Annotated in this window: 54 protein-coding genes, 1 pseudogene and 1 riboswitch (1 of these 56 running past the window's edge); of the genes and pseudogenes, 31 read left to right on the forward strand and 24 right to left on the reverse strand. The window is 44.3% G+C overall.

Annotated features, from left to right (window positions below; all coding sequences use genetic code 11):
- On the reverse strand, positions 1-1581 hold a 1581-nt coding region (locus tag IGQ44_06255), incomplete at its 3' end, for an iron uptake porin (protein HIK37571.1).
- Positions 1582-1782: 201 nt separating this feature from the next.
- On the opposite strand from IGQ44_06255, the gene yidD reads away from it, so the two are divergent.
- The 3 genes from yidD (at position 1783) to IGQ44_06270 (ending at position 3878) form a co-directional block, all read left to right on the forward strand.
- Positions 1783-2061: a membrane protein insertion efficiency factor YidD gene (yidD, locus tag IGQ44_06260; protein ID HIK37572.1), complete on the forward strand. Its 279-nt coding sequence runs from the start codon at positions 1783-1785 to the stop codon at positions 2059-2061.
- A 96-nt stretch (positions 2062-2157) separates the two neighbouring features.
- Positions 2158-3477 (forward strand): trans-splicing intein-formed DNA polymerase III subunit alpha C-terminal partner DnaE-C, encoded by a 1320-nt coding sequence (locus IGQ44_06265; protein ID HIK37573.1) that lies wholly within the window; start codon positions 2158-2160, stop codon positions 3475-3477.
- Positions 3478-3629: 152 nt separating this feature from the next.
- The gene (locus tag IGQ44_06270; protein ID HIK37574.1) at positions 3630-3878 is read left to right on the forward strand and encodes a Ycf34 family protein; all 249 of its coding nucleotides are present in this window, start codon (positions 3630-3632) and stop codon (positions 3876-3878) included.
- A 51-nt stretch (positions 3879-3929) separates the two neighbouring features.
- Here the strand turns inward: IGQ44_06270 and IGQ44_06275 are convergent, their stop codons facing one another.
- Positions 3930-4295, reverse strand: a complete 366-nt coding sequence (locus tag IGQ44_06275) for a hypothetical protein (protein ID HIK37575.1) — start codon at positions 4293-4295, stop codon at positions 3930-3932.
- Positions 4296-4418: 123 nt separating this feature from the next.
- Positions 4419-4511: riboswitch (TPP riboswitch) on the forward strand.
- A gap of 4 nt (positions 4512-4515) precedes the next feature.
- Here IGQ44_06275 and thiC point away from each other — a divergent pair.
- Complete coding sequence (thiC, locus tag IGQ44_06280) at positions 4516-5901, forward strand: phosphomethylpyrimidine synthase ThiC (GenBank protein HIK37576.1); 1386 nt, start codon at positions 4516-4518, stop codon at positions 5899-5901.
- A 231-nt stretch (positions 5902-6132) separates the two neighbouring features.
- Here thiC and IGQ44_06285 read toward each other — a convergent pair whose 3' ends face one another.
- Complete coding sequence (locus tag IGQ44_06285) at positions 6133-10320, reverse strand: response regulator (GenBank protein ID HIK37577.1); 4188 nt, start codon at positions 10318-10320, stop codon at positions 6133-6135.
- Positions 10321-10552: 232 nt separating this feature from the next.
- Between IGQ44_06285 and fabZ the strand changes: the two genes are divergently transcribed.
- From fabZ to IGQ44_06305, 4 genes are read left to right on the forward strand one after another with little or no spacing between them, the layout of a single operon-like run.
- Positions 10553-11041, forward strand: coding sequence for a 3-hydroxyacyl-ACP dehydratase FabZ (fabZ, locus tag IGQ44_06290; GenBank protein HIK37578.1), 489 nt, complete (start codon positions 10553-10555; stop codon positions 11039-11041).
- Positions 11042-11069: 28 nt separating this feature from the next.
- A complete protein-coding gene (gene lpxA, locus IGQ44_06295; protein HIK37579.1) occupies positions 11070-11885 on the forward strand; it encodes an acyl-ACP--UDP-N-acetylglucosamine O-acyltransferase in 816 nt (271 codons plus the stop codon).
- Positions 11875-12576, forward strand: coding sequence for an orotidine-5'-phosphate decarboxylase (gene pyrF / locus IGQ44_06300; protein HIK37580.1), 702 nt, complete (start codon positions 11875-11877; stop codon positions 12574-12576). The genes lpxA and pyrF overlap by 11 nt, the downstream gene beginning before the upstream one ends.
- Positions 12577-12586: 10 nt before the next feature.
- On the forward strand, positions 12587-13567 hold the full coding sequence (locus tag IGQ44_06305) for a cobalamin biosynthesis protein (GenBank protein ID HIK37581.1): 981 nt from the start codon (positions 12587-12589) through the stop codon (positions 13565-13567).
- Here the strand turns inward: IGQ44_06305 and IGQ44_06310 are convergent.
- Entirely contained in the window at positions 13550-13798 is a 249-nt protein-coding gene (locus tag IGQ44_06310) for a hypothetical protein (GenBank protein ID HIK37582.1), read from the reverse strand. The genes IGQ44_06305 and IGQ44_06310 overlap by 18 nt on opposite strands.
- 115 nt (positions 13799-13913) lie before the next feature.
- The gene (locus IGQ44_06315; protein ID HIK37583.1) at positions 13914-15020 is read right to left on the reverse strand and encodes a 3-dehydroquinate synthase; all 1107 of its coding nucleotides are present in this window, start codon (positions 15018-15020) and stop codon (positions 13914-13916) included.
- A gap of 1379 nt (positions 15021-16399) precedes the next feature.
- Here IGQ44_06315 and IGQ44_06320 point away from each other — a divergent pair.
- The gene (locus IGQ44_06320) at positions 16400-16639 is read left to right on the forward strand and encodes a hypothetical protein (GenBank protein ID HIK37584.1); all 240 of its coding nucleotides are present in this window, start codon (positions 16400-16402) and stop codon (positions 16637-16639) included.
- A 97-nt stretch (positions 16640-16736) separates the two neighbouring features.
- On the opposite strand, the gene IGQ44_06325 is transcribed toward IGQ44_06320, so the two are convergent.
- Together IGQ44_06325 and IGQ44_06330 are read right to left on the reverse strand one after the other, a co-directional pair.
- Positions 16737-18164 carry an O-antigen ligase family protein gene (locus tag IGQ44_06325; GenBank protein ID HIK37585.1) on the reverse strand — a complete coding sequence of 476 codons (1428 nt, stop codon included), beginning with the start codon at positions 18162-18164 and terminating at the stop codon, positions 16737-16739.
- A gap of 70 nt (positions 18165-18234) precedes the next feature.
- Complete coding sequence (locus IGQ44_06330) at positions 18235-18819, reverse strand: IS6 family transposase (GenBank protein HIK37586.1); 585 nt, start codon at positions 18817-18819, stop codon at positions 18235-18237.
- A 407-nt stretch (positions 18820-19226) separates the two neighbouring features.
- On the opposite strand from IGQ44_06330, the gene IGQ44_06335 reads away from it, so the two are divergent.
- Positions 19227-19484 (forward strand): hypothetical protein, encoded by a 258-nt coding sequence (locus IGQ44_06335; protein ID HIK37587.1) that lies wholly within the window; start codon positions 19227-19229, stop codon positions 19482-19484.
- Positions 19485-19515: 31 nt separating this feature from the next.
- On the opposite strand, the gene IGQ44_06340 is transcribed toward IGQ44_06335, so the two are convergent.
- Positions 19516-20295 (reverse strand): pentapeptide repeat-containing protein, encoded by a 780-nt coding sequence (locus IGQ44_06340; protein HIK37588.1) that lies wholly within the window; start codon positions 20293-20295, stop codon positions 19516-19518.
- Positions 20296-20531: 236 nt separating this feature from the next.
- Here IGQ44_06340 and IGQ44_06345 point away from each other — a divergent pair, with 236 nt between their 5' ends.
- Positions 20532-21449, forward strand: coding sequence for a TIGR01777 family protein (locus IGQ44_06345; protein ID HIK37589.1), 918 nt, complete (start codon positions 20532-20534; stop codon positions 21447-21449).
- 18 nt (positions 21450-21467) lie between these two features.
- On the opposite strand, the gene IGQ44_06350 is transcribed toward IGQ44_06345, so the two are convergent.
- The gene (locus tag IGQ44_06350; GenBank protein HIK37590.1) at positions 21468-21584 is read right to left on the reverse strand and encodes a photosystem I reaction center subunit VIII; all 117 of its coding nucleotides are present in this window, start codon (positions 21582-21584) and stop codon (positions 21468-21470) included.
- 164 nt (positions 21585-21748) lie between these two features.
- Between IGQ44_06350 and IGQ44_06355 the strand changes: the two genes are divergently transcribed.
- The 3 genes from IGQ44_06355 to IGQ44_06365 all read left to right on the forward strand — a co-directional run bounded on the left by IGQ44_06355 (position 21749) and on the right by IGQ44_06365 (position 24508).
- Positions 21749-22240, forward strand: coding sequence for a photosystem I reaction center protein subunit XI (locus tag IGQ44_06355; GenBank protein ID HIK37591.1), 492 nt, complete (start codon positions 21749-21751; stop codon positions 22238-22240).
- A 91-nt stretch (positions 22241-22331) separates the two neighbouring features.
- On the forward strand, positions 22332-23507 hold the full coding sequence (locus IGQ44_06360) for a glycosyltransferase (GenBank protein HIK37592.1): 1176 nt from the start codon (positions 22332-22334) through the stop codon (positions 23505-23507).
- Positions 23504-24508 carry an aldo/keto reductase gene (locus tag IGQ44_06365; protein HIK37593.1) on the forward strand — a complete coding sequence of 335 codons (1005 nt, stop codon included), beginning with the start codon at positions 23504-23506 and terminating at the stop codon, positions 24506-24508. Before IGQ44_06360 ends, IGQ44_06365 begins: the two co-directional genes overlap by 4 nt.
- Before the next feature lie 42 nt (positions 24509-24550).
- On the opposite strand, the gene IGQ44_06370 is transcribed toward IGQ44_06365, so the two are convergent.
- Positions 24551-25243, reverse strand: coding sequence for a ribulose-phosphate 3-epimerase (locus tag IGQ44_06370; GenBank protein ID HIK37594.1), 693 nt, complete (start codon positions 25241-25243; stop codon positions 24551-24553).
- 174 nt (positions 25244-25417) lie between these two features.
- Positions 25418-25513, reverse strand: coding sequence for a cytochrome b6f complex subunit PetL (locus tag IGQ44_06375; GenBank protein ID HIK37595.1), 96 nt, complete (start codon positions 25511-25513; stop codon positions 25418-25420).
- A gap of 203 nt (positions 25514-25716) precedes the next feature.
- On the opposite strand from IGQ44_06375, the gene larB reads away from it, so the two are divergent.
- Entirely contained in the window at positions 25717-26487 is a 771-nt protein-coding gene (gene larB / locus IGQ44_06380; GenBank protein ID HIK37596.1) for a nickel pincer cofactor biosynthesis protein LarB, read from the forward strand.
- A 362-nt stretch (positions 26488-26849) separates the two neighbouring features.
- Here larB and IGQ44_06385 read toward each other — a convergent pair whose 3' ends face one another.
- The 4 genes from IGQ44_06385 to IGQ44_06400 all read right to left on the reverse strand — a co-directional run bounded on the left by IGQ44_06385 (position 26850) and on the right by IGQ44_06400 (position 30475).
- The gene (locus IGQ44_06385; protein ID HIK37597.1) at positions 26850-28133 is read right to left on the reverse strand and encodes an insulinase family protein; all 1284 of its coding nucleotides are present in this window, start codon (positions 28131-28133) and stop codon (positions 26850-26852) included.
- A gap of 134 nt (positions 28134-28267) precedes the next feature.
- A complete protein-coding gene (locus IGQ44_06390; protein ID HIK37598.1) occupies positions 28268-28810 on the reverse strand; it encodes an SH3 domain-containing protein in 543 nt (180 codons plus the stop codon).
- A 68-nt stretch (positions 28811-28878) separates the two neighbouring features.
- Positions 28879-29730 (reverse strand): FtsQ-type POTRA domain-containing protein, encoded by an 852-nt coding sequence (locus IGQ44_06395; GenBank protein ID HIK37599.1) that lies wholly within the window; start codon positions 29728-29730, stop codon positions 28879-28881.
- A gap of 73 nt (positions 29731-29803) precedes the next feature.
- A complete protein-coding gene (locus IGQ44_06400; GenBank protein ID HIK37600.1) occupies positions 29804-30475 on the reverse strand; it encodes an alpha/beta fold hydrolase in 672 nt (223 codons plus the stop codon).
- A gap of 375 nt (positions 30476-30850) precedes the next feature.
- Here IGQ44_06400 and IGQ44_06405 point away from each other — a divergent pair, with 375 nt between their 5' ends.
- The 5 genes and pseudogenes from IGQ44_06405 to IGQ44_06425 all read left to right on the forward strand — a co-directional run bounded on the left by IGQ44_06405 (position 30851) and on the right by IGQ44_06425 (position 34940).
- Positions 30851-31006 (forward strand): hypothetical protein, encoded by a 156-nt coding sequence (locus IGQ44_06405; GenBank protein HIK37601.1) that lies wholly within the window; start codon positions 30851-30853, stop codon positions 31004-31006.
- 41 nt (positions 31007-31047) lie between these two features.
- Positions 31048-31224, forward strand: coding sequence for a hypothetical protein (locus IGQ44_06410; GenBank protein HIK37602.1), 177 nt, complete (start codon positions 31048-31050; stop codon positions 31222-31224).
- Positions 31225-31539: 315 nt separating this feature from the next.
- Positions 31540-31776 carry a hypothetical protein gene (locus tag IGQ44_06415; protein HIK37603.1) on the forward strand — a complete coding sequence of 79 codons (237 nt, stop codon included), beginning with the start codon at positions 31540-31542 and terminating at the stop codon, positions 31774-31776.
- 23 nt (positions 31777-31799) lie between these two features.
- Positions 31800-34496 carry a response regulator gene (locus IGQ44_06420; protein HIK37604.1) on the forward strand — a complete coding sequence of 899 codons (2697 nt, stop codon included), beginning with the start codon at positions 31800-31802 and terminating at the stop codon, positions 34494-34496.
- A gap of 35 nt (positions 34497-34531) precedes the next feature.
- A pseudogene (locus IGQ44_06425) lies at positions 34532-34940 on the forward strand (sulfur reduction protein DsrE).
- 715 nt (positions 34941-35655) lie between these two features.
- Here IGQ44_06425 and IGQ44_06430 read toward each other — a convergent pair.
- From IGQ44_06430 to rocD, 3 genes are all read right to left on the reverse strand, one after another.
- Positions 35656-36300, reverse strand: coding sequence for an HAD family phosphatase (locus IGQ44_06430; GenBank protein HIK37605.1), 645 nt, complete (start codon positions 36298-36300; stop codon positions 35656-35658).
- A 41-nt stretch (positions 36301-36341) separates the two neighbouring features.
- A complete protein-coding gene (locus IGQ44_06435; GenBank protein ID HIK37606.1) occupies positions 36342-38327 on the reverse strand; it encodes a flavin-dependent dehydrogenase in 1986 nt (661 codons plus the stop codon).
- A gap of 881 nt (positions 38328-39208) precedes the next feature.
- A complete protein-coding gene (rocD, locus tag IGQ44_06440; GenBank protein ID HIK37607.1) occupies positions 39209-40450 on the reverse strand; it encodes an ornithine--oxo-acid transaminase in 1242 nt (413 codons plus the stop codon).
- Between the two features lie 404 nt (positions 40451-40854).
- Between rocD and IGQ44_06445 the strand changes: the two genes are divergently transcribed.
- From IGQ44_06445 to IGQ44_06480, 8 genes are all read left to right on the forward strand, one after another.
- Complete coding sequence (locus IGQ44_06445; GenBank protein HIK37608.1) at positions 40855-41226, forward strand: ATP synthase subunit I; 372 nt, start codon at positions 40855-40857, stop codon at positions 41224-41226.
- 49 nt (positions 41227-41275) lie between these two features.
- A complete protein-coding gene (locus tag IGQ44_06450) occupies positions 41276-42034 on the forward strand; it encodes a F0F1 ATP synthase subunit A (protein ID HIK37609.1) in 759 nt (252 codons plus the stop codon).
- A gap of 169 nt (positions 42035-42203) precedes the next feature.
- A complete protein-coding gene (gene atpE / locus IGQ44_06455) occupies positions 42204-42449 on the forward strand; it encodes an ATP synthase F0 subunit C (protein HIK37610.1) in 246 nt (81 codons plus the stop codon).
- Positions 42450-42608: 159 nt separating this feature from the next.
- The gene (locus IGQ44_06460; protein ID HIK37611.1) at positions 42609-43076 is read left to right on the forward strand and encodes a F0F1 ATP synthase subunit B'; all 468 of its coding nucleotides are present in this window, start codon (positions 42609-42611) and stop codon (positions 43074-43076) included.
- Between the two features lie 26 nt (positions 43077-43102).
- The gene (locus IGQ44_06465; GenBank protein ID HIK37612.1) at positions 43103-43633 is read left to right on the forward strand and encodes a F0F1 ATP synthase subunit B; all 531 of its coding nucleotides are present in this window, start codon (positions 43103-43105) and stop codon (positions 43631-43633) included.
- 5 nt (positions 43634-43638) lie between these two features.
- Entirely contained in the window at positions 43639-44190 is a 552-nt protein-coding gene (locus IGQ44_06470; GenBank protein HIK37613.1) for a F0F1 ATP synthase subunit delta, read from the forward strand.
- A gap of 36 nt (positions 44191-44226) precedes the next feature.
- On the forward strand, positions 44227-45738 hold the full coding sequence (gene atpA / locus IGQ44_06475) for a F0F1 ATP synthase subunit alpha (protein HIK37614.1): 1512 nt from the start codon (positions 44227-44229) through the stop codon (positions 45736-45738).
- 83 nt (positions 45739-45821) lie between these two features.
- Entirely contained in the window at positions 45822-46769 is a 948-nt protein-coding gene (locus tag IGQ44_06480; protein HIK37615.1) for a F0F1 ATP synthase subunit gamma, read from the forward strand.
- Positions 46770-46848: 79 nt separating this feature from the next.
- On the opposite strand, the gene IGQ44_06485 is transcribed toward IGQ44_06480, so the two are convergent.
- The 4 genes from IGQ44_06485 to IGQ44_06500 all read right to left on the reverse strand — a co-directional run bounded on the left by IGQ44_06485 (position 46849) and on the right by IGQ44_06500 (position 50097).
- Positions 46849-47244 (reverse strand): DUF2358 domain-containing protein, encoded by a 396-nt coding sequence (locus IGQ44_06485; GenBank protein ID HIK37616.1) that lies wholly within the window; start codon positions 47242-47244, stop codon positions 46849-46851.
- Between the two features lie 33 nt (positions 47245-47277).
- Complete coding sequence (locus IGQ44_06490) at positions 47278-48222, reverse strand: ABC transporter ATP-binding protein (protein HIK37617.1); 945 nt, start codon at positions 48220-48222, stop codon at positions 47278-47280.
- Between the two features lie 25 nt (positions 48223-48247).
- Positions 48248-49393, reverse strand: coding sequence for a sigma-70 family RNA polymerase sigma factor (locus IGQ44_06495; GenBank protein HIK37618.1), 1146 nt, complete (start codon positions 49391-49393; stop codon positions 48248-48250).
- A gap of 110 nt (positions 49394-49503) precedes the next feature.
- Positions 49504-50097: a DUF3727 domain-containing protein gene (locus IGQ44_06500; GenBank protein HIK37619.1), complete on the reverse strand. Its 594-nt coding sequence runs from the start codon at positions 50095-50097 to the stop codon at positions 49504-49506.
- 166 nt (positions 50098-50263) lie between these two features.
- Here IGQ44_06500 and IGQ44_06505 point away from each other — a divergent pair, with 166 nt between their 5' ends.
- Entirely contained in the window at positions 50264-52489 is a 2226-nt protein-coding gene (locus tag IGQ44_06505) for a hypothetical protein (GenBank protein HIK37620.1), read from the forward strand.
- 208 nt (positions 52490-52697) lie between these two features.
- Here IGQ44_06505 and IGQ44_06510 read toward each other — a convergent pair whose 3' ends face one another.
- Positions 52698-54371 carry a SulP family inorganic anion transporter gene (locus tag IGQ44_06510; protein ID HIK37621.1) on the reverse strand — a complete coding sequence of 558 codons (1674 nt, stop codon included), beginning with the start codon at positions 54369-54371 and terminating at the stop codon, positions 52698-52700.
- Between the two features lie 191 nt (positions 54372-54562).
- Complete coding sequence (locus tag IGQ44_06515; protein ID HIK37622.1) at positions 54563-55627, reverse strand: glucokinase; 1065 nt, start codon at positions 55625-55627, stop codon at positions 54563-54565.
- 175 nt (positions 55628-55802) lie between these two features.
- Between IGQ44_06515 and IGQ44_06520 the strand changes: the two genes are divergently transcribed.
- Complete coding sequence (locus tag IGQ44_06520; GenBank protein ID HIK37623.1) at positions 55803-56609, forward strand: response regulator transcription factor; 807 nt, start codon at positions 55803-55805, stop codon at positions 56607-56609.
- A 126-nt stretch (positions 56610-56735) separates the two neighbouring features.
- Positions 56736-57671 carry the 5' portion of an acyl-CoA dehydrogenase family protein gene (locus tag IGQ44_06525; GenBank protein HIK37624.1) on the forward strand. It continues 468 nt past the right edge of the window, so only the first 936 of its 1404 coding nucleotides appear in the window; the start codon lies at positions 56736-56738; the stop codon falls past the right edge of the window.

Here is a 57671-nt window from a genome sequence, read left to right on the forward strand (position 1 = left end):
ACCATCAACACTACCCGCCCGGGGTAACTGGCCACCAGCCAGGGTTAATACCGCCCCCTGCTTCCCCAAATCCAAGAAGGAGACATTGGCCGCCCAGTTGTACAGGTCAGTGGTGTCACCCCGACGTTGCACCCCTCTCCTGTCGGCACTGCGGGCCTCTGCGTGGGCGTAGCCAAACCAACCGGCCAGGTTAATCTTGTCGGTGATGCGCCAAGTGGCCTGTACCCCCACATTCTCGGAGGTAGTGGCCGCGCCGTGGAAGGGATCATCAGACCCGGCAAAGCCCCCCCTTCTCCCCACTGGCCCTCGAGCTCCGATGCCGTTGGCTACGCTTGTAGTGTAGACACTGCCTGTGCCACCGGTGAGGCTTACGGCTCCCTCGGTGAAGTAGCTATGCATGTAGGCCACAGACAAGCCGAAGTTCTTGGTGGGGTTGTAGCCCAACTGCACACCAGCGCTGTAAGTGCCATCAAATAGACCCCTTCCCCTCACAGGATCATTGGCGTTGGCCGCTAGGTAGGAGGCGGTTATGTCAAATCCACCGCCGAAGTTGTAGTTGAAGGCTATACCCGTCCTTCCTGGTTGACGATAGATAAAGGGGTTATAACGGAGGAAACGAGACAACGAACCAGTGCCACTGCTTTCCGTGTAGGGGGAGTAGGTTTTGTAGATATCTTCTATGGGCATTTCTGTCCCTACCCAGAAGGTGAGATTATCCCCCAGTTTTGTCCTGTAGAATAACCTGTCCAACGCCACATTGTTCCCCGCACTGGCCGCCGCGTTTTCAAAGTTAAGACGCGCCATGTGAGTGCCTAGGGCAACTCTCAGGTTGGGTATGTTCCCTGCTTCTAGACGGGTTCTTAACAAGTCTTTACCAGTGAAGCTGCTGTCCAGGGTTAGACGGACACGGTTGCTCATGGTGGCCTGGGAGTCTATCCTTTGTCTCCCTCCTGCATCTACCACAGTAGCTCCAAATTTTGGACGATAGAATCTCTCCCACTTGCCCTGATCAGAAGTATGATCCTGTCCTACAACCGCAATTATAGCTTCCCCCCTCAGTTTGGTGGTGGTGGAAAATTGACGGTTTTCCAGGAGAGCGACTTTGCCTTCTAGTTTGTCCACCCTGGCCCCCAGTGCTGCCAATTCAGACTGGAACTCGTTTACGAGACGGTTTAGTCTTTCCAGATCCTCATTGGAGACGCCGCCCCCCTCTGCTATTAGTCTTTCCAAAGCCTGCATACAGGCGTTCAAACCAGCAGCAAACTCATAGCGGCTGAGGGCGCGGTTACCTCTGAAGGTCCGGTCGGGATAACCTGCTATACAACCGTAGCGTTCTACTAGATTTCTTAACGCCTCGAAGGCCCAGTCGGTGGGGGATACGTCCCTCAGCTGGGACACTGAGGTAACTTGCCCCATTCCCTCTGTTTTGTTGTATTCGGAGATTTGATTTATGAGCGCTTCGTTGCTGTCTACGGGCCTTTCGTTGGCGTTGGCGGAAACAGCAGTCAACCCGTTGCCGGCTATTACCAGGGCTAGTAAAGCCGGTGTTGCCAATGTGTAGTTCTTAAGTGACTTGAACATAGTCCTTAGAGATAATCCTCACACTTCTAATGTTAATCTCCCGTTATCATGATAGCACACTTTTTCTTTTTTCCGTCAATTAGTTTTTTTTATATTTTCTCGGTGGTTTTAGCATTTTCTTAAGATTAAACCTTGGTTAAGATGAGTTATGGGTAACATTTGTTCCTTTACAGTTGTATAAATTTCTGGGGGTTTTTAATAATGGTAAAAAAGGTGTTAATTGGCCTGATTATTTTCTATAGGGGTTTTATTTCTCCCCTATTACCTCCAGTTTGTCGGTTTCGTCCCACCTGTTCTGAATATGCCCTGGCGGCCATTGAACGTTTTGGCGTTTTCTGGGGTACTGTTTTGGCTGTGAGAAGAATTCTTCGTTGTCATCCCTTTTCTCCTGGCGGTTACGACCCCCTTCCCAACACTCTACAAGAGAATATTGTCCTCAATTTTTGCCTACGAAAAAAGCAGCATAATAATTTAAAATAGCTCCCATTTATGTTAGAATAAATTCTTGAATATTCTGGCTTATTTGCTAACTTCGCTTGCAATTATTTACGGTTTATAATGGCAAAATAAAAGTAGATGGTTAGGATAGTTAAAAGGCGCCACTTGGGCCCCCAAAAGGTTTACGACATAGGAGTAGAGAAAGAGCACAATTTTTTGTTAGCAAACGGGCTTGTTGTTTCTAATTGTTTTAATAAATCCCATTCTACCGCCTACGCCTATATCACCTATCAAACGGCTTATCTAAAAGCGAATTATCCAGTGGAATACATGTCAGTACTCCTGACTTCCAATAGTGACAACCATGAAAAGGTAAAACAGTATAGGGAAAATTGTCTGGAAATGGGGATAGAGGTTTGTCCCCCTGACATTAACACTTCCCAGAAAGAGTTTATCCCCCAGGGAAGAAAAATATTATTTGGTTTGTCTGCCATAAAAAACCTGGGAGAAGCCGCCATCGAAAACATAATGGATGCCAGAGAAAAGGCCGGGGGAAAGTTCAAGAGTTTTGCCGATTTTATTAGCCGAGTTAACCTTAGGATTTGTAACAGGAAAGTCCTGGAAACACTTATATATGCAGGTGTTTTTGACAGCCTTCATCCCAACCGTTGTCAGCTAATTGAAAACCTGGAGCTGATGATAAACTGGGCTCAGAAAAAACAGGAAGAAAAACAGACGGGTCAGTTAAATATATTTGATTATGTTTCCCAAGAATTTCCCGACTGTGAAGAAGCTCCTGCCATGTCAGAGGTTCCGGATTTTTCACCCCTAGAAAAAATTAGACTGGAGAGAGAATACCTGGGCTTTCCTGTATCTGAACACCCCCTCAAACTATACAAAGAAAAAGTAAGGCTCCTCTCGCCAATTAATCTTAAGGATTTGCCTGAACAAAAAGGCAGGAAAAAAATATGTGTGCTAGCAATGATTACCAAAATAAAACATCATTTGGATAAAAATAATAACAAAATGGCATTTATCACCATAGAAGACCCATCACAACAAGTAGATGGAGTTGTATTTGCAAGGGTATACGAAAGAGTAAAAAATAGTATACTGGCCGATACGCCCCTCCTCATTTGGGGGAAAATTGACATTAAAAATGAACAACCACAAATAATAGTTGACTACCTGAGTAAGGTAGAGGAGATGAAGTTGGTTTTTATAAACTTAAATCCTCCTCAGGTTACCAACGAGTCAGTTGCCATTTTAAAGGATATACTTAAAGGAGAATCGAAGGATAAAAATAAGAAAAATATTCCCACTTTTGTTAGGCTACAGTCCGAGGAGGAAAATATCATCATCCGCCTAGGGGAAGAATATTGGGTTGAAAATGCCGACGAGACTGTTTCAACTCTAGAAAATGCGGGTTTTGCCGCCCACCTCCACTATCTAGTCTAAGGGTTGTAGCACGCAATACATGGGGACAATGTCCAGCCCATAACCAACCCCTATCCCCTAAACCCTGATAATATTAAATTTTCCATCAACACTGGCAAAAATCCGCAGGGGTAAGCTAAGGTGGTATAAAAACACTCAGCCCGGAGAAGAATATGTGTATATGTGTTAACTGTTTGTATGTAGATCGCTGTAAGACTTACCATGCAGTAGAAACCCAACACCAACAACCCCACCTAAACGAGAATCCAGATTTTGACCCAGTACACCCCTCTATAAATGTAAACATCCGCACCCAGGGGGAGTATATCGAAATGGAGTGGGATGTGGTGGGATGTGGCAGTTTTACTGAAGATATAGGAAGATGGGCAAGACTACGCCCAGGAGAGGCAGTCCCCACCTAGTAGCAATAGTGTTATTATCCCACAAAAGTCTGAATAAGCCCTAGTAAAGGCCTAAAAGAAATCCAAGTCCAAAGCCCTTGAGCCCCCCTTTAAAAATAGTAACAGGAGTTTTTGCAGTTGAACCCACACTAGGCCACCAGTGAAAATAGTTAAAGCCCCGGCAATTAGATAGGAGAATACCCTACTGTAGGTGAACACCTCCAAACCGGCAGCCAAAAACATACAAACCCCGATACAGACACCCAAAAAAGGCAACCCCATGAGGGATAGCCCGTCTTTTTCTATCTGGCTTTTTTGCTGTTGCCGCCAAAGACTAACTTGTTGTTTTAGGGTGGCTTCAAAGGCTAAACCACAAGTAACACCTATAAAAAGTCCAAATAGCAGCAACCCTATGGGTGGTTCAGGAATATAGTACATAGAAACTAACACAGCTGCTACAAAAATCCTAGAACATATTAACACTGTTCGTCCCCCATGGAGGTGATAAATACAAAAATCCAGATTATCCCCGTCGGATTCAGGAAATGATGATACAATTGTCACTATAGCTAGGGGTGCCCTTGCAGGCTGAGAATAAACCCTTAGAACCTGAACTTGGGTAATACCAGCGTAGGAAAGCTAAGTACAGAGGTGAAATATGCGTGCAGAATGGGTAGCAAAGAGGCGTGGGCAGTCTAACGTAACGCAGATGCACTACGCCCGTCAAGGCATCATAACCGAAGAAATGCACTATGTGGCCAAGAGGGAAAATCTCCCCCCAGAGTTAATTCGGGACGAAGTAGCCAGGGGAAGAATGATCATACCCGCTAATATTAATCACACCAATCTGGAACCCATGTGCATTGGGATTGCCTCCAGATGTAAGGTAAACGCCAACATCGGGGCATCCCCCAACTCCTCTAGTCTGGAAGAAGAATTGGAAAAACTGAGACTGGCAATAAAATATGGCGCCGACACGGTAATGGATTTGTCCACCGGCGGGGGAGATTTGGACGCCATCCGCACTGCCATTATAAGAGAATCTACTGTCCCTATTGGCACTGTACCCGTCTATCAGGCTTTTGAGAGTGTAAACGGCAGGATTGAAAAACTAACCCCCGATGACTTCTTGCATGTAATCGAAAAACAGGCACAACAGGGGGTAGATTACATGACCATCCATGCCGGCATCCTCATAGAATACCTACCCCTAGTTCGCAATCGCATCACCGGTATTGTCTCTAGGGGGGGTGGCATTATGGCCCGTTGGATGTTATACCACCACAAGCAAAACCCCCTCTACACCCACTTCGATGATATCATTGAAATATTCAAAAAATACGACGTATCCTTTAGTCTGGGGGATTCCCTTCGTCCCGGTTGTCTCCACGACGCCTCCGATGAAGCTCAGCTAGCAGAATTGAAAACCCTTGGGGAATTGACCAGAAGGGCATGGCAACACGATGTCCAGGTGATGGTGGAAGGGCCAGGCCATGTGCCAATGGATCAAATTGAGTTCAACGTCAAGAAACAGATGGAGGAATGTTCAGAAGCCCCCTTCTACGTCTTAGGCCCTCTAGTTACTGACATTGCCCCAGGTTACGACCATATTTCCTCCGCCATTGGGGCGGCCCTCGCCGGTTGGTATGGCGCCGCTATGTTGTGTTATGTAACCCCCAAAGAACACCTGGGATTGCCAAATGCAGAAGATGTTCGTAACGGGTTAATAGCCTACAAGATAGCCGCCCATGCCGCAGATATAGCCCGTCATCGTCCAGGCGCCAGAGACAGAGATGACGAATTGTCCAGGGCCCGTTACAATTTTGACTGGAATCGTCAGTTTGAATTGGCGTTAGACCCAGAAAGGGCAAGGGAATACCACGACGAAACCCTGCCTGCCGACATCTTCAAGACGGCGGAATTCTGTTCCATGTGCGGCCCTAAATTCTGTCCTATGCAGACTAAAGTGGATGATGAAGCCCTGACAGAATTGGAAAAATTCTTGGCCAAGGAGGGTAAAACCACTAAGTCCGTGGTAGGATAGTGGTTAGTAAGGTGGGGGTGCCCCCCCGCCACGGGGAAAGGTGGAACCAATCCGATTTCTGCTATGATGATGGGCGGCTGGAAACTGTTAACCAGGGCCTATTATCTGTCATAACTGCAAAAAATTTACAACAACCCCCCTGGGAGGGGGAAATTGTTAAGAAATGTAAACTGAACCCCGGTGGTGTGTATTGTTTTGTGCAACCAGGGTGTGTCGAGTGGCGTCTGTGGCCTAGGCCCGGCGTATTTTTTCCAATTCCAGCTGGATGGCCTTTTTTACCCCCTCGTATTCTGCTATAATCCTCTCAATGAGGGGGGGAGCGTCTTCTAGATTTTTCTCAGTCATTAGTATTTCCAACTTTCTACAAACATCGGACAATTCCTTAGCCCCAATACTAGCACTACTAGACTTCAGGCTGTGGGCGTTTAGTTTGATGGCATCGAAGTCTTTGGCGGCAAATCCCTCTTGAATCTGTTGAATCAGGTTGGGGGAATCCCGTAAGTAGGTTTCCATTAATTCGGAGAAGACTGTCGGGAAATCCTCCTCCCCTATCATCTCTTTTAAATCGTTAATGGCCTTGGGATCTAGTTTTGTCATAATAGGGTCGGAACTGGGTTGATTTTTCTCTGCTACAACACCAATATTATCCCCGGTTTGAGACGGCGACTGTTTGATTCTACCAAGATTCTTTAATTTCTCCATCAAAACCTCTAATCGCACCGGTTTGGAAATGTAATCATCCATGCCGGCTGCCAGACAAATCTCCCTATCCCCCTCCATGGCATTGGCAGTCATGGCGATGATATAGGGAGGCTTGCCTTGAAAATTACCAGTGGGTGAATTCCAAAGAGTACGAATTTGCCGAGTGGCAGTTAAACCGTCCATCTCCGGCATCTGCACATCCATGAGAATTAAATCATAAGACTGACGCCGCAGCGTTTCAATAACCTCTAAGCCATTGGCTACTACGTCCGCACGATACCCCAAACGCTTGAGTATATTGGTGATTACCTTCTGGTTGACAATGTTGTCCTCGGCAATGAGAATTCTTAAAGGGGCAATGCTGGCAATGTTTTCAAATTGACCGGGTGTGGGGGTAAAAATTCTAGGGGATTGAAAGTCACCTCGGCAAACGTGCACTAAGGTGTCTAACAGTTGGGATTGTTTTATGGGCTTGTGAAGAGTAGCCGCCCACTGTACCTCTTTTGTAACATTTTCCTCACAATTGCCCATGGAAGTAAGTAGAATTAGTGGCAATTCCTGACAGTTAGGCAAAAGGCGAATCTGTTTAGCCAAAGTCACCCCATCCATCCCCGGCATATGCATGTCCAATACTACCACGTCTGGCTTCCTTTGTTTCAACACTAATAAAGCCTCTTTGGCAGAAGCAACTGCAATCGTCTCCATGCCGAAATTCTGACATTGGATAGTCAAAATCTGCCGGTTTACCTCATTGTCATCTACCAGCAAAATACTCTTGTTTTTTAAAATCTCAGGAGTGCCACCCTCTTTTTCCGCCAACCAGGAGGGGATTCTAGTTCTGATAGTAAAACAAAAGACAGAGCCCGGTTCTTCCGGTTTTGTGGTAATCTCATAACCGGGGGGTGTGTTTTCGGTGGCTACCCCCCTGCTTTCCGCCCAAATTTCCCCCCCCATCAGTGTTACTAAACGGTGACAAATAGCCAACCCTAAACCTGTGCCCCCATAATTACGAGTAGTGGAGGAGTCTACCTGGGAGAAGGGTTTAAACAGTCTATCCATTCGACTGGCAGGGATGCCTACACCAGTGTCTTTTACTTTAAAGACTAGTTCATATTCTGTACTATTGTTGCCAGTATACTCCTTATGATTCACCCCTACCGACAAAACCACCTCGCCACTGTTGGTAAATTTAACAGCATTAGTGAGCAAATTCACTAATACTTGTCTTAAACGAGTTACATCCCCCACCACTGTCTTTGGCACATCTGGGGAAATATAGTAGACTAGTTCAAGGTTTTTATCTGCCGCCTTCCCTGCCAACAAGTCTAGGGATTCCTCCACCACTGTTACTAGGGAGAAGGGTTGATATTCCAACTCTAATTTCCCCGACTCAATCTTGGAAAAATCTAGAATGTCGTTTATAATTGTCAGTAGACTGTCGGCGCTAGTACGGATAATTTCAGCAAATTCTCTTTGTTCGTGGTTTAGTGGCGTATCCAACAGTAACCCCGTCATGCCAATGATAGCATTCATGGGGGTGCGGATTTCGTGACTCATGGTGGCGAGGAATTCACTCTTCGCCTTGTTAGCGGCTTCTGCTTGCTCTTTTGCCTTTTGTAATTCTTGTTCTACTCTTACTTTATCAGTAATGTCAGTAATTGTGCCCGCCAGACGGTAGGCTTTTCCACTTTTGTCTTCATCTCGTTTTCCTTTTGCTAACACCCACACATAGTAACCCTCCCGGTGTAAAAGTCTGTGTACATTTTGGTAGATATTTGTCTCCCCATTCAAGTGGGAATGAATATCCTGGAGGTGTTTTTCTAAGTCTTCTGGATGGATACGATGTAACCAGGTTTCTATTTTCCCCGGCAGTGGGGAATTTTCATATCCAATAATCCGCATCCAGGAAGGAGAATAATACACCTCATTAGTATTTAAATTCCAATCCCAAATTCCATCATTTGTGCCAGCTACTGCCAATTCATATCTCTCATGCTTCTCCCTCAGCAACCTTTCTATTTTCTTCTTCTCTCTAATTTCCTCTTCCAACTGTTGTGCCTTTTCTATTAAATCCCTTGTGCGTCTTTTTACTGTCTCCTCTAGGTTTTCCTTTATCTCCTTTATCTGACGGAATTTATCTCCCAATGCCGCAATCATTAGCCTATAGTTTTCTGTCAGCTTTTCGAGCTCTAAAATATCCGTTTTAGGAAGCAATAACTCCTGCTGGTTATTCTCGATTTTTTCTGGCAAATCGGTGGTAATCTCCGCCAGAGTTACTAGGGGTTTTACTACTTTCCTGCTAATTCTTTCTGCCAAAATGGAAGAAAATATCGTCAGCAGTAGAAGGATTCCTAAAATCCTTATGTAGAGAATATGGAGTCTCTTAACATAGTCACGGGCCGGTATTTTAACAACAATTTTCCAGGGAATTTTTCGGCTTATTCCCAACTCTTTAACGTAGAAGGAATCCTCCCACCGTTTCATTATTGAAATTCCTTTTTCTGTGGGCAACCAATGGTATATATCATTGCCCCTTTCCTCTATTTGGTGGTTGTGTTCTTCCACATAAGTGGAACCTGCTAATAAACCCGTATTGGAAGCAATAACTCTTCTGTTGTTGTCCAAAAGAATTGTTTCCACATTATCCCCATCAATGCCAGGGGTAATATCCAATACTTTCTGCAATCTTTGCAAGGAAAAAACAGCATATATCACACCAGAATTTTTCCCCTCAACAGCAATAGTAAAAGCCACATGATTCTCGGGTAATAAATAATTTCTCTGAATGGCGGTAACATTTAAACCGGTGTTTTTTAACCTCAGCCATTCTTGAAAGTTATCAATTCTCGTGCCAACAAGGGATTGGCTATTTTCGCCTTTTGAAGAAGTGGCGAGGATATATCCATTCCTGTCGGTGACAACAAGCAAATCAATATCGGGAAAATTCTCTACAATGCTGTCCAGTTTCTCTTGAAGCCTAGAAGAATCGTCTTCTGTTGCTGTTGCATAATAAAAGGCAACACCCTGCAGGGGATAAACATGTGATTTTTTCCACTGATTTACTGCGACTATTGAAAGGCTGGCAATCTCGTTTAAATCCCTGGAAATTTCCCCCTCAATCTCTTTAGCCAAATTGTTGCCGTGGAGAATGGCAATTACTAAGGGAGGTACCAATAAAAAACTCATCAGAATGTTGGATATACTCTGGGAGAATTTTAGCGTTATTCTCCTTTCCGCCGGGAAAAATTTTGAGTGAGAGTAACTGTAGATGAGGGTGGCAACGAGAGCATTAAAAATTCCATTTATTGATTGTTTTAGCCATACCAAAAGTAGAGAAATTACATCAAAATGCATGAGAAAAATGAAACAAATTACCGCAAAAATCCAGCCGAAAGTTAGCCAGTAGCCAATGTCAATTAATACCAGATTTTTGTTTTTACCGGGAAAGAAGATGTTTACAAAAATGGCCTCTAAAGTAAAAACTATAATCCCGTAAGGGTGCCCCCAGAGTAGGTAAGTGTGAATACTGCTGATAAAGGCAGCCAAAATACTAGGGAAAGCCCCAAAAAAATAGCCTGCAAGCCAAACAAAAATCCCCCCAAACAGAAAGTCCAAGCCAAAGAAAATGGGAGCCCTAAAATAGTTGCCAAGATAGGCAAGTACCACAAAAGAAAATATGGCAATAACATTATGAGAAAACAGAGGCTTAGCAGTCATCTTTTCGAGATTTAAGAAAGTTAAATAGGAGTGGCTACCACGGTTGAAATTGGAGTTAGAGGGGATAGAGTCAAAGGGCGTCAAAATTTATAAGACAAAGGGAGGCTGACAGTATACCATTATACCCCCAACCGGCGAGGGGCAGGAGAGGGGAATTGCTCAGGGGCAAAAGGCATGGTATCCTATTGGAAGTCAAGGAAGGTAAGGCTCTGTGGTGGATAACGCAAAAGAAATGGAAAAGTTTGTGGAAGGAGTAGAAAGGGAAAATAAGCCAGCAGAAGAGGTAAAAAAAACATTTTCCGCCCTGGAAATTCAAGAATTACTGCCTCACCGTTATCCTTTTGCCCTAGTGGACCGTATTATAGACTATGTGCCCGGAGAAAAGGCAGTAGGCTTAAAAAATCTGACGATGAATGAGTCATTTTTCCAAGGGCATATCCCTGGGAAGCCGATAATGCCAGGGGTTTTGCAACTAGAAGCCATGGCACAAGTGGGGGGAATAATATTAACTCTATTGCCGGGAATGAGAGGAAAATTCTTTGCCTTCGCCGGGATAGAAAAGGCCCGTTTCCGTAAACCCATTGTACCAGGAGACCAGTTGATTATGACAGTAGAATTGTTGTCCTTTAAACGCAACCGCATTGCTAAAATGTATGGTCAAGGGATGGTGGACAATCAACTGGCTGTAGAGGCGGAAATGTTATTTTCTGTTCTAGACTAAAGTTTGTCGTGTACTGGGAAAAGAAGTGGTGATTCATCCTACTGCTATTATAGACCCTAGGGCTGAATTAGACCCCACAGTAGAGGTAGGCCCCTATGCTGTTATTGGTGCTGAGGTTAAAATAGGCCCAAGAACTGTTGTAGGCAGTCATGCTGTAATCGAGGGGCCAATAGAAATCGGCTGTGACAACCAAATCTACCCAGGCGCGGCTCTGGGATTGCCCCCCCAGGATCTAAAATATAAGGGTGCTAGAAGTTATGTAGTGATAGGGGATCGCAACATAATTCGAGAATACGTCACCGTAAACAGGGCAACGGGAGAAGAGGAAAAGACAATTATCGGCAACGACAACCTCTTAATGGCCTACGTCCATATAGCCCATAATTGTGTTTTAGGAGACGGCATAGTCATTGCCAACGGCGTATCCCTAGCAGGCCATGTGGAAGTGGAATCCAAGGCAGTAATTGGAGGCATCTTAGGAATCCACCAGTTTGTTAGAATCGGCACTATGGCCATGTTGGGAGGCATGAGTAGAATCGATCGCGATGTGCCTCCCTATATGTTAGTAGAGGGCAACCCCTGTCATATCCGTTCCCTTAACATGGTAGGCTTCAAACGTAATAACTTTACCAGAGAACAAATAGAGGTCCTCAAAAAAGCCTATAGGATACTATACAAGTCGGGTTTGACCATTAACCAAGCCTTGAAGCAACTCGAGCCACTACAAGTATACCCAGAAGTTCGTCACCTGAGTGAATTTATATATGCTTCGGTCAATGACCCCAACCGTCGTGGTTTGATAAACCCCCAGAGGGAGGAAAAAGACGGCAGACATGAAATCTGAGCGTATAATTGTACCCCTGGACGTGCCCAATTGGGAAGCAGCAACAAAACTGGTAGAAATGCTGCCGGGAGTTACCTTTTGGAAAGTGGGGTTACAACTATTTGTGGCAGAGGGGGCTGACATTCTAAAATACCTAAAAGACAAGGGAAAAAAAATCTTCCTAGATCTAAAGTTCCATGATATTCCCAATACTGTCAGGGGGGCAACCCTATCCGCTGTCTCCTACCAGGTGGACTTGTTAACTATTCATGCAGTAGCCGGCAGGGAGGCCTTAAAGGCAGCCCAAGAAGCAGTGAAAAACAGCGCTGCCGCTACTAAATTGCTGGCCATTACTGTTTTGACCAGCCTAGACGCCCGCCAATTGGCCTCTGACCTAAAAATACCCCTCCCACTGCCAGAATACGTCTTAAACAACGCCCTAATGGCCAAAGAGTGTGGTTTGGACGGGGTAGTGGCTTCTCCACAGGAAGTTAGACAGATTAAACAGGCATGTGGTAAAGAATTTTTAACGGTATGTCCAGGGGTGCGCCCCCAATGGGCTACAATGGAGGACCAGAAAAGGGTAATGACCCCAACACAGGCCTTTGCCGAAGGTGCGGATTACCTGGTGATAGGACGCCCCATCACCCACGCAGACAACCCCCCCCTAGCCTGGGAAAGGTTGTTGGCAGAAATAGCAGACTCCCCCTAGTCTATCATTCATGCTACCACACTACACGGGAATTTTGAGCCTGTGGCTGGCTTCTCTATTGGATTACTGTATTGGCGACCCTTGGAACTGGCCTCATCCCGTAAAATTCATTGGTGGTGTCATCCATATTACCGTCAAGTTTATTCTGCACCATGTTGCTTCCCCCGTGGGGCGTCGGGTGTGGGGGGTCATCCTGGCGGTATTCCTGGTGGTTGCCAGTGGGGGTGTGTCATGGCTAATAGTCAGACTAGCTTGGCAAATCAATCCCTGGTTGGGGGGGACAGTGGAAGTAGTCTTGTTGGCTAGTTGTTTTGCCGGCAGAAGTTTAAGACAGGCAGCAGAAGACGTATTGCAGCATCTCCCTCACAACTTAGAAAATGCCCGTAGTCGCCTTAGTCTCTATGTGGGGAGGGATACAGACAAGCTATCCCTGCAGGAGGTTTATAGGGCAGTTTTGGAGACTGTAGCCGAAAACACCACCGACGGTGTCACAGCGCCCCTTTTTTACGCCCTTGTAGGTTTATTCATCCCCTCCATTGGCAGTGTACCCATGGCCATGGCCTATAAGACCATTAGCACCCTGGATTCCATGATAGGTTATAAGAGGCCCCCTTATCAAGACATTGGTTGGTTTAGTGCTAAACTGGAAGACTACGCCACCTGGCTTCCCTGTCGTCTAACAGTTCTGACAGTGGCCTTAATGTCGGGAAGGCCCCTCCATTGTATCAGAAAATGTAGACGGGATGCTATAAAAGACCCTAGCCCTAATTCCGGTTGGAGTGAAGGCATTTTCGCCGTGGTTCTGGGTGTGCAACTGGGAGGTGTTAATTTTTATAAAGGGGAAAAGAAAATTAAACCCCTTTTAGGTGAACCTTATAGGAACATAGATGCCTCTGTAATCAGACAAGCCTTGGGAATAACCCGTTATTGTTTTCTCCTCTGGCTATTTTCTGCCACTATTGTAAAACTGTTATTACCCCACTACCACTAGGCTGAGATGACGCCTCCCATTATCAGCTAGCCCCATCACATTATAGACAACCACACCATGACCCAACAATGTTAACAACCAGATGGCCATTTTGCCTCTTGGCATACACCACAGTAACTCCTTCCTAAAAAACGGTGAAGGTGCGGCAACTGCCATGATTCTAACCCAACTGTGGGCCTCTTTCCCACCCCTAATTCCCCCAGCTGCATCACATAATTGCAGATATGTCAAGACATGTTTTATTTTTTTTAACAAAACAAGGGGAAAAAGAATTAACCCCACTGTGGATATGATGCCCTGGACTATCATATTTGAGAAGGACAGATAGAATCTTTGTGAGAATAAACTACCCCTCCAAAAGACTTTCTAAAACCCCCCTCAGCAAATCCATCTGATTATCTTTAACCTCGTGTATGGAGACGTTGCCAATGGCTGTTGGCAACACAAATCTAACCTTGCCGTTTTTAACTTTCTTGTCAGTGTAAAGATGTGAAATAATATCATCCACGGAAAGATAGGAGGGGATGCGTGTCGGCAATCCCGCCTTTACTATCAACCTTTCTTGTCTTCCTGCATCCGTTTCCCCCCATAAGCCCAGTTTAACAGCAAGACGTCCAGCCGCCACCATCCCTATAGCAACCGCCTCCCCATGGACAAGGGTTTCATAATTGGTTAAACTCTCTAAAGCATGGCCTATAGTATGCCCGTAATTTAAAATAGCTCTTAAGCCAGACTCCCTCTCGTCTTGGGAAACAACATCCGCCTTGGCCTGACAAGAACGTGTTAGAATCTCAATGAGTAGTTTTTGGGGCAATTTCGCCAAACTGTCAATACCGTCTGCGGCTTCTAGGGATTCAAACAGGGTTTTATCCCAAATAACACCATACTTGATTACCTCCGCCATGCCGGCAGTGAATTCCCGTGGGGGGAGGGTTTTTAAAACTGAGGCGTCAATTAAAACTAGTCTTGGCTGATAAAATGCACCAATTAGATTCTTCCCCTTGGGATGATTTACCCCCGTCTTGCCACCTACCGAAGCGTCTACCATCGCTAAAAGGGAAGTGGGAATTTGGATAAAATTAATGCCCCTCAGCCAAGTGGCGGCAGCAAAGCCGGTTATATCCCCAATGACACCGCCTCCTAAGGCAATAAAGGTTGAATTGCGCTCCAAACGGCACTCTAATGCTTTATCATACAAATGGGCAACTGAGTCTAGGTTTTTGTATTTTTCGCCTGCTGGAATGAGGTAGTAGTCCGCCTCATAACCGGCTTTTGTCAGCGAGTCTAGTGTTGTTTGTCCATAATAGTCAAAGATTTCTGGATTGGAAACCACTAACACTTTTTTGCCAATAGGTAGCGTTTTTAGTTTCTCCCCAATACTACTTAACCCGTTGGCAGTTATATAGATTTGGTAAGAATTTTGCGGCAGGGATACTGATACGGTTGATTCCATCGACTATAATCCCACTTTAATCCTACTTTGTCAGTTTTGGCCATTTATTCTATCACCTCGGTAGGGGAAAACAGAAATTCCTGTGGGAGTAAATCAATTACCCTGTCGTTAACTTGCTTTCCTTTTCCCCCTCCCAGCATCTGCGACAAACCCCTACATCAACCCCCTACTTCTCCTAACCACGGCTTTCTTTTTCTACCATGACTCCCCTTGTTTTTTTCTCCCTCACCCAACTTTTACTACCACTGGCAATGAATAATAATGGCAGTAAAAAAATTTGTTTTGTCTAGCTTGTTTTTCCTCCACCAAAAGTCTCTCATGGCAAACTCCCACCCCCACTTGCCTTTAATCTATAAAGTAAAGTCAACCAAGTCAATAAAGTCAACAAATCATCTCATCCTCCAGCTACTTATATTTTCCCCTTACTCTCCACCTTTGCTTCCTCCTAAATTATAACCTATTACACAAATAATTTGAGTTAGTGAAAAACATGCCAACAAGACTAAGGGTTAAGGATATTGAGACAGTTAGAAAAAAAAGTACCTGCAAAGGAGGAAAAGTCAATACTTCAAGGCTTTAGTTAGTTGTAAAACTAGCAGACAGACTGGGTAAGGTTTAAGAAACATAAAAAATTACAGAGATGCCAGAAACAACCAGGAGGGATTTAAGGGATAATGGTGGGACAAAACCCAAGCTATCTCAAACAGAAAGATTACTAGAAAACCTATTTAGAAGTCAAAGCCCTCATAGGGAAACAATTTGGCGTTGAACACAGGAGCATACAAGAAGGCTATATCCCTTCTACCACAGAAGACCTGAAAATGCAAAAATAGTTAAAGAATATGGGTTTTTAGCAAACAGCCCTTGGTTATTACTTTACTAAAAAAGCCACTAAAGATGTATATAAAGCTTTTGAAAGCATAAATAGAGAAAACGAAACAGGCTTGAGAAGCTAAAGCCCCTGGAATAGAGTCTGTGTATTTGCTACCATATAGTCCAGATTTAAACCCAAGCTGGTATGAGGGGAATAAAAAGGGCAGAGGGCTGCGAGTTTTGTAGGATATTTATTTTTACTGAAAACTCTATTGTTGGTGATGGGCTAGTGGCAATACTATATCTTCTCCTCCTGTGAATATTTTTACCAGTGGTAGTATTGCGATAACAAAATTGTTTCTTCTTGTCTACCTACCAAAAATGTTACCAGTGATGGTGTTATAATAATGGCCCTACCCACCCCCCAGGGTAATCCTATTGATATTAATAATATTTTCACTCCCATCTCCACCAGATACCACTGATTATTCTACGACGATAATAACACCATCCACCTGGCAGTCATGCTATCTTCCCACGTCCAACCCTGAAGAATGTTATAGTTTATGGTTTTAGTGGCAATGAGATTATCCCCCCAATTCCAAGGAGAATATTACTGGGGATGGGCGGAAATAATCCTATCAACTGACGATGGTAACATTATTCCCCCTTACATCCGACGAATACTGCTGGTTATCCTCTGGTGGCAATATCATCTTTCTCATTCTCCCCCGACTCCACTGTATGGGGGTGGATATTACTCTCACCCGAGTCTTAAAAATGCCATAGGCTTATGGTGTAAGTAGGGAAGACTTTGTTTATTTTCACCCCCACGGCGATGGCAATGGCATGATACCATGAGTTAAACTGTGGGCAGCAATGGGGATTATTCTCTTTAACACTTCAAGGATGTTGGGTGTTGGGATGGAAGTGGCAATTAGCCATATTGTCATGGCGTTTCCTGTCATTTACGGGGGGGGTAGAATTGTTTTTGTCACCCAACAGTTTCAAACGCAAATAATAAAAAGGGGTATTATGAGTAATTCCGGCAATAGCGGCTAACAGTATCCAGGCAATGATATTTAGTCTCACATCGAATACACTGACATCAAACAAGTTATAGATGCTGCAAGACAAGAAAGCCATTAGCAAACCGAAAAAGATAGTGTCTGTGTCTCTTTTTTCCCTTTTACCCCGCAACAGGTACACAAAGCCCCCCATTATAACTAACCCTGACACTATTAATAGCATAATGGTGCTTATAATGCCTGTTTCTGCCATCATCATCAGGAAAAAATTGTGAGGGTGTCCCAAATAATGGCCTGTTTTCTCCTCATATAATAGGCTGAAATTTCTCAAACCCCACCCAAATAACGGCCTGCTTTTAATTAATTCTAAACAATACCACCACTGGCTAACTCTTAATTCCTCTAAAGGCCTATTCTGATATAGTTGATCCGAGAATCTTAGCCACAGAAAATCAGGGATAATCTTTCTTACTATTTGTTGTCCGGGTAGTTGGCCGAAAGATGCCCATGTTGTCAATACCCCCGCGGTAGTTGTCATATAGATTACAATCCCCCATCCTCGGTAAACAGAAAAGGCAATTATGGCAATAAAAAATAGAATCCAACCATTGCGTGATTGGGTTAATACCAGGCAGTATAAGTCTAAAATAACCGTGACAATCAGAAGTATAATGTCAGGGGTAATTATCTTTTTTTTGTACCAGTTTTTTAGCAACAAGGCAATAGCAAAAATGCCACTGATTACCAAGTATAATGCCAGGGAATTTGCATAGGGAAAAACAGAGGCTGCCCTCCCAGTAGGGGTGCCTTCTCCTGTGAGTCTCCAGCCAAAGAATTTATAGAACAACAGGGGGGTTTTCCAGTGGAAAATTATCTCCCCTACGCCGATAATAGCTATCAGAGGAGAGTTGACAACAAATGGTAGGATTACACACCATAGATACTGGCAATCATTAACCAGCCTCCTTACGCCTAGGAAAACCCAAAACAGGGGCAAAAAGTGGACTAATCCTATAATTGCCTCCCTTTTTTCCTCCGCCAGTGCAGTGGAAATAATAAGAGATATTGTTAACATCAAAAAGAGGCCGATTATTGGCTCCTTACCTTGAAATTCCTTATCTTTTTCTTGCCAACCTTTGTAAGAAACATAAAGGAGGACAATAATTCCTACAAGGCTTTGAATTGGCAGGATAAAGAGGGCGAAAAACAAAAGTATTCTGTCTAACTCTCCCCTATGCCACCTGATTTCAACTCGGTTAAATCCTACCGGTGTTATTTCTGATATTCTATTTATATCTTTCACTACTTACACTGTAATTTGACTGCTTCTTTTGCAGGTGTGATTATATAATATCTCCCGCTTCTAGTAAAGCCTATGCCTTTTTTATAATCCCGCAAATATCGGATTTATCCCCACTTTGATTCTTTTCCTCCCCTGTGCTCTTGCCTTGAATTTGACTAAACAGAAACAGGGTTACCCCCGAGAGCGCCATGAGAGATAATATACTGAGAATTAGATTATTCCTCCCTAGCCTTATTTCCCTTCTGGGGAGGACTCCAGAGGGTTTATCTTCAAGAGAATGAGGAATTGTCTGCTGAAAAAATTTCCTTGCCCTATCCTTGTTACGACTACCAGTTATGAGAAAATCTATAGTATTACCCTGAGCATCTACGGCACGATAAAGGTATTTTCTTCTTCCCCTCAGTATAAAAGGAATTTGTACCAAACGCCAACCTCTTCTTCTTTTTCTTTGAGTTTCTTTTGCCCTTTTTTTTGCCAAATGAGAATATTCTTTCACTAGACAATTAATGGTGCGGGGATCTATTTTGAAACCTCTTTGTTGCATTAAATCCCTTAACTGGGAGTAGGTCAAATTGTCTGTGACATACCACTGTATACATAGTAGGATAATTTCTTCTCTAATTTGATCCCACTGATGTTGGCTATTTTCTCTCATTTAGTAAACCCCTGGGATAGTATAATCACCTCTACCCACCCTAATAATACCATAGTTGCTTAGACTGTCTTACCCACCGCTGGTTGTTGTTTGAGGCTTATTTGGTCAACGGAGGCTATTGGGGCGGGGCGGAAAATTTATGTTTCCGATATAGCAAAACCAGTGTTTATTTTACAACTTATATTTTGGAGTTTGTGAAGGAGGAAAGATTGGACTTACTAAAGCAAATGGTGCTGTGAATAACCACTACTTTGAGGGGAGGTGTTATTTCGAATAAAACCTTTTCTCGGGGATATTAAGTTATCTAGCAAGCCAACAATCCCGGGCAATTCCCCGTTTTTAGCACAGAAAACTTAGGATGGCATCCAGAGGAAATCGAAAAGGAAATAAGCAGGAGATACCATCTCTTGGATGAAACGGCCAGGGGAGTTTTTTATGACAAAATCACTGCAAATCTACAATTAAAGGCGATGATGAGTATCATTTATTTCCCCAACCACACCCAGGCAACTAGTCTTATGGCCCTCCATGATTTGGAATTAGTTTTGGAATTATTTAACCGGGCACTTGTAATGAATCAGGGGAAGATAGTTGCCGAGGGGATACTAGAAAATGTCATGACAGACAAGGGGAGGATGACAGCAAATAACCCAGAGATTCTCTGAGAGGGATAAAAGCTTCTAGGCAGTCTGTCTACTACGGGGAAGAAGAAAGGGGATAAACATTTTTATAAGAGGATTGAAAATCAGAATAAACAGGAATGGGAATGTCGCGAGTTGTCTGGCCGAGACGGGACAACTCTTGGGATAAATCTACTAATGTAGACTTAGAAAATACTTCTTTCTTTTGACGATTCAGCCAATAATAATACTCACAAATCACTTGCCCAATTTGAGTGGAATCATCAAAACACCATCCCTCTAAATAAGCGCCAGTAAGACATGCGCCAGTAAAGTCTGCGTTAATTACAATAGTATTACTAAGATCGGCATCCCTTAAATCCGCATAGGCAAAATTAACGCCCGATAGATTGGCTTCTGTTAGAGTAACCCCCCGAGAATAGGTATGACTTAAATTAGCATTTTTTAAACTCGCCCTTATCAAATAACAGTCTTTCAGATTGGCATTACATAAATTGGCATTTTCTAAGCAGGCTACACTAAAATCCGTTTCCGTCAGATTAGCCTCTTGAAAATTGGCAAAGTTAAAACAACCCTTATAACAATTGGCGTCACTCAAGTCTGCCCGCTGAAAGTTAACCTGATAGCAGTTAGCCTTAGTCAAATCAGCTTCTGCCAGATTACAACCACTTAAATTGGCGCCATACAAGTCGGCATCGGCTAGATTAATCCCTCTTAAATCACACCCACTCAAGTCGGCACCACGTAGGTCCGGAATTACATCAGGATTACGCCAACGCCAGTCATTCCAGAGGGTAGGGTTTTTCACCAGACTTACATGATGTGAGTTAGCCATTTTTGCTTCCTCTTTACATTTATTAAAATAACTTTACAATTTCACTCTAGCACACAAGGGGCAACAGTGGAGGTAATAAGGATAACATAGGGTTGTAAGAGTTGCCGGCAGGGAAAAGGGGGGAGGGGGAAGAGGAAATAAAGGGAAATAGGGGATGGAGGGGGGAAGGGGGCATTATAATGATAACTCCGTACTATCATGTCAAGTTGTATTAAATGTAAAGGGAGTAAGAAGGGATGAGGATAGCAATTACTGGTGCAACTGGTTTTATTGGCAGGGAGTTGGTGAGGCAACTGGGGAGAGAAAATACCATTGTCGTATTGACTAGGGATTCAAGGAAGGCAAAATCCCTCATCTCTAACCCATCCAACCTAGAGGTAGTGGCATATAATCCTAAAGAGGAGGGGGATTGGCAAACCAAAATCGATGGCTGTGATGCTGTTGTCAATTTGGCAGGCGCGCCCATTAGTGAGAGGTGGACAGCTAGTTACAAACGGGAGATACTAGAGAGTAGACAAATAGGCACTAGAAAAATTGTAGAGGCTATTGCCAAGGCAGGCAACAGGCCAAAAGTGTTGATCAATGCCTCGGCGGTGGGTTATTATGGCACTAGTGAAACGGAAACCTATACGGAAACAAGTGCCCCTGGCAGTGATTTTTTAGCACAAGTGTGCCAGGCGTGGGAGACGGAGGCGGAGAAAGTTAAAGAAACAGGTGTCAGACTGGTAATCCTCCGTCTGGGGATTGTCTTGGGGAAGGATGGGGGTGTCTTAGCCAAAATGATAACACCTTTTAAGTTATTTGCGGGGGGCCCCATTGGCAGTGGCAAACAGTGGGTTTCCTGGATTCACATTCAAGACGTGGTGGGGATAGTCAACCAGGCTTTGAATAATACCCAACTAGAGGGGGTGTTTAATGCCACTACACCAAACCCCGTGACGATGCAGCAACTATGCCAAACTCTGGGGGAAGTTTTAAAACGCCCCTCTTGGTTACCCGTTCCTCCCTTTGCCTTACAATTGTTGTTAGGGGAGGGAGCTCAGGTAGTACTGGAAGGACAAAGAGTACTACCAAAGCGGACCCTAGAAGTAATGCAGTATAGCTATTATTATCCCCAAGTTAAGCCGGCCCTGGAGGCGATTTTTTGCAATTAGGGGTTTATGATGATAAATCTATGCCTCGCTTTCGATGTGTAAAAAGAGTAACCCCATTACCACTGCAGGCATTACTAAGCCTACCATAGGGACCAAGATGGAAGGAAGGAAAGAAGCGGCAAATTCTCCAGTCATGTTTATTATCTTCCTATTACTACAAGTCTTAAGTGGATATTAAAGCTAAAATGGTGCCAAAGGGATCAAATATAAAGATTCTTAACAAAAAAAACGAATTGTGCACCCTTAGAGTTAAAGTAGGCTAAAAATGCCTAATTCTTGCAGAGCTAGAGCTACTTGCTATGAGTATTGATGTAGTACAGCCTGGTGGCGATCCCCAAGTAGGAAATTTGTGTACACCCGTAAATGGTTCACCCTTTACCAAGGCTTTTATCAATGCCTTGCCAGCCTATCGGAAAGGGTTATCCCCCAGCCGTCGTGGCTTAGAAATAGGTATGGCTCATGGTTATCTATTATATGGTCCCTTTGCTCTATTAGGGCCGTTGCGTGGCACTGACTTTGCTCCTACTGCTGGTTTATTGGCTACTATTGGTTTAATTGCTATTCTAACCATTGCCTTATCTTTGTATGGAGCTGTAGGGGCAAGCAAACCCACCGAAACCCTCACTACCCCCGAAGTGCCTATGGATTTAGCTACCAAAGAGGGTTGGAGTGAATTTGCCAGTGGTTTCCTGTTGGGGGGTTGTGGTGGTGCCTTTTTTGCCTTCTTTCTCTGCCAAACACCTCATTTAAAACCCCTCATTGACATTGCCAGAAATGTTTGGTCTTCATAGATTTTTAGGTTATAATTAGACTAGCGTTTTGCCCCTTTCTGATGATTAAAAAATGCAACAGTCAGAAGGGGGTTTTTATGTTTAGTCAGGCATGAGTATTCTTGTTTTCATTTCCCTGACAATTTGGGTTTATTTGCTTCTGGTTAGGGGCAATTTCTGGCGTTGTAATCAGTTTTTGGTGTCTGTCAAATCTCCGCCATCTTATCCGCCAGTGGCAATAGTTATCCCTGCAAGGAATGAAGCGGAGACTGTAGGCACATGTATTAAATCTTTACTAGCTCAAGATTATCCTGGGGAGTATAAGATTGTAATAGTAGACGATCAAAGTACAGATGACACCAGGGAAATAGCTACAAAGGTTGCCGGGGAAAAACAAAGGGAAACAGACGTAGAAATCTTGACGGGGAAGCCTCTTCCCGTTGGCTGGAGTGGCAAACTGTGGGCGTTGTATCAAGGGGTAGAATGGGCAAAACAAGTTGGAAAATGGCAGTATTTTCTTTTCACTGATGCCGATATTCAACACCCCCCTAATAACCTTACCCAGTTGGTAGCTTTAGCAGAAACGAATAATCTAGATTTAGTCTCCCTGATGGTAAAATTGCATTGTGAAGGCTTTTGGGAAAAACTGTTAATCCCCGCCTTTGTCTTCTTCTTCCAGAAACTGTATCCCTTTGCCTGGGTTAACGACAGAGAAAGTAAAATTGCAGCTGCCGCCGGGGGTTGTATTCTTATCAGCCAATCTGCTTTGACTCGTATTGGTGGTATTCAAGCCTTAAAGGATGCCCTCATAGACGATTGTACCCTAGCCAGCATGGTCAAAAACACACTACCCCCCTCCAGTAGCATCTGGCTGGGTTTGACTAATTCTACTTTTAGTCTCAGGCGCTACAATAGTCTGGGGGAAATATGGCAAATGGTATCCCGCACCGCCTTTGCCCAGTTAAACTACTCCCCCTGGCTACTAATTGCCACAGTTGTGGGCATGGCCATCACCTATCTTATCCCCCCTGTTGCCCTAGTCTACGGTATGCTCACCTCCCACTGGCTGACTGCAGCTTGTGGCTTTGTCACCTGGCTGTTGATGGCTTTTAGCTACCTACCCACCCTGAGATTATACCACCTTTCCCCTGTTTACTCTCTCTTGCTATGGTTTATAGCCCTGTTATATACCCTGATGACTATAGACTCCGCCTGGCAGCACTGGCAAGGAAGGGGTGGCCAGTGGAAGGGTAGAATATATTCCAAAGTTGCTGCTAGGGACAAATGAGTTTTATACTAGAAAAGAGAATTAAAGTGGGGGATTCCCTTTATCTTTCCCCCATGGGTTGTGGCACTTGGGCCTGGGGTAACCGCTTCCTTTGGGGATACACGCCACAAATGGATGGGGAATTGCAACGAGTCTTTAACCTCCTAGTATCCCAAGGGGTTACCTGGTTTGATACAGGGGATTCCTATGGTACAGGTAAATTTAATGGCAGGAGTGAGACCCTCTTGGGTAAATTTAGCAGAGAGTATAAGGGAGATCATCAGGATGAGATAGTAATTGCCACCAAGTTAGCACCATACCCCTGGCGTTTAACCCCAGAATCCCTCATCAAGGCTTATCACCAATCCGCTGCCAGAGTTGGCCGTAGTATAGAATTAGTACAACTGCACTGGTCTCCGGCTAACTATTTCCCCTGGCAAGAGAAGCCCCTATTGGAGGGACTTGCCCGATTATACCATAAAGGGGAAGTAAAGGCTATTGGTTTATCCAATTATGGCCCAAAAAACCTCCTTCGCGCTTATAATTACCTGTTAGACAGGGGAGTTAGAATTAGTACTCTTCAGATACAATACTCCCTCCTTTCCACCTATCCCTTTGTCAAACTAGGACTAAAGGAGTTGTGCCAGCAGTTGGACATTAAAATTATAGCCTATAGTCCCTTGGCCCTGGGACTATTAACCGGTAAATACTGGGATGAAAATAGTTTACCATCTGGAGCCCGTGGGGCTTTATTTAGACAACTTATACCAGCTGTCAAACCCCTTTTATACACCCTCCGGGAAATCGCCGAAAAAAATGGAAAAACCATGGCGCAAGTGGCCATAAACTGGTGTATCTGTAAGGGCACTATCCCTATCCCCGGCGCCAAAACTGTACAACAGGCAAAAGAAAACTTAGGGGCTATTGGTTGGCGGTTATCCCCAGCAGAAGTCACAGAATTGGAAACCGTTGCCCTTTCCCTGAATAAGCAAATGATTCAAAATATCTTCCAAACTGCCTGAAAAGGAGGTAGGAATCCCATTTACCCCCTCCCCATATCAATTTTAAACCGTGGCTAACTCTTGTGGCCGTTTGCTGTTACGAATCCCCTCAATTACTTCAGCATAATTGGGAGCTTTGAAAACGGCTGAACCGGCTACAATAGCATTAGCACCCGCTTCTATAACTTGCCAGGCGTTGCTGGGTTTTATCCCTCCATCCACCTCAATCCACGGGTTTAACCCCCTTTCGTCACACATTTGTTTTAAAGCCCTGATCTTGGGCACCGCCGCCGGGATGAAGGATTGCCCACCAAAACCTGGGTTGACACTCATAATCAACACCAAGTCACATACATCCAACACATATTCGATGAAGGAAAGAGGGGTGGAGGGATTCAATACTACCCCTGCCTGTTTCCCCAATTCCCGAATTTGACAAAGGGCACGATGGAGGTGTACAGTGGCATTATGTTCAGCATGAATGGAAATTATATCGGCCCCAGCCTTGGCAAAATCTGCTATATACCTCTCTGGCTCTACTATCATTAAATGTACATCCAAGGGTTTTTTGGTATAGGGGCGAATGGCCTCCACCACCAACGGCCCTATGGTAATATTAGGCACAAAACGACCATCCATCACATCCACGTGAATCCAGTCAGCACCAGCTTCATCCACCGCCTTTACCTCTTCCCCCAGACGGCTAAAATCCGCCGATAGTATTGACGGCGCCACTACTATTTGCCTTTCACTCATACTCCTTTCTCCCCATTTATACCTGTTATTGTTGAGAATTGTAACAAAATATTTAGAGTTCTTTTTGGAGTACAGTTATATTGTTAAAATGCAGAAATTTCCCCTGCCCCTTGGGTAAAAAATACCCCACAGCCACTGTCAGCATTACTGCTTGGCGTGGTTGTGGTGGCACTTTTACAGGAATTTTAGTGCTTTAAAACCGTAATACAATAATAGAGCGATAAGGGAAAAAACAAGGAGAATCCCAAAATAGGCTACCACACCGGACATTTTCATTTCTCCCTACTAGAAACAGTCTTGCATTCTACTACATCCTCTCCCCCCTGGCAAGGGTATGGGGGAAGGTGGGATGTAGGGTGTAGGATGTAGGGTGTAGGGGTTAGGATGTAGAATGTAGGGGATAGGGGGCATACGGCAATAAGCAGTTATATGGGAAAGGCACATATCCGGATGTGTTATAATGGCAGGGCACTATGGAACAGTCATCCCTAGAAAAACTCTTAAATGCCATCGCCAGAGGGGAGGTTTCGCCTCAGGAGGGTTTGGCTTTGCTCAAACATCTCCATTTTGAGGAGGTGGAAGACTTCGCTAAAATCGATTACCACCGCCAAATACGTACTGGCTTTCCTGAGGTTATCTGGTGTCAAGGGAAAACCCCTCAACAAATATCTAAGATTATCACCTCCATGCGTCAACGCACACCCCTTGTCATCGCCACCCGTCTCGAGTCCGATGTAGCTACCTTACTTCAAGCAGAAATACCTGATTTGCGTTATTACCCAGTGGCACGAATAGCTGCAGTGGGACAAACAGAGGTAAAATATAATGGGACTATTGGCATTCTCACCGCAGGTACTGCTGATTTACCTGTAGCCGAAGAGGCTGCTGTTACTGCCCAATTGTGTGGCTTTGAGGTTATTAGACTATGGGATGTGGGAGTGGCTGGTATTCACAGACTCCTTTTTCATCGTCGCCTCCTCTCTCAAGCCGATGTGTTGATTGTAGTGGCTGGTATGGAGGGAGCATTACCTTCTGTCGTTGCCGGTTTGGTGGATTGTCCAGTTATTGCCACACCCACTAGTATTGGTTATGGTGCCCATTTTAGCGGTTTAGCCCCCCTTTTGACCATGCTTAACTCTTGTGCCCCAGGTGTCGCTGTGGTTAATATTGATAATGGCTTTGGTGCTGCCATTTTGGCTGCTAAAATTTTAAGACTGGCTAATCGTTTCCATGAAAAACAATAACTCTCAATTTATTCCCTGATGGAAATTATTGTTTAAACGCAATGAACCCTCTATAATACGGGCAAAGATTTATCTTTTCCCCCGGAGGCAGAATCTGAAAAAAAATTAATCCCCCCAAGGGGTAATTCCTGAGACAGGCGAAAAGGAGAATTATTTTGGGTTTAGATATAAAAAAAAATCACCGGCGGCGTCACAAATTAAATCCATCCACTATTAGGCCCCTGCCTCGGCTATATATACCTCCCCCCCAAAAAAACCCTACAATTCCAGTGGTTTGCCCTATATGATTCTATTCTACACACTCACATCCAGCTCATTGAATCCGGTAAATTAAGGGCAGTCTAAAACCGAAATACTGCCTGTCAATTACAGGGATAAAATTCGCAGACAACATAGTATTCGGGGGAAAGATATTGTTGGGCAACCCTCTGTAATTTTTCGGGCACAAAACTCCTAACAATATGAGGATATTTTAAGGCTAAACGGGCATCCTCTAGGATTTGATAATAACCGTATAATCCCGCTAATTGTTCGGGGGTTTCTGTACAAAAAATGTAATCATGACATAAGTTTCTTTGGGCATTTTTCAACTCGGCAATGGTCACGGGTTGATTGTGTAAACGATAGATTTCCTCTCTGATTATCTCTTCTATCCTCTCCCCAGAATTCTCTTTCAGATGGGCGGTAATGGTAAACAGACTAGAATGCTTCTGTAGGGAAAATTGTGCAGAAACATCAAATACCAACCCCTTCTCATCTCTCAATCTGCGCACCAGTCGCGAAGTCCTACCCCCCGCTAGTATAATGGACAATATGTCTAAACCTATAGCCCCCTCCAAATCCTCAACTCCTGGCCCCATCCACGCCATCACTAAACGGGAATTCTCTAAAAAGGGCAAGTATAACCTCTGTCGGCGAATGTCCACCAAGGGAGGCTCACTGTCTATGATAACAGGAGGACACTCGGAAGGCACACTAAAATCCCTAAAACAATTTTCCACCAAGAATATGGACTCCTCACGGGAGATATTTCCTACTATCACCACATTTACATTCTCCGGCTGATAGTAGGTTTTATGATAACAACGCATCTGATTGGGAGTTGTCTGTAATAAGTTGGCTTCCTCCCCTAACACCGAACGACCATAGGGATGAAACTGATACAATGTACTGTTTACTGTCTGGAATATTAGCCACTCTATGTCATCATGGCTGCATCTTATCTCCTCTAATACTACCTCCCTCTCTAAATAAAATTCCTCTTCGGCAATCTCAGCCGCCAAAAGGATTTCTGCTAAGTAGGGGAGGGTTTTGGCAAAATAATCGGTAGCAGTGGCCAGGAAGAAACGAGTATAATCATAACTGGTGGCGGCATTGGTACAACCCCCAGATGACTCTACCAGATAGTCAAAATCCCCCGGCAAAATCCTCTTTGTCCCCTTAAATATCATATGTTCCAAAAAATGGGATATTCCTGACCAAGATTCTGGCTCACATACTACCCCCACATTCATCCATACATCCGCCACCACCACCTCACTGCTGGGAATTTGTTTATGTACCAGTGTTACTCCTGTGTCTAACTTGATTACATCCAGGTCTTGTCTACTCGGGGTGGTTGTTTCTGACTTCACTAGTGCGATCATGGATTAGGGTTTTTAAATTTCCTATGGGTTTTCAGTTTTTCTTAATCTTATCTCCAAAAAAGCCGAATATGTAAACCGGATAACATTTTTTCACTAAGTCAGAGAATCTTGGCAAATACCAGGTAGACTAGAAACTAGGGGGAGGATTCTGTAATCTTCTCTATGTTGCCTGCTTTTACCCATCCCTCTTGATTACTCCCAGGAATACGCACTCTTTGCCAACGCCCATCCTCGCTTACTCCCAAGACTATGAGTTCCGTATTATAGGCTACTCCACCTATCCTTTCTGAATCCTGTGTTGGTTCGGCCCTTAAACTTAAACCACTGGACCATATTACTCTAGCACGATAGGCCCCCGCCGGCAACTGTTCAGTAGAAGTTTTCTTCTCCTCTGTCTTTTTCCCCTCAGCCGCCAGTTGAGGAGTTTCTTTAGGGGAATTATTCTCATTTGCAACGGTGGCAGTATTAGCCTTTTTCGACTCTGTTACCTTTTTCCCATTAGCATTAGTATTCTGCTGTTTCTCTCCCTCGGCAGTTTTGTCTTCAAAAGTGGGTTTTGGTGGGTTGCCGCCGACGTTGGTGAGGAAAAAATAGGCCCCTCCCGCAATCCCAGCGCCAAACAGTATAATTCCCAAAACAAAGCCTATCAGAAACTGGAACAGACTGGATATACTCATACTTTTGCCTAGCCTACAGTCTATTTATTTCCCAACCTTTGATGTTAGCAAATTATTGTCTACTTGGCTCAGCTCCCAGCATATTTGTTGAAACTTTTTTCCTCTTCTTTTTTCTCTTTTATCGATGGAATTTCTGGCGCCATTAAGTCTATGTAAACTATCTTTTCCCTGGGAATTTTGCCCGTGATAGTTTTCATTTTTTCTAACACCATCAACTGTTCTGGAAATTTTGAAGTATAAGGGCCTATGTACACTGTCCCAATCTCCGTTAATAATACCATATTGGCAGGGTTTCGCCAATCTATAGTGTTTATTTTGACAGAAGATTGCTCGACCATGTAGTAAATTTCCTGCCAGTAGGGCAAATAAGTCTGGGGCCAGCCTATAATTTTAAGTTGGGGTATTTTCTCTTTATGCTTTTCTAGATTTTGATAGAATTTCTTGTCCACAAAAACCCCATCAGCATCCAGATACCCCGTCTTTTCAAAGGTTATCTGTTGTGTCTTTGGGGAAATCTTGGGAGAAAATGCTACCGCGACTGGCGGTTTCTCTTTCAGTCTAATCTTGAGACGTGGCGGCTGAAATTCCTTAATCACTACTACATCTTCTACTGGCATTTTCCTCTTGATGTCCCTGGCTAATTTTTGGGGAGAAAGTTTCAATATAGACTGGGGGTATCTAAGAGGGATTAAACCCCTAATTTCCTCCACCGTCATTAATTCATTCCCCTCAATTTCTATTTGTTTACTATCTCTGATTACCCAGTGGGGCAAGGTAGTATACCAAAAGGTTGTAGTGACAAACCCTAAAATTGCCCCGAATCTAAAAAGGGATGTAAGCCGACGAATCCGACGCTCTCTTTCCAGCAATTTCCTACGGTTTTTTAACTCAGTGGTGGAAATCACATTGGGATATATCATAGCCTTTTCCTGTCTCACTATTTCTTCATAAGGGAGCCCATGTTTACTATTTTTGTTCTAGAATTCTTCTAGTCTAGGATTCATTTAAATTTTGTTGATAAAAATCTAGCAAACCCCCCCAAATTTCCTCCAATTTATCCTCTAGACTATGATCACTCTCCAATTCTCTGAGGATGGCTTTGGGATTTTTGTTTAAATACTCTCTACTACAGCTTACAGGAATTATCTCATCTTTTGTGCCGTGGAAAATGAGAGTGGGAATGTCATTTTTCAGTTTTGACTCATCATAGGACATCAAATCTTCCCAAAAATTGTAGCTCAAGGGCAACTCTTTTTTGTAACCATAGTGATAGAAATAATAACTTCCCTCCCTCCTCCACTTTTCCATCTTTTCCTCAGTCATGATTCTCATTAGATTCTCGGCAAAATTAAACGCCGGCGCCAACAAAACTAAGGCTTTAATCCTCCCAGGGTGTCTTTCCCCTACCCAACTCGCTGTTAATCCCCCAAAACTCGAACCTATTATTACACAATCTTGTGAGGAAGACAATACAATTTCACTCACCTGCTGAATCTGACGCGTAAGAGTCAAACTAAAAAAATCTGGCAAATTCAAGTCGGCTATCTCTAAATCTATCCCCAACTCCTCATATTTTTTCCTGAAATATCCCGCTTTCGCCGAATTGGCACCTGAAAGAAAACCATGTAAGTATAAGTGTTTGTATCTTTTCAGTAGTTGTTCCATTGGCTCCTTTTTTACTACTAACGAATATACCTCCCCATTTTAACCACAGGAGATTAGTGTAAAGGTTATAACAAAAAACTTATACAGTGTTATCATCACCCTTATAAAAAACTACGAAGTTTTAATGGTATGGCTTATAAATTCGGGCATTAGGTGTGTCACGCTTGCTTTTTTCTTTCCCATTGCCTGTAGTTTTATACTCCTGGGGCAAAAACCCCCCCTCACCCTCCTTCATTCTCCCCCCCCTACCCACGGGCATATCATTACACATCCTAATCTGCAACAGTAAGGCCTTGGGTTTTTATGTTAACGTGATTGACCCTTCTGGAAAATCATAATTATCATACCGGGAACTGTTTGAAACAGGGTAGTCACATGAGATTCAAAACGGGTAGCGATAACGGGAAATGTGCGTTGACCCATGGAGGTGATAATCTTAGATATTTGTTGAGGGGTTTTCCCCTAACACCAGATAACCTCAGGAAAGCTAGTGGGTATTTGGCGGTGGTAATCGATTTTAGCGATGTCTGAGTAAAGCCAAACCTTTCCAAGGGGAAACCTCTCCTCTGGCTATGACATTTAAGAGTTTTTCTAGGGATGACTGTCCCGTAGTCCCCTGCCATTATAACATGTCCGGATATGTGCCCTTCCCATTTAAGGGCTTATTGCCTTATTTCCCCGTGGGTGTGGCCCATTATATCCGTTTAGTGCCCCTGGTGGAAAGGGTTATTAGTCGAGTCTACCCGTAATTGCAGTAGATACGCCAGCAAATACGAACAAAACCACCACCCTGCCGCCGCCAAAGCCGTCGCTACCCAAGTTGTTAAACAGTTAAAGGGTAATTTTAATACAGTGTGCTACACATTTATTTATTTCATGATAATGCCTTTACGCTTCACCAAAGTTTTTTGGTGGGTTTACCACAGGGCAACAACAACATTATAGCCTTCAAATCTGCTAACTAGTTACACCAAGAGACAAGGGAAATTACCTCATCAGTAGTTATGCTATTTAGGGGATAGTATTTAGAGGGGTTCCCGCAATGATAAAATGAACCTAGGCCCATGAGAGGCTACCCCCTAGAAAGACGAAAGGATACCATAGTCATATACTATACTATAGTCATGGGCTTTGACGGTTCACCCAAGGGAAAATTAGCAGTGGAAAAAGGGAAACAACTTTTCACTATAGCTCAACTGCCAGAAAGGGTCAAAATCCCCCTTCAGTTTACGGTTTATCATCTGGAAACTCAAAAACTCCGCCCTAATTCCCAGAATTGGAATTCTACCATGAGCCACTGAGACTGGTATGAGATGACTGTTGTATGTTTAATCTTTCCCCTGCCAAAATCCCACCAAAACCCAACGGTAAAGGCTTATTAAAACTACTCACCCTTAGAATCATCTGGTTGAGTAGTACTAGCATATTGGTTTTGTTTGCATTGTGTGCCGTATGTCTCGTTATTTGCAAGCAAAATATCCAAGCCAGCCTGGAAGAAGCCAGTGTCTACGCTGTCAGACAATTGGATTTCTCCCTGGTGGAATTAAAGAGTGACTTTTTGGCTACTAGTACATCCCTTTCTGGCAATATCCCCCCGCGAGTCTCCCAAAGACTACACCAAATGCGACTGCAAAACCAAGAGTTGATTCGGCTTAGTCTTTTTGATGCTAAAGGGAAACTATTAGGCTACAGTGGCGGGAAAACCCCTATCCCTCCCCCACAATTTTCCCCCACCATATTCTCCTCCCTCCAGCAAGCCACTTTGGATTTATATATCAGCAACTTGAAATTACAAGACAACACCCCCTATCTAGAAATCGCCGCCATCACCACTGATAGTCTAGGATTTTCCACGGGCTTACTGGTGGGACAGGTAGACTTGAGCCAACTATGGTATAATGCCCTGGCCCAGAAAATCGGCAAAACCGGTTATCTCTACATCCTCGACGACAATGGTGTAGTTATGGCCGCCATTAATCCCTCCTGGTTAGGCAGACAAAGTCAACACCGATGCCCGCAAAATCCCTTCTCCCTCCACATCTGTCAGGGAATTAATGGACAACCCGTCTTCACCATCAGACAACCTCTTCAATTCTTGCCTTGGTCTGTAGTGGTAGAACAACCTATAATGGAGGCCATTGGTCCTTCTATTATCCCCTCTTCTGTCACCCTTATCATTGTCGTCGCCTCTTTTGTTACCCTCCTGCATACCATCCAATTCCTCCGTCAGAGAATCATTCTCCCCATCCGATTGTTAAACCAGGGCGTAAATCAAATCCAACAGGGTAACAACTTCACTCCCCTCCAACTCCCTCAAACCGACGAATTGGGGCAATTGGCCCAAACCCTTAATATGATTGTAGATGCGGCTAAGAACTCTCTTACAAGACTAGAAACCTGTGTACAGGAAAAAACAAGAGAGCTACAAGCCTCCTGCCAAAAACTGCAAACCCTCTCCCAAAAACTGGAATTCCACCTCCAAAACACGCCCCTCGCCGTGATAGAATGGGACAGGGAAATGCACATTGTCCGCTGGTCACCCCAAGCTGAAGGGGTTTTCGGTTACAAGGCTAGGGAGACCATTGGCAAATACTGGCTAGAGATACCCATAGTACACGAAGAGGACCAGGATTTAGTAAAAACCACCATCCACCAGCTGCTTACGGGACTAGCCCCTCGTAACTGGTGCCTCACCCGCAATTATACCAAAAATAAGACCATTATCTACTGCCAATGGTATAACTCGGTTTTGCTAGACGCCGCCGGTAATCCCATCTCCATCTTGTCTCTGGTTTTAGACGTCACTGAGGAGATTCTAACCAAGCGAAGACTAATTGTAGCAAAAGAAAAGGCGGAGAGTACTGCCCAAGCGAAGGGTAATTTTCTTGCTGCCACGAGTCATGAGATTCGCACCTCCATGAATGGTATTATTGCCATGTTGGATTTTTTGGCAGAAGAAAATTTGAGTCTAGAACAATTTTATTATGTGGAAATAGCCCGAAATAGCGCCACTTTGCTTCTCCATCTCCTCAATGACATTCTTGATTTTTACAAGATGGAAGCCGGAAAGTTAACCATTGAAAAGTTTTGCTTCAACCTGCCAGAAAAACTCAAAAAAATATATCAATTTTTCCTGCCAATAGCCGAGAAAAAGGGCCTAAAATTAGTCCTCAATATAGAAGGCCTAAAAGATGTAACCCTTGTAAAAGGTGACCCTTATCGTCTAACTCAAGTTTTAAACAACCTAGTAAGCAACAGCATTAAATTTACAGAAGCAGGAGAGATTACTATAACAAGCAGCCTAGAAATTAGGGAAGGCCAGTTGTTGTTCACCACCTCGGTTAGAGATACAGGAATAGGAATACCCCCAGAAAAACTGACAAAATTGTTCAAACCCTTTAGTCAGGTGGACGACAGCACCACGAGAAAATACGGTGGCACGGGCTTGGGATTATCCATCACCAAAAACCTCTGTGAATTGATGGGAGGAAACATAGAAGTTACCAGTGAGTTGGGAAAGGGAAGTTGTCTTACTTTTTATGTTATTTTTGAGCCCGCTGACATGGAATTACCAGCAGACAAAAAGGAAGATAAAAATCCACATCCACCTTCCTTTAAGAAGAGAGAAGGAAAAATCAAAATTTTGCTAATAGAAGACAATAAAGTAAACCAACTAGTGTGTAGAAAACTGTTGGAAAAAATACCCCTAGAAATTGAGGTGGATGTTGCCGACAATGGCAAAGAAGCCTTAACCCTTCTGCAAAATAACCCCACCAACCCCTATGACTTAATCCTCATGGATTGTCTGATGCCAGAAATGGATGGCTACGAAACCACCCGACGAATTCGTGGAGGAGAGGCTGGCAATGTCTATCTGCATACCCCCATTATCGCTATGACGGCTAATACCATGAAAGGAGACGAAGAAAAATGCCTCGCTGCCGGCATGAATGACTATGTTAGTAAACCCGTCAACCAAACCCTCTTCCTAGCCAAAATCTGTCAGTGGCTTGAGAGATAGTATAATAATGATAATCATTTTATATAAGAAAGGGAATGAGAGTGGCATACATCTTAGCCACCCCAAGAGGGGGAACTTACAAACTAGGCCAAATGATTTTACCACAGTTAGAGGTAGGGACTCATGGGGCGGAGGTGGCAGGCATATTTCTCTTCGATGATAATTGCTTTGTACTACGCAAAGGCGACCCCGTAGGAGAATGACTAGCCAAAGTTGCCAAAAAGAAGAATATGCCTGCCCATGATGCGTGACATGTGTGCTTTGGAGCGAAATCTAGCTTCAGGGGAGGCAAAATGGTGTGACGAAGAGGGAAAAGGGAGAATCCAACCCGGCAATTGTATTCCCAAAGACGTGGTAGAGGGAGTTACAGTTGGCTGTTTCCCTGACTTTGACTTTTATGCCGCCTTCGCCGACAATCCCCCTAACCATGTAATTACCTTATAATCCCTATATAATCACTCTAATCCCTCTGAGGGGTTAAAATTCCAATAACCGGCATTTTTTATAAACCCCCATCTCCATTCCGCTACATTTCCCATTTACATTTCTTAATTTTAAACACAAGGGCGGGATTTTTTTGGCAGAATGGGAGAGTGGGGGACGGCGGGTATAGAGACCGCCAGGGGTTATCCTGGGCATAATTTATATGCAAAAAAATAGCAAATAGAAGGGTAGTAGAGGAGGGGGTTTTAACAAGTATAGAGGGCTTTGTAGCCATATTATTGAGAATACATTCAAAAATAATACTCTTCAGAGAAAAAAAAGAAAGACAAGTGCACCCCGCCGTGAGAAGCAACGCCAGAAGCCTAATGGTGGGAGTCCTACCAATAAACTTTAAGCCAATACCCCTATTCTGGGATCTTGTGCTGGGATGCGGGGGCGAGGTAGATGATAATACTACGGTTGATTTGTGCCCGGAAATTTTTTATTAGTACTAAATATTAACAACAAGGGAGAGAGAGAGGAGATTTGTGGGCACAAAACCATGATACATTCCCGGGGAGGTTAGTGGGTATTATTATCAAAAAACTTAATCCAGCTAGGAAAGAAAAAGGGCCCGAGGGTGCCTGTAACTATAGGGGGGTTGACAGGCGGGTTAACAACCACTTACGGCATTATAATTATAAACCCCCACACCCTAACCCCTAAATCCTACATCCTACCCCCTATTCCCATGGCTAACCCCAAACCATTGCCAAAGAGTCATGGGGGGGTTTAGGTGAAGGGTTTTTAAACCGCATTTTTGGGCGCCTATAATGTTATTATAATTGTCGTCAATAAACAAGGTTTTTGCCGGTTCTAAATTAGCATGCTCTATTACGTATTGATATATTTTTGTGTCCGGTTTGTGTAGGCCAATCTCGTAGGAATAGAAGATTTTTTCAAATAAGTTTTCCCAGGAATAACTGGGGTGGGTTGCCCTAAATTTTTCGACTACCTTCTTAATGTGGAGGTGGTTAGTATTACTCAGAATAAATGTCCTCTTATTGTTACTAATTTGGGCCAAAAATTCTCCTACATAATCTGGAAAATCTCCTAACATTTCCTGCCAAATTGCCTCGATTTCCGCCAGTGGCAAATCCAAGGCCGCCCTTTCCCTGATTGCTTCTAGGAAGGTATTATCCTCAATTTTGCCTACTTCATATTGGTAAGCAATGCTTCTCAATTCGTCTAATAGCTGAGGGGATTTATTAGGACTTAATTCCATTATTTTCTGGTAGGGCTTTTCCATGTCTACCTCAATAAGCACTCCCCCCAAATCAAAAATGATAGCATCAACTGTGGCCAAATCTATCTTACTCATCCTGGGCACAATATCATGGGAAAACAGCAACATTATACCCCCTACCAACGAGACAAATTAGAGGCAAAAACCTGAAGACGAAACCATAGGCGAGGATTGAAGTGGGGCAGCCAAGATTGTTGTCTTTGTAACCACTGGGGAAACCAACGGCTAAATAACAGGTTTTTGAAAGCAGAGGTAGTAAAACTTAAATAAGACAACAACCACCGGAATATGTCTTTGCTGCCTGCCATCTCCCATATCCAAATAAGCAGTCTGGGATTCTTCACGGCAGCCTTTAGGGCCAAACGATTAAAAGTAAGCCAGGATGCCTTATCCTTTATAAAAGTATCTGCCGTTTCCGGCTCCTCTGCCAATATGCCGAAAAAAGTATTTAAGATGGCATTTATTCTCTCTGGTGGTAAAGTTTTATATGTTGGCACCATCATCCCCTTGGAGAATAACCACGTCACTGCAATGTTGCTTTGATATGCCTGAATGTGATTGAGGGATTTACTATCCAAAAGATTGTATTTAAGTGCAATATCCAATAGACTAGTCAATTTGCCCAGATTGCGCACCAGAGAGCCAAATCCTGTAAAAATAAGAGGAGACTGTAAGGATGCTGCATCTCCTATGGCCAAAATTCTCTCTCCCGCAACTTTACGCTCGTTACCATTTATGGTAAAACGCCCTGGTATATATCCGAAAGTAGCTTTTTTCCACACTAACTGTTCCATTTCACAACGACGATATTCTGGCAGGATGGAGAAGAAGTCTTCATACATTTGTAACAAAGACCCCGGATTATCTGGATGGACTTGGTGATAATGGAATAGGTAAATAGTCAACTCATCCCCCCCGCCAGGAAACAACTCCCAAATTAACTGTCTGCCGCGGGAGATGTCTCCATGGGAAAACAAAACATCCCCGTAACGTTTATCCCATACTTCCGGTTTAATTCCCTCTACTACCGCGCCTACAGTTGGGCAAACACTATCAAAAGTCCTTTCTCCCCACAGTTGCCACGCTATGGGGGAGGCTGTGCCCATAGCATCAATTAATAGTCTACCACTAGCCTCCTTTGGTGAACAAGTGGGCAGATGGGTGGCGTTTACTATTACTAAATCTTCCCCCACAGTTACTTTCTCGAATTCTGTTTCCTCCCATATTTCTCCCCCATATTGTTTTATTTTCTCTCCACAAACACTTAGTAGCCTACTGGTGTCAATTGCCACATTTAATACTCTCGGAGTATGCAATACTTCCGCCTTCAAATGGGGGGGAATATTGCCATCAAAAAACTTACTAAATCCATCCTCGTATTCAGCTGCAATCACGTATTCAAATTCCTTTTCTGTGAATAAACCCAAGTCAATCAAAACTTGGAATTCCTCTCGGGAAATATTCCATTCCCTATTCATTCTGCCAAATTTCAGTCTTTCAATCAAAAGGATATGGTAACCCTTTTTTGCCATTAATGCCGCATGAATTGCTCCCAAGGCTCCTCCCACGTAGATAATGTCATATTCCGGTTTCCCCTTTAGCTTTTCAAAAAAAACCACGGGGGATTTTTTAAATCTATTTTCTCCTCTTTTTATTTTCACACTTTCTCGCCACTGTTTTTCCCACCAGTATACCCTCTTTAAATCATATTCTCCATTGGGCATTTTCCGAAAGTATTTTACAGTCTCTGGATAGTGGGCTTCCAAAGCGGTAAAAATATCACTTTTATTTAAGTCTATGTCAGGTAGTGGCGGGTATTGAGGGGGGAATTGGGTCCGAATTGCCTTTTCTAAATCCCTTTTAATGCGAATTTCTCCCTTTATTTTTTTCTCCCCCCAACGGAACATTTTTAGATATGTAGTTCGTTGTAAATTCCAAACAAAAATAGAAAGACTCCCTTTCCCCTCAAACTCCAGACGAATCCCATCGGGGGTTTTAAATTTCTTCCCCAGTGGGGGTTGCCATTTCTCCTGCAGCCACTGACAAACTTCTGGGGTGTGGGGGGTGGGTATTTCCCTGTAGAGGATTTCTTGAATCTGCATTGTCACCGTGTTATGCCGTGTTGTACCTTCTTGCAATTATTATGGCCCATTTATTGCAGCCGATTGCTGACACTCCTTATTTTTCCCCATTATCCCCCATTCAGCGCTGATTCTCAATATATAGCGCCACTACTATCTTTATTTTACATTTCACCTATGGGTTGTGATGTTGGTAAGCCAAAATTATATTCCCCACTATAGGCAGAATAAAACTACTAATAAAGGTGATAATAGCAACAGTCCAGAGGAGATGAACATAATCTTCAATCATAGTTGCTCTCTCCCATAGCCCCTCCACCCTTATTTTACCGTTTGGGAGGAATCTATCTTTTTTTTTTGTAACAAAAATATATAAAATGCCTACCTGAATAACCAAAATTCTTTCCGCTACTTTTCTCAATTTCTTAGAGCCATAGCACAAGCTATTTATCCCAAGTATTACCTGTTTTGTAACCCTATTTGCTTTCCTAGGGGGTAGAAGGTAATCTGCCCGATAGGACTTTTTTAAATGCCTTGCTGTCCCCGCCGCAAAAGGTTTTAAACCCGAAGTGCTTCTCAATAAAAACCTCAAATTATATCTTCATTTATTTCCCTGGCTTTAAATTTAAATTTACTAAAAAAATTGCCATGTCAAGACGTTATCCCTCAAATATATGAGCCGTATTGGAGAACAAAAAAATAATAAAAAAGACCCCCGTAATGCCATGTAAATTAAACGGGGGAGACAACTGTCAATGAATATATAATAGCAGGGGGAATTGTGGGGGGTCAACAGAAAGGAGACTGGTTTATGAGCATCTAAAACATGTTATAACAAAAGCTAGACAGACTTTAAATATGGCTGGTGTTGCGGCCCGACCCCACAATGGTAAAGAGTAATCCTATAGAGTAGCCAACACGCGCTCAATCCGCTCCAGTGCCCAGTCTAGTTGAGAGCGAGTGATAACCAGAGGCGGGGCAAAACGAATAATATTGTCCCGGGTTTCCTTGGCTAGAATCCCCACCTGCATAAGAGCCTTGCAAAAACGACGGGCACCGCCGGCTGAAGGGTATAGTTCCACTCCAATCAATAATCCCCGACCCCTTACCTCTTTAATGTGAGGACTGGGGATTTGCCGCAGACGCCCAAGAAAATAGGCTCCCATTTCAGCCGCCCTCTGGGGTAAATTCTCCTCCACTATCACATCGAGGGCTGCCATGGCTACCGCCGCCGCCAAGGGATTGCCCCCAAAAGTGCTACCATGATCCCCTGGATTGAAAACATCCATTACTTCATGGGTACTAAGAAAAGCCGAAATAGGGTAAAACCCCCCTCCCAAGGCCTTGCCCACAGTAATTCCATCTGGTTTTATCCCCTCGTGTTCAAAGGCAAACATTTTACCTGTCCGCCCCAATCCTGTTTGAATCTCGTCCAATATCAGTAGCACATTATTTTGTCGGCAAATTCTTTCGGCCTCCCGTAGATAGCCCTCGGGGGGGATAATGATGCCGCCTTCTCCCTGGATTGGTTCTAGGAAGAAAGCCGCCGTGTTGGGAGTGATGGCCGCCTCTAGAGCCGCCGCATCCCCATAGGGCACAACCTTAAATCCGGGGGTGAAGGGGGCAAACCCCGACCGGTATTGCTCTTCGGTGGAAAAGCTTATAATACTAATGGTTCGCCCCGCAAAATTGTTGCTGCAAACGATAATTTCGGCCTTATCGGCTGGCACCCCCTTCACCGTGTAGGCCCACTTCCGGATGGCCTTAATAGCAGTCTCCACCGCCTCCGCCCCCGTGTTCATGGGGAGCACCCTGGGGAATCCTGAGATTTTACAAATTTTTTCATAAAACAGCCCCAGTTGGTCATTATAAAAGGCACGGGAAGTAAGAGTCAGTTTGGCGGCTTGTTCCGTTAGCGCTTTAAGAATCCTAGGGTGACAGTGACCCTGATTTAAGGCAGAATAGGCACTCAGACAATCTAGGTATTGGTTTCCCTCTGTATCCCACACCCACACCCCTTGTCCTCTAGTAATTACCACCTCCAGGGGATGATAGTTTCTTGCGCCGTAGGTGCCCTCCAAGTTAATGTAGTCCTGAGTAGTCAAGGCATAGGTGCGAGGGGAAGAAGACAACGTGGTTTGCATAATTTTTCTCTTCCATCAACATCAAAAGGACAAATCAAAAATAGTTATAGGCGAGATAAAAGGGGATTGTAACGGTTTGTGAAATTTGAAACAAAACTACTGTCAGCACTACGGCCGACTCGGTCAACACGCCCCTACTAGTAAACGGGGGAACTGCCCTAGAAACTGTTATTAAGGATACGGAATTAATAAAATTTTAAATCTTCCCCAAAAGAGGCGGCCATGACCTTTGCGATAGAGTCACAGTAGAGTCATAAGAGACAAACGGGAGACTACACAAAGGGGTTACACTAGAGGATGGTTTAGACCCCAAAATAGTCCCTGAGTGTAGAAAATTGGGAAAAATGAGTACTGTCACATCACAACCCCCCTCAAGGGAGGAAAAAGGAAGCAATAGTAATTCCATGAGGGAGTTTTATCAACTCCGGAATAGTCTCTACCTGGCAACTGGTGTTATCGGGACAATCTCATTTTTGCTGGTATGGTTTTTCTATGGTAGCAACACCGCACTCAATTTCCTGTTGGGCGTCTGTTTTAGTCTAGTGTACATCAACATGTTGGCCAGAGAAGTGGAAAGAGTGGGAATTACAAAAAAACGGATTGGTGCCACGCGGTTGGCCGCCTTCGCAGCCCTGATGATTCTGGCCACCAAATGGCAACAACTCCAAGTAATTCCCATATTCCTGGGTTTTTTGAGCTACAAGGGGGCCCTACTGTTCTATATCCTACCCATGAGTCTATGGGAAAACCAGTCTTTTTGGGGACAAAAGGGCTAAATCTGTGATAAATTGTCATCGATTATCCTAATCAAAGATAGTATTGTCAATGATGGTCAACAGTTGTGGCTACCTGGTTAGACTGGCGGCAATAGAGGTAGGAGAACACTTTTACTGGGAAATAGGCAAATACAAGGTACATGGACAGGTATTCCTGGTATCCTGGTTTGTCATGGCAGTGCTGATTGTAGCATCTTTATTGGCTACTCGTAATATAAAAAGGGTGCCAGACGGGATGCAAAACTTCATGGAATTTGTTCTGGAGTTTTTAAGGGGACTGGCAAAAGACCAAATCGGGGAGAAGGAATACCGACCCTGGGTTCCCTTTATCGGTACACTATTTTTGTTTATATTCGTATCTAACTGGTCTGGAGCCCTGATACCCTGGAAGTTAATCCAACTGCCAGAAGGAGAACTGGCAGCTCCTACAGTGGACATAAATACTACAGCTGCCTTTGCCCTCCTCACATCCCTGGCCTACTTCTATGCCGGAATTAGCAAGAAGGGATTGGGGTATTTTGCCGACTATGCCCAACCCTCACCCATTATGGTGCCCTTTAGGGTTATTGAAGACTTCACCCGTCCTCTATCCCTGAGTTTCCGTTTATTCGGAAACATCTTGGCAGACGAGTTGGCAGTGGCAGTGTTAGTACTACTAGTGCCCCTCCTTATCCCCCTCCCACTGATGGTGTTGGGACTATTCCTCAGTGGAATCCAGGCACTCATTTTCGCTACCCTGGCGGGGTCCTACATCGGCGAAGCCCTAGAAACCCATGGCCACGGCGAAGGGGAAGAAGAACACCACTAAAGGCCCCGGAAAATCATCCAGGTGACTTTTAGAAAAAACCAAAATATGTTAAATACATTTTGGGCTTAATAAAATAGCCATTCTATGGTTAACTAAAAAGAGGGAAAATACCCTCAAAATTCTCGGACACGATTGTAGTAAAAAGTAATAAAGAACGAAGGGGAAAACTATGAATCCAATAATCGCAGCAGCCTCCGTAATAGCAGCAGCCCTGGCTGTAGGTTTGGGAGCTATAGGCCCAGGAATAGGCCAAGGAAATGCCGCCGGGCAGGCAGTAGAGGGCATTGCCCGTCAGCCAGAAGCTGAAGGGAAAATCCGTGCTACCCTTCTCATCAGTTTGGCCTTCATGGAAGCCCTCACCATCTACGGCTTGGTAGTGGCACTGGTACTGTTGTTTGCTAACCCATTCTCCTAAACCACGGCAGTAAAATTCAGGTTGTAGGTTTTGGCTGGGCTATTGTTACTAGCCCACAGCCTAAGCCTAAACCCCTGACCAGAAGGTGCCATTATTTTACATCTCCAGGATAATCGGAAATCCGGAAAAGGAAACAACTAATTCCCCACAATCATCATGATGATAAATTGGATTTTTTTGGCGGCTGAAGTTGCCGAGGAGGGGGGTCTATTTGATATAGATGCCACCTTGCCCCTGATGGCAATTCAGTTTTTGGTTTTGGCTGTCATCCTCAATGCCATCTACTATCGGCCCCTGGGCAATGCCATTGATGAAAGGGCCTCTTATGTCCAAGGACAGCTAAAACAGGCCAAAGAACAAAAGGAAAAGGCTGTTGCCCTGGCACAACAGTATGAACAAGAACTGAAGGCAGTCCGCAAACAGTCTCAAGAAATTATCGCTCAGGCACAGGCAGAAGCCCAGAGACTGGTAGCGGAAAAGGTACAAAAAGCACAACAAGAGGTCATTGCTCAACGCCAGAAAGCAGCCGAAGAAATCGCTAAAGAAAAAGAACAAGCCCTCTCGGCGTTGGCGCAAGAAGTAGAGACCCTCAGCAGTAAAATCGTAGAGAAAGTCCTCGCCGTATAGTTACAACTCCATATAACAAGAAAGTTATGAAGATTGGTTTACTCTACCTGGCGATGGAACAAGAAGCGGCCAGAGGTTTCGGCATTAATCCTGACATCCTGGGGTCTAACGTAATAAACCTTGTAATAATGATTGCGTTACTGGTAGTCTACGGTGGGAAGGTGTTGAACAACATCCTCGCCGAAAGACGAGAAAGAATTGCCCAGGAAATCAGAGAAGCCGAAGAAAGAGCCGCTGCCGCCGCCGCTGAACTACAACAGGCCAAGAAAAATCTAGAACAGGCCCATGCCAAGGCGGAACAAATCAAAGCAGAAGCACTCCAGAGGGCAGAACAACTTAGAACAGAAATCCTGGCTCAGGGAGAAAAAGAAATCGAAAAAATGAGGCTCACTGCCGCACAAGAATTGGAGTCCGAAAGAAAAAAGGTCATTTCCACCCTCAAGCGGCAAATAGCCCTCCGCGCCTTGGAAAGGGCTGAACAACAGTTAAAGGAGCGTCTTAATGACGAACTCCAAGCTAAACTTATTACCCGCGCCCTGGAGCAGTTGGGAGGTTAAAGCAGATGCGTCGCAGCATTACAGCAGAAGTAGTGGAGCCCTACGCCGAGGCTTTAATGTCAGTAGCCCAGGCCCACAATATAGTTCAAGACATCGGCGCACAGGTACGGGAGCTAAAAAATATCTTTCAACAATGCCAGGATTTATGTCAATTCTTGGCAAGTCCCCTCATCAAGGCTACTGATAAAAAAGAGGTCATCAGAAAAGCCTTTGGCGGACAGGTTCATCCCTTCTTGCTCAACTTTTTACTACTGTTGGTGGATCGTCGTCGCATTGGTTTTGCACAGGCCATATTTGACGAGTATCTAGGAGTCCTACGGCGACTCAACAACACCGTCTTGGCAGAGGTAACCGCCGCCGTAACCCTCTCCGATGGGCAACGGGAAGCCCTAGTGAACAAAATCCGCTCCCTCACCGGGGCTCAAGCCGTAGAACTAGAAACTAGAGTTGATCCCTCCCTCATGGGCGGCATAATTATCAAAATCGGTTCTCAGGTTTACGATGCCAGTGTTAGAGGGCAACTGCGTCGTCTCGGTTTTGCCCTCTTGGCCACTTAGTTTACTTCTGTTGTTTTTGTATTGGGGAGAACGACAATGGTAGCAATAAGACCAGACGAAATTAGCAGCATTATCCGCCAGCAGATTGAATCCTACGACCAACAGGTACAGGTATCCAATGTAGGTACGGTAATACAGGTAGGTGACGGGATAGCTAGGATATACGGCCTAGACCAGGTAATGGCCGGGGAGTTGTTGGAGTTCGAGGATGGTACCATAGGCATCGCCCTTAACCTAGAAAGGGACAACGTGGGGGCAGTGTTGATGGGTGAAGGGCTAGACATCAAAGAGGGCAGCAGTGTTAAGGCCACCGGTAAAATTGCCCAGGTGCCCGTAGGAGAAGCCCTCATTGGCCGAGTATTGGACGCCCTGGCCCGCCCCATCGACGGTTTGGGCGAAATCCACACCACCGAAACTCGTTTGATCGAATCTCCCGCCCCCGGTATTGTAGACCGTCGCTCAGTATGTGAGCCCCTGCAAACCGGTATTACCGCCATCGACGCCATGATCCCCATCGGTCGAGGTCAGCGGGAGTTGATCATCGGTGACAGGCAAACAGGGAAAACCGCCATCGCCATCGATACCATCATCAACCAGAAAAATGAGGATGTAATCTGTGTGTATGTGGCTATCGGACAGAAGGCTTCTACCGTGGCCAACGTGGTGGAAACCCTCAAAGAGAAAGGGGCCATGGACTACACCATCGTAGTGGCTGCTAATGCCAATGATCCGGCCACCCTCCAATACCTGGCCCCCTACACAGGTGCCGCCATCGCCGAATACTTCATGTACAAGGGCAAGGCCACCCTGGTAGTCTATGACGACTTAACCAAACAAGCTCAGGCCTATCGTCAGATGTCCCTCCTGTTGCGTCGTCCGCCAGGGCGTGAGGCTTATCCTGGTGACGTCTTCTACCTCCACTCCCGTCTGTTGGAAAGGGCAGCCAAACTCAATGACCGGTTGGGCGGTGGCAGCATGACGGCCCTCCCCATCGTAGAAACCCAGGCGGGAGACGTGTCCGCCTATATCCCCACCAACGTTATTTCCATCACCGACGGGCAAATCTTCCTCTCCGCAGACTTGTTCAACGCCGGCATCCGTCCGGCAATCAACGTGGGGATTTCTGTGTCCAGGGTAGGCTCGGCCGCCCAAACCAAGGCCATGAAACAGGTAGCCGGGAGACTAAAACTAGAATTGGCCCAGTTCGCCGAATTAGAGGCCTTCTCCCAGTTTGCCTCCGACTTGGATCCCGCTACCCAAGCACAACTGGCCCGTGGTCAACGGTTGCGGGAACTACTCAAACAGCCCCAAAACTCCCCCTTGGCCGTATGGGAACAGGTTGCTCAAGTATACACTGGTATTAACGGCTACCTGGATGATCTGCCTTTGGAAAAAGTACAAGAGTTCGTGGTCAGTCTGCGCAATTACATCAGAAACAATAAACCCAGATTCATCGAAATTATATCCACAGAGAAGACCCTAACCCAAGAAGCAGAAACCCTTTTGAAAGAGGCCATCGCCGAAGCTAAACAGGCCTTCACCGCCTAAACCCATAACACACCGCAGGGGCGTAGTCTACCAGGATGCGCCCTTGCTACCATTTGTAAATACTAGATAACATTGCTAGAAATATGTCTAACCTAAAAGCAATTCGCGATCGGATCAATGCGGTAAAAAACACCAGAAAAATTACGGAGGCCATGCGACTGGTAGCGGCGGCCAAGGTGAGAAGGGCACAAGAACAGGTTATGGCCACCCGTCCCTTCGCCGATGCCTTGGCACAAGTCCTTTACGGCTTACAAAGTCGTCTCCGTTTTGAAGATGTGGACTTGCCCCTTTTGAAGGAGAGAGAGGTAAAAACCGTAGCCCTTTTGGTTATTACCGGCGACAGGGGCTTGTGCGGCAGCTACAACAGTAATGTTATAAAAAAAGCCGAAGAAAGAGCCGCCCAGTTGAAAGCACAGGGCCTTGAATATACCTACGTGACGGTGGGACGCAAGGCAGAACAACACTTCCGCAGGCGGGGTGAACCCATCAGTCAAACCTTTTATGGTTTAGAACAAATTCCCACCGCCAAAGAGGCTCAGGCTATCACCGACGAGCTGGCTTCCCTCTTTTTCTCCGAAACAGTAGACCGGGTAGAATTGATTTATACCCGTTTTGTTTCCCTCATCAGTTCCAAACCCGTCATCCAAACTCTACTACCCGTAGCCCCCCAAGGCTTGGAGGTAAAAGACGATGAGATTTTCCGTCTGATAGTCAAGGGGGGACAATTCCAGGTAGAAAGGGAAACCGTCAAGCCCACCGTCAGCGAGTTGCCCAGAGATATGATCTTTGAACAAGATCCCGTCCAGATTTTAGACTCCCTCTTGCCTTTGTATATTAACAACCAACTACTAAGAGCACTACAAGAAGCAGCGGCCAGTGAGTTGGCGGCTAGGATGACGGCCATGAGTAACGCCAGTGACAATGCCACCGAGTTGATTAGGACTCTTACCCTCTCCTATAACAAAGCCCGTCAAGCCTCCATCACTCAACAAATCCTCGAAGTGGTGGCCGGGGCCAATGCCCTAGAATAGTGCCAGTGCCAAATGGCCGCCATCCTGGGTTGGGTGTGTTATCTTTAAACCCCAACCTTTTTGTTTTTACCTCCCGGATTCATTTTGATTTTCTGGGAAAAACGAAATGTTGTTTAATCACATCAAAAACTGAACAATCCCAGTAGTCATAATGGGCAACAATCAAGTTATTTTTTATCTTTAACTCACTGCGTCCCGATACAGAAATAAAAGGTTTCCAGGGCAAGGGACTATTCCAAGACATAGTCCAACGGGTGTTGATCTGGTCGTTAACCTGATATATCTCGTGAACTTCTAGTTTCAAATTGCTAAACCATCTCTTCAAAAAAGAGATCATTTCCTTGTACTTTTCTAGGCCATGAAAATCATAAACCGGATCTTTAAAATGGACATTTTCATCGTAAATGCTATAGGTCTGCCCCTCGGGAAATCTCTTATAATCCTCTTTGAGAATTTCTATCAGATTCGCACTCATAAAAGTGGTTAGCATTTTGGCCAATTATCCAAACTAATTACTATTATGTTCCTCTGTGGTCAGTTGCAGGAAAATATCCTCCAGAGAGGCTTTAACCTTTCTCATCTCATAAATGCCAATACCCCGATGCACCAAAAAAGAAACAATATCCCTAGCCAACTCCTCCCTGGCTACCGCTACTTCTATTAGAAAACGTGAAGGAGAAGCAGAAACCGGTTTAAATTCCAGCTTCTGGATGCCCGGGATTTGCTGAAGGTGGGGAATAAGGGCAGAAGGATTGGAATCCACCTCTACACAGTAAAGCTGGGATTGAACTTGAGCAAGTAATTCATCTGAAGTTCCAACAGCTACAATCTTGCCCTTGTGGATGATGGCAACACTATCACAAGTTATGCTAACCTCTGGAAGAATATGAGTGGAAAGAATAACAGTTTTCCTTTCAGCAAAACTCTTGATAAGACTGCGCACCTCTGCAATCTGACGAGGATCTAATCCCACCGTCGGTTCGTCTAAAATGACCACAGGGGGATCATGAATAATAGCCTGGGCAATGCCAACCCGTTGACGGTATCCTTTTGAGAGTTTCCTGATAACCGTATCCGCCCTATCTTCTATCTGACATGCCTTTAATACCCCCTCTATCCGCTGACTGCGCTCACCAGCCGGCACATTTTTAATCCTACTGACAAAACCAAGATACTCTCTCACAGTCATGTCCGGATACAAAGGGGGGGTTTCTGGCAGATAGCCTATTTTGGCCTTCACCGCCATGGGATTAGCGTGCACCTCCTCCCCATCCACCACCACGGTGCCACTGGTAGCTGCTATGTAACCCGTTATAATTCTCATTGTAGTAGTCTTGCCAGCACCATTAGGCCCCAAAAAACCAAGAATAGCACCCTTGGGCACCGTGAAACACACATCTTCCAGAACACACTTGTTACCGTAGGTCTTACTTACATGTTCAACAGCAATCATCCCCCACTAAGTCCATCAGTCAAGACTAACCAAGAAGATACTCCTGCAGATTTTTTTTCTCCAAGGGTTTACGTAGTTTTTCAATGGCTCTAGCCTGGATTTGTCTGACTCTTTCCCTAGACAGATTCATTATCTCTGCGGTGTCGCTGAGGGAATAGATTTTGCCATTTTCAAAGCCATAACGCAGTCGTAGTATTTTTTGTTCCCTTTCATTAAGGAGAGAAAAAAGTGACAGCAAGTCTTTCCGTAGTGTCATCCTCACCAGATTCTCCTCGGGAGTAGCCGATTCTGTCTCAATCAAATCCAGTAGATGGGTGTTGTAGTTTTCCCCCACCTTTAATTCCAGGGAGATGGAACGGGGAATTTGACTCAAAAACTGTTGCAGTTGTGTTACAGTCATTTCCATTGCTTGGGCTATCTCTTCCGTTTTAGCCATTCTCCCCAGTTTTTGGGACAATTGTCTTTGTACCTTTTTCAGTTGGTTAAGTTTTTCCGTGACATACAGAGGCAGACGAATAGTGCGAGACTGGGTGGCGATGGCCCGAGTCATGCCCTGACGTATCCACCAGTAAGCATAGGTGCTGAAATGGTAGCCCTTGGTATAATCAAACTTATCTACTGCCCTTTCCAAACCGAGAGTGCCTTCTTGAATCAAATCCAGCAAGTCTAATCCCCGATTTTGATACTTTTTGGCAATGGACACTACCAGACGGAGATTAGCACTTACCATCCTTATTTTTGCCTTTCTCCCTTCTTGGAGGCTATTTTCTAGCTCGGATACGGAAATACCCGCCAGGAGAGCCCATGTTTTTTTGCCTTCTTGGAGGATTTCTAACAGTCTTTGGGGGGGAATATTAGTTTTGCCCGCCCATTTGTGGAGATTGGCAGGATGGGGTTTTTCCCACAGACAACTATCACAAACACTCACAACGAAGTTGTATTGGGCGATAGCAGGCAGATGTTGATGGTGTAGTCGAACTTGCTGGAGGGATTGGAGTGCCCTTATTTTCTTGGCCAGGGCCAACTCTTCCTCAAAAGTCAACAGGGGAATGCGCCCTATGTCCCTTAAATATAGACGAATTAAATCCCGGGAGTTTGGTAGCTTCTTGTTGTGAAAAGAGGCGGGAGAGTTTGCTCGAGAGGATGGGGAGACTACATCTAATTCTGTCATTCCTTTTGTATTTTTATGTGTTTGAAGTTTGAGGATTGTCAAGTCCTAGCCCCCAATATACAACAAAAAAAAGAAATTGGGTCAACTTTGTCCGAAACAAACACTGTGGTTCAATTCTCCCTATCCTCTTCTTCAAAAAGCAACTGTTCTACAATCCAATTCATCTTTTCGTCCTCCTCAGACAGAATGCGGATTTTCCCCGACTCAATCTTTTCCCCTATAAACAGTATTGGGCTAACAGGAGTACAGACGTTGTATTTTTGCCCCTGGAAATAGAAACTAGCTAAAAATTGTAACTCCTCCGGTTCTATTTCCGAACTATGTTCCTCCACCTCTAAACTAATAATATTCTCCTCTTCCAGTGGTGGAAGTTCGCCACTTGCAGTGAGTATATAACCAGTGCGTTTTAGGGAGAGATTCAATTCTGCTAATACTGCTTTAGCCGTGTCAAAGATGGCAGAAATCTCCTCCTCGTCGTCTACAATTACTGCTTCTCCCTCTTGTTCCCCTTCCCCTTCCACATTTTCCGTGAAAATTACAATTGCCACATCCACGGGCATTAGCAACACATAGGTCTTTCCGTCATATTGTAACTCGTTTTCCAAATAACAATCTAGTTCTCTACCTTTGTCATCGAAGATAGTTACTATCTCCGTCGGTTCATCATATTGCCCGTTGGTAGGGTTAATTTGGGAAGAAGACATAGCAGTGGATACTTTTGGGAAAAATTAAACCAAAACCATGTAGAAAAAAGAATATCATGGTTTGACCCCATGTAGCTCAGTTGCCAACAATTCTGGCCTATTTCCAATTGTAAGTGATTATAATTAGATACAAACACTGAAGTTAAAGGAGGGGAGAGAAAATTGAATGAAGCCCATAGCCGGAGAAGAAGACCAGTTGTGGCTGGAAGAGGAGACGGAGGAAAGTCCACCGTCTGAAAAGAAAAAAGGTAGTATTGTTCGCCTTTATCTCAATATTATCAAAAGGAAGTGGCCAATTGTCCTCACCTTCACCCTTTTGGGACTTGGTGGGGCAGTTTATTGGGCAAGTAAAGACCCAATCACCTATCGGGGCAGCTTTGAGATGATAGTGGAACCAGCCACATCTGTGGAAAAACTGACAGACCCCACCATTATAACACGGAGTGGGGGCAACGTTGACGAGAGGCTTTTGGCCATAGACTATCCCACCGTGTTGAAAATCCTGAAAACCGGCAAGATTCTGGAAGATGTGGCAGAAAGAGTGCACCGACAACTGCCTGAGGGCAAATATTTTGCAGAAGAAATCCGGAAAAAGCTAGAAGAAAATCTTTCTGTAGAAAGAGTACAATTGGGCAAGAGCAGATTTGATGTTACAAAGGTAATTGGGGTTAGTTTTAAAGATGAAGACCCCCAGTTAGTTGAAACTGTATTACAGGCCCTGGCAGATAGATACCTAGAATACAGCAGAGAAGAAAGAGAGAAAAACCTCAGGTCGGGGATAAAATTCATTGAGCAACAGCTACAGCGGATTCATGGGCGTCTTGAAAGTTTACAAAACCAACAGATAGAATTACAGAATAAGTACTTGGGGGTGAATCCCCAAACGAAGGGGGATGCTCTTTTTCAAACCAGTCTCCAATACCAACAAGAGATAAACAACCTGGATACAGAATTGAGGGCATTAAAGGCTCTGGCCGCCAATCTAGAAAAAAACTTAGGCTTAACTGCTAGGGAGTCATTTATTGCTTACACTTTGAGTCAGGAGCCTAAAATCCAAAAGCTACAGTCAGATATACAACAGCTGGAGTCCCAAATTGCCCTAGAGTCTGCCAGGTTGAACAGTAAACACCCCACTGTCACTGCATTAAAAGCACAAAAAAATGAGCTAGCTAGATTGTTGTACCGGGAAACCACAAGGGTGTTGAGGGAAAACAAGATTACCGAAAAAGTTAACCCCCGGGTATTTGCTTTCCAAGATAACAATCGTCTACAACTAATACAGAAGCTAATAGAGACTCAAAATCAGATTGACACTCTTACCGCCCGTCGTCAATCATTGCTGAACAAACAAAAGGAGATAGCTGGCTATCTGAAAGACATTCCCGAGGTGATCAAACAATACAACGAGTTGGATAGACAAATTCAACTGCAAAAGGAACTTTTCAATCAATTAAGCCGCCAAAAGGAGACACTGAGTGTAGAATTGGCACAGACAAAAAATCCCTGGGAAATCCTCTCAACTGTTGATGGTAACCTCATAGCCAACCCCCCCGATCCGAAAAAGAAACTCATAGCCGGTACGGGTTTAGGGATAACTTTGGGTTTACTTTTGGCCATTGCCATTGAGAAAAAACAAGATGTAATCATGGAAGCTAGCGATTTGGAATATGCCTTTGGATTGCCCGTGTTAGGGACAATACGATTTGGTGGGGGAAAAGGGAAAAGTCTTGTGTCTTTAGAGGAGGAAAGTTCCTTTTTAGAATTAACCAGTACTATCACCCAAAAAGTGACTCAAAAAAATACGGAAACCCCCTCAGAATTGACAGAGGTGTTTGCCAACTTCCACTTCCAACTTACCTCGGATAGACCTTGTTCAGTCCTAATAACATCCCTCCACCCCAGTGACGGACAGGCCTACATAGTGGCCAACTTGGCCAAAACCGTTGCCAAACTTGACCAAAAGGTGTTGGTGATAGAGGCAAATACCCTTTTTCCAGAAATGCAGGAGCACTTCGGCGAAAAGTATTGCGTTCCACTTCAAGATTTAATACTGGCCGCCGACTCTAACGTCCCTCCCCAAAAGCTATTACCAGAAGATAAAAAAATAGTGGTGATAACTAGTGAAGCTACAGAGGAGGAGGAGGATACTAAGTACCTGAGCGCCAAATCCGTACAATCTGTAATTGAGGAGATAAAGAAAGGCTACTACCTCACCCTTTACAACAGTTCCTTTTTCCTAGAATCCCACCAGGCAAGTCTCTTAGCCGAGAACACTGACGGCATTATAATGGCAGTAACCCTCAAGTCCACACCCTTTTCCCAAGTCCAAAAAGCAGTACAGCGTATTGAAAAGTACAATCTCAATTTTCTCGGCTTTGTAGTGATGAGTTAAAAACAGTCCAGTGGGACAATTATAACCACACGCAATTCCTTAATACATGGCGCTACAAAAAAATACATTAACAAGAGAAAATTCAGAAACCCAGGCAGGATCTATTCCATTCCCGTTAGTGACCAGGTTGTGTAGACCCTGGGAGGAATGACGAGCTTAAGATCACTGCCCGGTTTGCGGTTTGGTTTGCCTTTTTTATGTTAAACAGTTAAACAAGGGCCTGTGATTGTTCAATTGTCTCTTTTTCCCTGACAATCCTTAAAGCCTCTTGTAGTGCTGTCAGTCTATCCGTCATCCAGTGGTACTCCGGTATTAATCTCGAGATACCAAGTTTTTCAAGACGCCCTCTTACCTGGCCAGTAGCACCTACTATAAACACCTCTCTTCCCTTTTCCACTGCCTCTTGTATGGCGTTTTCTAAGGCTAGGGATGAGGTAACCCCCATTATAGGCACTTGAGTGAGGTCTACTACTAATACATCATAATTTTCAATGGCATTGTGTTCTCGGGAAATAGCCTTGGCCAGACCAAAAATCATTGGCCCGCTAAGATGGAACAGGAGTATTTTCCCACCACCTAAATCCAGTATTTGTTGTTCTTCTGAACTGAGGACTATCTCATCGTCCGCTGTACTTACTATTTTCACAGATTTAGATGCCAGGGCAGACAGTTTCTCAATAGTTAATATATTGGCTATAAATACCCCTACTCCCACAGCTACCATTAGGTCAATGAATACTGTGAGGGCAATTACAATATAGACAATGGCTGTGGCTTTCCAAGAAATCTTGTGCACCCTTTTGAGGAAGTCCCAGTCCATAATGCTTATACCTACTTTCAGGGCAATCCCCGCCAACACTGCCAGGGGTATTTGGGAGGTGAGAGGCGCTGCCCATACCACAATTATGAACAATACCACTGACCTTGCAATACCAGACAATGCGGTTTTAGCCCCGGTTTGAATGTTGACTACTGTACCCATGGTGGCGCCGGCACCAGCAATCCCCCCAAATAATCCAGAGAAGAAATTGCCTAGCCCCTGTCCCACTAGTTCCTTGTTAGAATCGTGTTCAGTACGAGTCAAACTATCCGCCACTACCGATGTCAAAAGGGCATCTATACACCCCAACATCCCCAACACCAGGGCTTTAAATACCATATTCCCCAATAGGGAGGGCTCAAAGGTGGGAAACTGTATTTTGGGCAACCCTGTGGGGATTTCGCCAATACGACGGATTTCCGCATCCCCGAAAAACACTAGGGATACTATTGTCCCAACAATTAGGGCTAACAGAGGTGGTGGAATTATCCTTTTGTAGCGGGATGGCACAGAGTAGAGTATTACTACAGTCAACACCGCTAGAATTGTCTCTAACGGTTTGGCATTGGCAATCAGGTTGGGCAGGTTTTGTAAAGTGCCTACCACTCCCCCTGGAGGGGTTTTCTGTCCTAAAAATGGGCCTATTTGCAGGATTATCAAGATGATGCCAATCCCCGACATGAAGCCAGATACCACCGTGTAGGGCATCATCGTAATATATTTGCCCAGTTTTAGAAAACCAAACAGGATTTGGAATAAACCCGCCATCATCACCACCGTAAAGGCCATCGCCATTCCATTGTCATATTTGGCGAAATCTGCTATGATGGCGGTCATCACCACCGTCATTGGCCCTGTTGGTTCTGATATTAGTGTGGGGGTGCCGCCAAACAACGCCGCAAAAAAGCCCACTAATACTGCCCCCCACAAACCCGCTAACGCCCCCGCACCGGAGGCTATTCCAAAGGCCAAGGCCATCGGCAGGGATACCACTGCGGCTGTTAAACCCCCCAGTATATCCCCTCGCACGTTACGCAAATTGATCTCGTTCGTTATCCCCATTTTCTTTATTCCCTATAGTATTGATTTATTGCTATCCAAATTATAATAACGATAGCTATATATCAATGCCCCCTATTATAAACCAAAGCGGGGAAAAAGGAAACCGAACAACCTTTAAATTTTCTAATGGGTGATATTAATTTCCCTCAGGGGTTGGCATTATATTTTGCGGGGGTGGGGCAGGAGTCTATTTATAGACTCGTAGTGGAGGGGTTTTTCAGATTCGCCAACAGGTGGTATATTGAGCCTTTTAATCCTACTTCTGGATTTGTGACTATCTTTACAGTTATCTTCTCCAGCACTGGTTTCATTCTCCCCTTGTCTAAAAAACTTTTTAAGAACTCACTTTCTGGTATTAGGGGTAGTAATTTGGGGGCTATCCCCCCGGCTATATAAATCCCCGAATATGGCAGTGTTTTTAGGGCAAAATTGCCTACTTCTGCCCCGTAGGCGCTCAGAAAAATAGATATAGCTTTGCTGCTTAAAAGATCGTTTTTTTTCAGTGCCGACTCCCCTATTACGGCCCCGGGATCGATGCTCTCATCTCCCTCTTCCCATCTTCTTATTCTTTCCCCTATTTCTGGTGATTCTTGAGCCCAATTATTATCCCTTAGAAACTGATAAATTGCTACTATCCCTTGCCCCGACACTACTCTTTCCACTGACACCCTTTCCAAGTCAAATTTATGTTTCAGGTAATGCATTAGTTGCCACTCTATCTCATTTCTCGGGGCAAAATCTGTATGTCCTCCTTCTGTGGCAAATACCTGGTATTCTCCCTTGACCTTAACCAAAAAACTTTCTCCTAATCCTGTGCCCGCCCCCACTACTGCTATGGGATATTCCCTATCAGCACCTTTTTTTTCTTCTTCCTCTTGTCCTTCCTTTTTTCCTTCCTTTAACAGGTATAATTCTTCCTCATTTAATGTCAAGATACCATAGCTTACGGCGGCGAAGTCGTTTAATAAATATGCCTTTTTAAATTTGAATTCTCTCTCCAGCTTTTCTCCTACTATCTTCCAGCTGAGATTGGTTATTGTACTGCTGTTATTCTCTACAGGCCCCGCCACAGCTATCGAGGCGTAATCTGCTGTTTCTCCTCCTAAAAAATCTTCTAGTATATCTGAAAATCTTTTATACTGTTTGCTGGCATATTTTTGTTTCTTGACTGGGTTGATATTTTGAGTTTTTGGGTCAATTTCCAGTAGACAGAGAATGGCATTGGTGCCGCCAACATCTCCTGCTAATACCCTCATAGGAAAAATCCGAATAATTTCACATACGGGCTTATTATACGTCCTTTGGAAGGATTATGTAACGAAGGGAAAAAAGAGATTATTAATGCCTGGGATTAGTATTCTAGATAACAGTATCTTAATAGTTGATTAGTTATGCTGAGTTAGAACTATTAGTAGTGGATGAAAAAACACAGTGGGATATATTGCTATTGTGGAGGGAAATCCCCACCTACGCTCTCTCCTAGGGTGGCACTTAAAACAACTAGGATACACCATCAGTTCCTATGACACAATCGAAACAGCTAAAAGAAATCTGATCAACAATCCCCCCTCCCTTGTAATTTTGGATTCGGATTTGCCCGACGGGGATGGGGTGGAGTTTTGTCAGTGGCTGTGTAAGTCTCTACAAAGTCTTATACTCATGTTATCTGCACGAGTGACGGAAAGAGACGTGGTTAGGGCTTTGAAGGCTGGTGCAGATGATTATTTGAAAAAACCATTTGGCATCCAAGAGTTTTTGGCAAGGGTGGAGTCCTTATTACGCCGAGCACGCATAAGTAGTGCCCCCTTGTTTCTGGATTTCGGAGATTTGAAAATCGACCTGTTGCATAGAACGGTAGAATATAGGGGGCAGTTGATCGACCTAACACCCCAAGAGTTTAGCCTATTATATCTTCTCAGTCGTGCCCAAGGAATGCCTCTTAGTCGTGCTGAACTGTTACAATTGGCCTGGCCCTCTAATATTGACAATCCTAGGACTATTGACACTCATATCCTATCACTGAGGAAGAAAATTGAACCAGATCCCCGCCAACCCACTTTGATTCAAACTGTCAGAAATGTTGGTTATCGCTTTAATCCAGAGGCACTAAAACAAAAATACCCTCAATTGCGGCATCACAGTAATTCCAATACTCCTATCCCCTTCCCCTCTGATTGTTATATAAATCAAAGTCTATCCCACCCGGGGGTGTCACAGGATGGATTTGTCAGTCACTGATTTTCTTCTGTTTCCCTCTTTCCCTTCCCCACATTCTCCCAATTCCCGTGATGGCTTATGGTTACAAACTCCTTTATTCCCCAATGATATAATAAATCACCATCTGTTCCCGGTGACTATGTCCTTATGGGTGGTAGTTCAAAACTAGTCCGAGACAAGATTCCCGAATTTCTCCCCAAAAACAACACCAACTATCGAATTGTCCAGTTAACTGATGAGGATTATAAGAGAGCACTCAAAGCTAAGTTATTGGAAGAGTCTCAAGAAGTTTTATCTGCCGATAGTATAGAGGATTTAACAGAAGAAATTGCTGATATATACGAGGTCTTAGACGCTTTGATAAAAGCTTATAATATAGACAGATATAAGTTAGAAATTGTGAGATATAAAAAGGCAGAAAAAAAAGGAAAGTTCGAGAAAAAATTACAGCTAACAGAGGTAATAAGCTGGGAGGAGATAGGCAAGCCTGAAGAAGAGAAACTAATTAAGGAAGCGGAGGCCTTTTTAGAAAAGGAGATAACTCCAAATCTGGCAAATGTTTTGGATCATGATTTTGTAATGTTGAGAGATATATTTTTAAGAATGCACTATCTCAACCCCCTTTTCTTCAGGCTAAAACTGTCGCAGGAATGGGGAGGAGTTGGGATGAGCAATCTGGGTTTTTATAAATGGCAGGTGATGATGGCCAGATATTCGGGGGCATTGTCATTCTTACAAACGCAACACCAAAGTGCCTTAGGTTTTATAAATCAAAGTGAAAATCAAAAACTCCAGGAGAAATATTTGTCCCTGTTGAAGGAGAAAAATTTGTTTTTTGGGGTGGCTTTTTCTCATCTGAGGAGAGAGGGGAAACCACTGGTGACGGCTTCAGTTTGCGAGGGGGGATACCAACTAGATGGCTTTTTGCCATGGGTGACGGGTTATGGCATTTTTAGTTATTTAATTGTAGGGGCTACTCTCCCTGACGGTAGGGAATTGTATGGCATTATCCCCTTTGAGTCTCAACCACCGGCTTTGGAATTTAGCCAGCCTCTGAAATTACTCGCAATGGGTAGTACTAAT

Origin of the sequence: Geminocystis sp. M7585_C2015_104 (genome assembly GCA_015295805.1) — a bacterium.
Classification (GTDB): Bacteria; Cyanobacteriota; Cyanobacteriia; order Cyanobacteriales; family Cyanobacteriaceae; genus DVEF01.

Excerpts from the sequence above, each read along its gene's own strand:
- yidD (HIK37572.1), top strand. The coding sequence starts at position 1,783 with ATGGTAAAAAAGGTGTTAATTGGCCTGATTATTTTCTATAGGGGTTTT.
- IGQ44_06265 (HIK37573.1), top strand. The coding sequence starts at position 2,158 with ATGGTTAGGATAGTTAAAAGGCGCCACTTGGGCCCCCAAAAGGTTTAC.
- IGQ44_06270 (HIK37574.1), top strand. The coding sequence starts at position 3,630 with ATGTGTATATGTGTTAACTGTTTGTATGTAGATCGCTGTAAGACTTAC.
- IGQ44_06275 (HIK37575.1), bottom strand. The coding sequence starts at position 4,295 with ATGTACTATATTCCTGAACCACCCATAGGGTTGCTGCTATTTGGACTT.
- thiC (HIK37576.1), top strand. The coding sequence starts at position 4,516 with ATGCGTGCAGAATGGGTAGCAAAGAGGCGTGGGCAGTCTAACGTAACG.
- IGQ44_06285 (HIK37577.1), bottom strand. The coding sequence starts at position 10,320 with ATGACTGCTAAGCCTCTGTTTTCTCATAATGTTATTGCCATATTTTCT.
- fabZ (HIK37578.1), top strand. The coding sequence starts at position 10,553 with ATGGAAAAGTTTGTGGAAGGAGTAGAAAGGGAAAATAAGCCAGCAGAA.
- pyrF (HIK37580.1), top strand. The coding sequence starts at position 11,875 with ATGAAATCTGAGCGTATAATTGTACCCCTGGACGTGCCCAATTGGGAA.
- IGQ44_06305 (HIK37581.1), top strand. The coding sequence starts at position 12,587 with ATGCTACCACACTACACGGGAATTTTGAGCCTGTGGCTGGCTTCTCTA.
- IGQ44_06315 (HIK37583.1), bottom strand. The coding sequence starts at position 15,020 with ATGGAATCAACCGTATCAGTATCCCTGCCGCAAAATTCTTACCAAATC.
- IGQ44_06320 (HIK37584.1), top strand. The coding sequence starts at position 16,400 with ATGGTTTTAGTGGCAATGAGATTATCCCCCCAATTCCAAGGAGAATAT.
- IGQ44_06330 (HIK37586.1), bottom strand. The coding sequence starts at position 18,819 with ATGAGAGAAAATAGCCAACATCAGTGGGATCAAATTAGAGAAGAAATT.
- IGQ44_06340 (HIK37588.1), bottom strand. The coding sequence starts at position 20,295 with ATGGCTAACTCACATCATGTAAGTCTGGTGAAAAACCCTACCCTCTGG.
- IGQ44_06345 (HIK37589.1), top strand. The coding sequence starts at position 20,532 with ATGAGGATAGCAATTACTGGTGCAACTGGTTTTATTGGCAGGGAGTTG.
- IGQ44_06350 (HIK37590.1), bottom strand. The coding sequence starts at position 21,584 with ATGACTGGAGAATTTGCCGCTTCTTTCCTTCCTTCCATCTTGGTCCCT.
- IGQ44_06355 (HIK37591.1), top strand. The coding sequence starts at position 21,749 with ATGAGTATTGATGTAGTACAGCCTGGTGGCGATCCCCAAGTAGGAAAT.
- IGQ44_06360 (HIK37592.1), top strand. The coding sequence starts at position 22,332 with ATGAGTATTCTTGTTTTCATTTCCCTGACAATTTGGGTTTATTTGCTT.
- IGQ44_06365 (HIK37593.1), top strand. The coding sequence starts at position 23,504 with ATGAGTTTTATACTAGAAAAGAGAATTAAAGTGGGGGATTCCCTTTAT.
- IGQ44_06370 (HIK37594.1), bottom strand. The coding sequence starts at position 25,243 with ATGAGTGAAAGGCAAATAGTAGTGGCGCCGTCAATACTATCGGCGGAT.
- IGQ44_06375 (HIK37595.1), bottom strand. The coding sequence starts at position 25,513 with ATGTCCGGTGTGGTAGCCTATTTTGGGATTCTCCTTGTTTTTTCCCTT.
- larB (HIK37596.1), top strand. The coding sequence starts at position 25,717 with ATGGAACAGTCATCCCTAGAAAAACTCTTAAATGCCATCGCCAGAGGG.
- IGQ44_06385 (HIK37597.1), bottom strand. The coding sequence starts at position 28,133 with ATGATCGCACTAGTGAAGTCAGAAACAACCACCCCGAGTAGACAAGAC.
- IGQ44_06390 (HIK37598.1), bottom strand. The coding sequence starts at position 28,810 with ATGAGTATATCCAGTCTGTTCCAGTTTCTGATAGGCTTTGTTTTGGGA.
- IGQ44_06395 (HIK37599.1), bottom strand. The coding sequence starts at position 29,730 with ATGATATATCCCAATGTGATTTCCACCACTGAGTTAAAAAACCGTAGG.
- IGQ44_06400 (HIK37600.1), bottom strand. The coding sequence starts at position 30,475 with ATGGAACAACTACTGAAAAGATACAAACACTTATACTTACATGGTTTT.
- IGQ44_06405 (HIK37601.1), top strand. The coding sequence starts at position 30,851 with ATGAGATTCAAAACGGGTAGCGATAACGGGAAATGTGCGTTGACCCAT.
- IGQ44_06410 (HIK37602.1), top strand. The coding sequence starts at position 31,048 with ATGACATTTAAGAGTTTTTCTAGGGATGACTGTCCCGTAGTCCCCTGC.
- IGQ44_06415 (HIK37603.1), top strand. The coding sequence starts at position 31,540 with ATGAGAGGCTACCCCCTAGAAAGACGAAAGGATACCATAGTCATATAC.
- IGQ44_06420 (HIK37604.1), top strand. The coding sequence starts at position 31,800 with ATGTTTAATCTTTCCCCTGCCAAAATCCCACCAAAACCCAACGGTAAA.
- IGQ44_06430 (HIK37605.1), bottom strand. The coding sequence starts at position 36,300 with ATGAGTAAGATAGATTTGGCCACAGTTGATGCTATCATTTTTGATTTG.
- IGQ44_06435 (HIK37606.1), bottom strand. The coding sequence starts at position 38,327 with ATGCAGATTCAAGAAATCCTCTACAGGGAAATACCCACCCCCCACACC.
- rocD (HIK37607.1), bottom strand. The coding sequence starts at position 40,450 with ATGCAAACCACGTTGTCTTCTTCCCCTCGCACCTATGCCTTGACTACT.
- IGQ44_06445 (HIK37608.1), top strand. The coding sequence starts at position 40,855 with ATGAGGGAGTTTTATCAACTCCGGAATAGTCTCTACCTGGCAACTGGT.
- IGQ44_06450 (HIK37609.1), top strand. The coding sequence starts at position 41,276 with ATGATGGTCAACAGTTGTGGCTACCTGGTTAGACTGGCGGCAATAGAG.
- atpE (HIK37610.1), top strand. The coding sequence starts at position 42,204 with ATGAATCCAATAATCGCAGCAGCCTCCGTAATAGCAGCAGCCCTGGCT.
- IGQ44_06460 (HIK37611.1), top strand. The coding sequence starts at position 42,609 with ATGATAAATTGGATTTTTTTGGCGGCTGAAGTTGCCGAGGAGGGGGGT.
- IGQ44_06465 (HIK37612.1), top strand. The coding sequence starts at position 43,103 with ATGAAGATTGGTTTACTCTACCTGGCGATGGAACAAGAAGCGGCCAGA.
- IGQ44_06470 (HIK37613.1), top strand. The coding sequence starts at position 43,639 with ATGCGTCGCAGCATTACAGCAGAAGTAGTGGAGCCCTACGCCGAGGCT.
- atpA (HIK37614.1), top strand. The coding sequence starts at position 44,227 with ATGGTAGCAATAAGACCAGACGAAATTAGCAGCATTATCCGCCAGCAG.
- IGQ44_06480 (HIK37615.1), top strand. The coding sequence starts at position 45,822 with ATGTCTAACCTAAAAGCAATTCGCGATCGGATCAATGCGGTAAAAAAC.
- IGQ44_06485 (HIK37616.1), bottom strand. The coding sequence starts at position 47,244 with ATGAGTGCGAATCTGATAGAAATTCTCAAAGAGGATTATAAGAGATTT.
- IGQ44_06490 (HIK37617.1), bottom strand. The coding sequence starts at position 48,222 with ATGATTGCTGTTGAACATGTAAGTAAGACCTACGGTAACAAGTGTGTT.
- IGQ44_06495 (HIK37618.1), bottom strand. The coding sequence starts at position 49,393 with ATGACAGAATTAGATGTAGTCTCCCCATCCTCTCGAGCAAACTCTCCC.
- IGQ44_06500 (HIK37619.1), bottom strand. The coding sequence starts at position 50,097 with ATGTCTTCTTCCCAAATTAACCCTACCAACGGGCAATATGATGAACCG.
- IGQ44_06505 (HIK37620.1), top strand. The coding sequence starts at position 50,264 with ATGAAGCCCATAGCCGGAGAAGAAGACCAGTTGTGGCTGGAAGAGGAG.
- IGQ44_06510 (HIK37621.1), bottom strand. The coding sequence starts at position 54,371 with ATGGGGATAACGAACGAGATCAATTTGCGTAACGTGCGAGGGGATATA.
- IGQ44_06515 (HIK37622.1), bottom strand. The coding sequence starts at position 55,627 with ATGAGGGTATTAGCAGGAGATGTTGGCGGCACCAATGCCATTCTCTGT.